The organism is Caloranaerobacter ferrireducens, assembly GCF_001730685.1.
Classification (GTDB): Bacteria; Bacillota; Clostridia; order Tissierellales; family Thermohalobacteraceae; genus Caloranaerobacter; species Caloranaerobacter ferrireducens.
Window position 1 is genome coordinate 403700 of record NZ_MDJR01000001.1, and the last position, 57671, is coordinate 461370.

62 protein-coding genes and 2 tRNA genes (1 of these 64 cut by a window edge) are annotated in these 57671 nt (G+C 29.1%); 61 read left to right on the top strand and 3 right to left on the bottom strand.

The genetic code is table 11. The features are described from left to right. The 11 genes from BFN48_RS01920 to BFN48_RS01970 all read left to right on the top strand — a co-directional run. Nucleotides 1-2005: the 3' end of a diguanylate cyclase gene (locus BFN48_RS01920; RefSeq protein WP_069649180.1), read on the top strand. The gene continues 3383 nt to the left of window position 1, outside the view; the window shows 2005 of its 5388 coding nt (coding positions 3384-5388); its start codon lies beyond the left edge, outside the window; its stop codon occupies nucleotides 2003-2005. A 70-nt stretch (nucleotides 2006-2075) separates the two neighbouring features. Then, nucleotides 2076-3089, top strand: a complete 1014-nt coding sequence (locus BFN48_RS01925; RefSeq protein WP_069649181.1) for a LacI family DNA-binding transcriptional regulator — start codon at nucleotides 2076-2078, stop codon at nucleotides 3087-3089. A 164-nt stretch (nucleotides 3090-3253) separates the two neighbouring features. After that, nucleotides 3254-3502: a YkuS family protein gene (locus tag BFN48_RS01930; protein ID WP_069649182.1), complete on the top strand. Its 249-nt coding sequence runs from the start codon at nucleotides 3254-3256 to the stop codon at nucleotides 3500-3502. Between the two features lie 62 nt (nucleotides 3503-3564). Next, nucleotides 3565-4116 carry an RNA 2',3'-cyclic phosphodiesterase gene (gene thpR, locus BFN48_RS01935; protein ID WP_069649183.1) on the top strand — a complete coding sequence of 184 codons (552 nt, stop codon included), beginning with the start codon at nucleotides 3565-3567 and terminating at the stop codon, nucleotides 4114-4116. Nucleotides 4117-4266: 150 nt separating this feature from the next. Then, complete coding sequence (gene hutH / locus BFN48_RS01940) at nucleotides 4267-5793, top strand: histidine ammonia-lyase (RefSeq protein WP_069649184.1); 1527 nt, start codon at nucleotides 4267-4269, stop codon at nucleotides 5791-5793. Nucleotides 5794-5952: 159 nt separating this feature from the next. Next, on the top strand, nucleotides 5953-6132 hold the full coding sequence (locus tag BFN48_RS01945; protein ID WP_069649185.1) for a DUF896 domain-containing protein: 180 nt from the start codon (nucleotides 5953-5955) through the stop codon (nucleotides 6130-6132). A 62-nt stretch (nucleotides 6133-6194) separates the two neighbouring features. Continuing rightward, complete coding sequence (locus BFN48_RS01950; RefSeq protein ID WP_069649186.1) at nucleotides 6195-6650, top strand: chemotaxis protein CheW; 456 nt, start codon at nucleotides 6195-6197, stop codon at nucleotides 6648-6650. A gap of 134 nt (nucleotides 6651-6784) precedes the next feature. After that, nucleotides 6785-7258, top strand: coding sequence for a hypothetical protein (locus BFN48_RS01955; protein WP_069649187.1), 474 nt, complete (start codon nucleotides 6785-6787; stop codon nucleotides 7256-7258). Nucleotides 7259-7400: 142 nt separating this feature from the next. Further along, nucleotides 7401-8564 carry a sensor histidine kinase gene (locus BFN48_RS01960; protein ID WP_069649188.1) on the top strand — a complete coding sequence of 388 codons (1164 nt, stop codon included), beginning with the start codon at nucleotides 7401-7403 and terminating at the stop codon, nucleotides 8562-8564. Continuing rightward, nucleotides 8548-9222: a response regulator gene (locus BFN48_RS01965; RefSeq protein ID WP_083238737.1), complete on the top strand. Its 675-nt coding sequence runs from the start codon at nucleotides 8548-8550 to the stop codon at nucleotides 9220-9222. The genes BFN48_RS01960 and BFN48_RS01965 overlap by 17 nt, the downstream gene beginning before the upstream one ends. A 119-nt stretch (nucleotides 9223-9341) precedes the next feature. Then, nucleotides 9342-10769, top strand: coding sequence for an aminopeptidase (locus tag BFN48_RS01970; RefSeq protein WP_069649190.1), 1428 nt, complete (start codon nucleotides 9342-9344; stop codon nucleotides 10767-10769). Between the two features lie 191 nt (nucleotides 10770-10960). Here the strand turns inward: BFN48_RS01970 and BFN48_RS01975 are convergent, their stop codons facing one another. Then, the gene (locus tag BFN48_RS01975) at nucleotides 10961-11929 is read right to left on the bottom strand and encodes a selenium metabolism-associated LysR family transcriptional regulator (protein WP_242863193.1); all 969 of its coding nucleotides are present in this window, start codon (nucleotides 11927-11929) and stop codon (nucleotides 10961-10963) included. A gap of 63 nt (nucleotides 11930-11992) precedes the next feature. On the opposite strand from BFN48_RS01975, the gene BFN48_RS01980 reads away from it, so the two are divergent. From BFN48_RS01980 to BFN48_RS01990, 3 genes are read left to right on the top strand one after another with little or no spacing between them, the layout of a single operon-like run. Next, complete coding sequence (locus BFN48_RS01980; RefSeq protein ID WP_069649192.1) at nucleotides 11993-12643, top strand: phosphatase PAP2 family protein; 651 nt, start codon at nucleotides 11993-11995, stop codon at nucleotides 12641-12643. A 59-nt stretch (nucleotides 12644-12702) separates the two neighbouring features. Continuing rightward, entirely contained in the window at nucleotides 12703-13188 is a 486-nt protein-coding gene (locus tag BFN48_RS01985; RefSeq protein WP_069649193.1) for a permease, read from the top strand. Continuing rightward, entirely contained in the window at nucleotides 13185-13721 is a 537-nt protein-coding gene (locus BFN48_RS01990) for a permease (RefSeq protein WP_069649194.1), read from the top strand. Before BFN48_RS01985 ends, BFN48_RS01990 begins: the two co-directional genes overlap by 4 nt. A 107-nt stretch (nucleotides 13722-13828) precedes the next feature. Here BFN48_RS01990 and BFN48_RS01995 read toward each other — a convergent pair. Then, nucleotides 13829-13915, bottom strand: a tRNA-Leu gene (locus tag BFN48_RS01995). Nucleotides 13916-14067: 152 nt separating this feature from the next. Between BFN48_RS01995 and BFN48_RS02000 the strand changes: the two genes are divergently transcribed. From BFN48_RS02000 to BFN48_RS02045, 10 genes are all read left to right on the top strand, one after another. Then, nucleotides 14068-15027 carry a metal-dependent hydrolase gene (locus BFN48_RS02000; protein WP_069649195.1) on the top strand — a complete coding sequence of 320 codons (960 nt, stop codon included), beginning with the start codon at nucleotides 14068-14070 and terminating at the stop codon, nucleotides 15025-15027. A 125-nt stretch (nucleotides 15028-15152) separates the two neighbouring features. Further along, nucleotides 15153-16607: a L,D-transpeptidase gene (locus BFN48_RS02005; protein ID WP_069649196.1), complete on the top strand. Its 1455-nt coding sequence runs from the start codon at nucleotides 15153-15155 to the stop codon at nucleotides 16605-16607. A 236-nt stretch (nucleotides 16608-16843) separates the two neighbouring features. Then, the gene (locus tag BFN48_RS02010) at nucleotides 16844-17440 is read left to right on the top strand and encodes an RNA polymerase sigma factor (RefSeq protein ID WP_069649197.1); all 597 of its coding nucleotides are present in this window, start codon (nucleotides 16844-16846) and stop codon (nucleotides 17438-17440) included. 13 nt (nucleotides 17441-17453) lie between these two features. Continuing rightward, nucleotides 17454-18707 carry a DUF4349 domain-containing protein gene (locus tag BFN48_RS02015; RefSeq protein ID WP_069649198.1) on the top strand — a complete coding sequence of 418 codons (1254 nt, stop codon included), beginning with the start codon at nucleotides 17454-17456 and terminating at the stop codon, nucleotides 18705-18707. Between the two features lies 1 nt (nucleotide 18708). Then, nucleotides 18709-19458, top strand: a complete 750-nt coding sequence (locus BFN48_RS02020; protein WP_069649199.1) for an SIMPL domain-containing protein — start codon at nucleotides 18709-18711, stop codon at nucleotides 19456-19458. Nucleotides 19459-19567: 109 nt separating this feature from the next. Next, nucleotides 19568-22243 carry a DNA polymerase I gene (gene polA / locus BFN48_RS02025; protein WP_069649200.1) on the top strand — a complete coding sequence of 892 codons (2676 nt, stop codon included), beginning with the start codon at nucleotides 19568-19570 and terminating at the stop codon, nucleotides 22241-22243. Continuing rightward, nucleotides 22230-22853, top strand: coding sequence for a dephospho-CoA kinase (gene coaE, locus BFN48_RS02030; protein WP_069649201.1), 624 nt, complete (start codon nucleotides 22230-22232; stop codon nucleotides 22851-22853). The genes polA and coaE overlap by 14 nt, the downstream gene beginning before the upstream one ends. Before the next feature lie 18 nt (nucleotides 22854-22871). Continuing rightward, on the top strand, nucleotides 22872-23441 hold the full coding sequence (locus tag BFN48_RS02035; protein WP_069649202.1) for a lytic transglycosylase domain-containing protein: 570 nt from the start codon (nucleotides 22872-22874) through the stop codon (nucleotides 23439-23441). A 112-nt stretch (nucleotides 23442-23553) separates the two neighbouring features. Next, on the top strand, nucleotides 23554-25314 hold the full coding sequence (locus BFN48_RS02040; RefSeq protein WP_069649203.1) for an ABC transporter substrate-binding protein: 1761 nt from the start codon (nucleotides 23554-23556) through the stop codon (nucleotides 25312-25314). Nucleotides 25315-25374: 60 nt separating this feature from the next. After that, nucleotides 25375-25461 (top strand) — tRNA-Leu (locus BFN48_RS02045). Nucleotides 25462-25688: 227 nt separating this feature from the next. On the opposite strand, the gene BFN48_RS12745 is transcribed toward BFN48_RS02045, so the two are convergent. Then, nucleotides 25689-25817: a hypothetical protein gene (locus tag BFN48_RS12745; protein WP_278287283.1), complete on the bottom strand. Its 129-nt coding sequence runs from the start codon at nucleotides 25815-25817 to the stop codon at nucleotides 25689-25691. 382 nt (nucleotides 25818-26199) lie between these two features. On the opposite strand from BFN48_RS12745, the gene BFN48_RS02050 reads away from it, so the two are divergent. From BFN48_RS02050 to BFN48_RS02230, 37 genes are all read left to right on the top strand, one after another. Further along, complete coding sequence (locus BFN48_RS02050; RefSeq protein WP_069649204.1) at nucleotides 26200-27909, top strand: sensor domain-containing diguanylate cyclase; 1710 nt, start codon at nucleotides 26200-26202, stop codon at nucleotides 27907-27909. A 27-nt stretch (nucleotides 27910-27936) separates the two neighbouring features. Further along, nucleotides 27937-28797 carry an SPOR domain-containing protein gene (locus tag BFN48_RS02055; protein WP_069649205.1) on the top strand — a complete coding sequence of 287 codons (861 nt, stop codon included), beginning with the start codon at nucleotides 27937-27939 and terminating at the stop codon, nucleotides 28795-28797. A 19-nt stretch (nucleotides 28798-28816) separates the two neighbouring features. Further along, a complete protein-coding gene (locus BFN48_RS02060) occupies nucleotides 28817-29179 on the top strand; it encodes a DRTGG domain-containing protein (RefSeq protein ID WP_069649206.1) in 363 nt (120 codons plus the stop codon). After that, nucleotides 29180-29614: an ATP-binding protein gene (locus BFN48_RS02065; protein ID WP_069649207.1), complete on the top strand. Its 435-nt coding sequence runs from the start codon at nucleotides 29180-29182 to the stop codon at nucleotides 29612-29614. Nucleotides 29615-29637: 23 nt separating this feature from the next. Beyond that, entirely contained in the window at nucleotides 29638-30879 is a 1242-nt protein-coding gene (locus BFN48_RS02070; protein WP_069649208.1) for a [Fe-Fe] hydrogenase large subunit C-terminal domain-containing protein, read from the top strand. Nucleotides 30880-30895: 16 nt separating this feature from the next. After that, nucleotides 30896-31225 (top strand): DRTGG domain-containing protein, encoded by a 330-nt coding sequence (locus tag BFN48_RS12550; RefSeq protein WP_069649209.1) that lies wholly within the window; start codon nucleotides 30896-30898, stop codon nucleotides 31223-31225. Nucleotide 31226: 1 nt separating this feature from the next. Further along, nucleotides 31227-31952, top strand: coding sequence for a PHP domain-containing protein (locus BFN48_RS02080; protein ID WP_069649210.1), 726 nt, complete (start codon nucleotides 31227-31229; stop codon nucleotides 31950-31952). Further along, a complete protein-coding gene (locus BFN48_RS02085) occupies nucleotides 31949-32500 on the top strand; it encodes an ATP-binding protein (RefSeq protein ID WP_069649211.1) in 552 nt (183 codons plus the stop codon). Before BFN48_RS02080 ends, BFN48_RS02085 begins: the two co-directional genes overlap by 4 nt. 183 nt (nucleotides 32501-32683) lie before the next feature. Further along, nucleotides 32684-34012 carry an electron transport complex subunit RsxC gene (rsxC, locus tag BFN48_RS02090; RefSeq protein ID WP_069649212.1) on the top strand — a complete coding sequence of 443 codons (1329 nt, stop codon included), beginning with the start codon at nucleotides 32684-32686 and terminating at the stop codon, nucleotides 34010-34012. Nucleotides 34013-34027: 15 nt separating this feature from the next. Continuing rightward, entirely contained in the window at nucleotides 34028-34975 is a 948-nt protein-coding gene (locus BFN48_RS02095) for an RnfABCDGE type electron transport complex subunit D (RefSeq protein WP_423230238.1), read from the top strand. Next, nucleotides 34968-35549, top strand: a complete 582-nt coding sequence (locus tag BFN48_RS02100; RefSeq protein ID WP_069649214.1) for an RnfABCDGE type electron transport complex subunit G — start codon at nucleotides 34968-34970, stop codon at nucleotides 35547-35549. The genes BFN48_RS02095 and BFN48_RS02100 overlap by 8 nt, the downstream gene beginning before the upstream one ends. 25 nt (nucleotides 35550-35574) lie before the next feature. After that, a complete protein-coding gene (gene rsxE, locus BFN48_RS02105; protein WP_069649215.1) occupies nucleotides 35575-36177 on the top strand; it encodes an electron transport complex subunit RsxE in 603 nt (200 codons plus the stop codon). Nucleotides 36178-36190: 13 nt separating this feature from the next. After that, nucleotides 36191-36772: an electron transport complex subunit RsxA gene (gene rsxA, locus BFN48_RS02110; protein ID WP_069649216.1), complete on the top strand. Its 582-nt coding sequence runs from the start codon at nucleotides 36191-36193 to the stop codon at nucleotides 36770-36772. Nucleotides 36773-36784: 12 nt separating this feature from the next. Beyond that, nucleotides 36785-37762, top strand: a complete 978-nt coding sequence (rnfB, locus tag BFN48_RS02115; RefSeq protein WP_069649217.1) for an RnfABCDGE type electron transport complex subunit B — start codon at nucleotides 36785-36787, stop codon at nucleotides 37760-37762. 247 nt (nucleotides 37763-38009) lie between these two features. Next, entirely contained in the window at nucleotides 38010-38393 is a 384-nt protein-coding gene (locus BFN48_RS02120) for a NusG domain II-containing protein (RefSeq protein WP_069649218.1), read from the top strand. A 14-nt stretch (nucleotides 38394-38407) separates the two neighbouring features. Next, a complete protein-coding gene (locus BFN48_RS02125; RefSeq protein WP_069649219.1) occupies nucleotides 38408-38914 on the top strand; it encodes a Gx transporter family protein in 507 nt (168 codons plus the stop codon). Between the two features lie 18 nt (nucleotides 38915-38932). Further along, nucleotides 38933-39184, top strand: coding sequence for a DUF4321 domain-containing protein (locus BFN48_RS02130; protein ID WP_069649220.1), 252 nt, complete (start codon nucleotides 38933-38935; stop codon nucleotides 39182-39184). Between the two features lie 8 nt (nucleotides 39185-39192). Beyond that, nucleotides 39193-39777, top strand: a complete 585-nt coding sequence (locus tag BFN48_RS02135) for a Maf family protein (RefSeq protein ID WP_069649221.1) — start codon at nucleotides 39193-39195, stop codon at nucleotides 39775-39777. A 15-nt stretch (nucleotides 39778-39792) separates the two neighbouring features. After that, nucleotides 39793-40488 (top strand): RadC family protein, encoded by a 696-nt coding sequence (gene radC / locus BFN48_RS02140; protein ID WP_069649222.1) that lies wholly within the window; start codon nucleotides 39793-39795, stop codon nucleotides 40486-40488. A gap of 26 nt (nucleotides 40489-40514) precedes the next feature. Then, nucleotides 40515-41546, top strand: coding sequence for a rod shape-determining protein (locus BFN48_RS02145; RefSeq protein WP_069649223.1), 1032 nt, complete (start codon nucleotides 40515-40517; stop codon nucleotides 41544-41546). A gap of 28 nt (nucleotides 41547-41574) precedes the next feature. Next, a complete protein-coding gene (gene mreC / locus BFN48_RS02150) occupies nucleotides 41575-42417 on the top strand; it encodes a rod shape-determining protein MreC (RefSeq protein WP_069649719.1) in 843 nt (280 codons plus the stop codon). Nucleotides 42418-42427: 10 nt separating this feature from the next. Next, nucleotides 42428-42919 (top strand): rod shape-determining protein MreD, encoded by a 492-nt coding sequence (gene mreD / locus BFN48_RS02155; RefSeq protein WP_176718789.1) that lies wholly within the window; start codon nucleotides 42428-42430, stop codon nucleotides 42917-42919. Nucleotides 42920-42929: 10 nt separating this feature from the next. Next, nucleotides 42930-46274, top strand: a complete 3345-nt coding sequence (locus BFN48_RS02160; RefSeq protein ID WP_083238740.1) for a penicillin-binding transpeptidase domain-containing protein — start codon at nucleotides 42930-42932, stop codon at nucleotides 46272-46274. 101 nt (nucleotides 46275-46375) lie between these two features. Continuing rightward, nucleotides 46376-47023 carry a septum site-determining protein MinC gene (minC, locus tag BFN48_RS02165; protein WP_069649226.1) on the top strand — a complete coding sequence of 216 codons (648 nt, stop codon included), beginning with the start codon at nucleotides 46376-46378 and terminating at the stop codon, nucleotides 47021-47023. A 20-nt stretch (nucleotides 47024-47043) separates the two neighbouring features. Continuing rightward, on the top strand, nucleotides 47044-47838 hold the full coding sequence (minD, locus tag BFN48_RS02170; RefSeq protein WP_069649227.1) for a septum site-determining protein MinD: 795 nt from the start codon (nucleotides 47044-47046) through the stop codon (nucleotides 47836-47838). Between the two features lie 18 nt (nucleotides 47839-47856). Continuing rightward, nucleotides 47857-48144 (top strand): cell division topological specificity factor MinE, encoded by a 288-nt coding sequence (gene minE, locus BFN48_RS02175; protein WP_278287284.1) that lies wholly within the window; start codon nucleotides 47857-47859, stop codon nucleotides 48142-48144. Continuing rightward, on the top strand, nucleotides 48134-48574 hold the full coding sequence (gene mgsA, locus BFN48_RS02180) for a methylglyoxal synthase (RefSeq protein WP_278287285.1): 441 nt from the start codon (nucleotides 48134-48136) through the stop codon (nucleotides 48572-48574). Before minE ends, mgsA begins: the two co-directional genes overlap by 11 nt. Before the next feature lie 183 nt (nucleotides 48575-48757). Continuing rightward, entirely contained in the window at nucleotides 48758-49435 is a 678-nt protein-coding gene (locus BFN48_RS02185) for a murein hydrolase activator EnvC family protein (protein WP_176718790.1), read from the top strand. Nucleotides 49436-49446: 11 nt separating this feature from the next. Further along, nucleotides 49447-50331 (top strand): site-2 protease family protein, encoded by an 885-nt coding sequence (locus BFN48_RS02190; protein ID WP_069649230.1) that lies wholly within the window; start codon nucleotides 49447-49449, stop codon nucleotides 50329-50331. A gap of 36 nt (nucleotides 50332-50367) precedes the next feature. Then, entirely contained in the window at nucleotides 50368-52209 is a 1842-nt protein-coding gene (locus BFN48_RS02195; RefSeq protein WP_069649231.1) for a TIGR03960 family B12-binding radical SAM protein, read from the top strand. Then, entirely contained in the window at nucleotides 52209-52919 is a 711-nt protein-coding gene (locus BFN48_RS02200) for a TIGR03936 family radical SAM-associated protein (RefSeq protein ID WP_069649232.1), read from the top strand. The genes BFN48_RS02195 and BFN48_RS02200 overlap by 1 nt, the downstream gene beginning before the upstream one ends. Nucleotides 52920-52930: 11 nt before the next feature. After that, the gene (locus tag BFN48_RS02205; protein WP_069649233.1) at nucleotides 52931-54436 is read left to right on the top strand and encodes an Rne/Rng family ribonuclease; all 1506 of its coding nucleotides are present in this window, start codon (nucleotides 52931-52933) and stop codon (nucleotides 54434-54436) included. A 34-nt stretch (nucleotides 54437-54470) separates the two neighbouring features. Beyond that, a complete protein-coding gene (locus BFN48_RS02210) occupies nucleotides 54471-55598 on the top strand; it encodes a glycerate kinase (RefSeq protein ID WP_069649234.1) in 1128 nt (375 codons plus the stop codon). 173 nt (nucleotides 55599-55771) lie between these two features. Then, entirely contained in the window at nucleotides 55772-56083 is a 312-nt protein-coding gene (rplU, locus tag BFN48_RS02215) for a 50S ribosomal protein L21 (protein WP_069649235.1), read from the top strand. A gap of 8 nt (nucleotides 56084-56091) precedes the next feature. Continuing rightward, nucleotides 56092-56439: a ribosomal-processing cysteine protease Prp gene (locus BFN48_RS02220; RefSeq protein ID WP_069649236.1), complete on the top strand. Its 348-nt coding sequence runs from the start codon at nucleotides 56092-56094 to the stop codon at nucleotides 56437-56439. A gap of 2 nt (nucleotides 56440-56441) precedes the next feature. Continuing rightward, nucleotides 56442-56738, top strand: coding sequence for a 50S ribosomal protein L27 (rpmA, locus tag BFN48_RS02225; RefSeq protein WP_427338995.1), 297 nt, complete (start codon nucleotides 56442-56444; stop codon nucleotides 56736-56738). Nucleotides 56739-56834: 96 nt separating this feature from the next. Further along, complete coding sequence (locus tag BFN48_RS02230) at nucleotides 56835-57593, top strand: Spo0B domain-containing protein (protein ID WP_069649237.1); 759 nt, start codon at nucleotides 56835-56837, stop codon at nucleotides 57591-57593. The last annotated feature ends 78 nt before the right edge of the window (nucleotides 57594-57671 follow it).

The window sequence follows — 57671 nt, forward strand, 5'->3', positions numbered from 1 at the left end:
TCTAGATATAGTTAGAAGAATGTTAAATATATGTATAGAAGATTGGGGAATTCAAAGGTTATTAGAAGTACTTAAACTGGTTAGAGATAATAGATTCTTAGAGTTTGAATTATTTATTTATTATATGATTGGTGAAAAGTATTTTAAGAAACAAGAGTATTATAAAGCAGCCAATTACTATCTGATGGTTTTGGACTTATTAAAAAGGCTTTCAAAAAAGATACCAGATGAGAATTTTAGATTAACTTATTTCAGTAGCCATGGTAAGTATAAGATAATACAAAGAGTAAGTGCGATAATCGATATTTTATTAACGGACAAAGATGAATTATTGGTAGAAAAAGCAAATGAAGTGCTTAAAAAATTAAAAGATAATAGTCTGAAAGATATCGACCTTTTAGTAAACTTATTTAATAAAATAAATAGGACTATTGAAGTAAATAGTAAAGATACAAATGCATATCTCAATATATTGCAGGTAACAAAGCTGATAGAAAAATTCAATGATGATTATGAAAATAATTTGTATAGACTAATAAGCTTTGCAGTTGACCAAAGTTTAGCTAGCAGAGGCATTATTTTCATAAATAATGAAGTAACAAATGAATTAGAAGTTATTGCTTCTACAATAGATAATATTGATCAGGAAGAATTGAAAAAAATAAGATTTATAATTAAACAGAAACAGAAGGCTTTTATTTTAAAAAATATTTTTGAAGAGGTAAAAAATGAAACAGATAGGCTTTTATTTGGTGATATTAAATCTATGATTTGCATTCCAATTTTTAGAACTAGAAAGGAAAGTTTATTAAATAAAGTAGAAAGAAGAAAAAAGATAAAGAGTTTTTCAAATGATAAGATTATAGGATATTTTTACTTAGATTCAGATATGATTTTTAATAGGTTTAATCAAAGAACTTTTGAATTAATGAAAATGCTATCTTATATTGCTTACTTAAATATTGAAAATTATTATTTAAAAATTTCCTCATCAACAGATAAACTTACTGGGATTTATAATAGAAAATATTTTGACTTTCTATTTGATGAAATACTAAGATTTTCGAAAGTTAATAACTATAGTTTTTCGGTAATAATGGCAGATATAGACAAATTTAAAAACGTAAATGATATATTTGGGCATCAGAAAGGCGACGAAATCTTAAGCAAAGTTGCGCAAATAATCCAGAACAATATTAGGAATACTGATATTGTAGGGAGATATGGCGGTGAGGAATTTATAGTTATTCTACACGATACTGAAGGAAATGAAGGATTAAAGGTTGCAGAAAAAATAAGAAAAGAGGTAGAAAACGCTGATTTAATAAGTAAAGATTATCCAGTTACTATTAGTTTAGGAGTATCAAATTATCCACAACATGGACAATTTAAGGACGAACTTATAGAAAATGCTGATAAAGCTTTGTATCATGCCAAAAATACAGGAAGGAATAAGTCTGTTCTTTGGGATAGTTCTATTAGAGATAAAGCAGTAAGATTTGATAAACTTGCTGGTATAGTAACTGGAAACACAGTACAGGATCAACGTATTGTTTCTTTAATGATTGATGTTTTAAATTTATTAAAATTAGATGAAGAAGCAGAATACAAGATATTTGAGATTTTAGGTAGACTAATTGAAGTTATGGAAATTCATCAGGCAATATTATTTACGATTGGAAAAGATTTAAGTATAAATAATATGTATGCTAGAAGAAGAATGGAACAGAAATGGGACAATTGCCCTAGATATAATAAAAAAATTATAGAAAAAGTGATAGATAGTAGTAAAGGTGAATTTTTAATAGATTGGGAAGATATAGGCAAGATTGATCCTGTAACAGGGAAACCAGATTGGCAGTCAGTAATTGCTGTACCTTCAATTATAAATGGAAAGATTAAGGGTATTTTATATCTTTCAGTACCAATTAAGGAAAAGGAATTTGATTATAATTCATATAATTTTATTTGTAAAATAGCAGATATAATTGCAGCTATTATTTGATTTAATGAATAGAATATAATATCATATATTTGTTTGTAAATACTAAAGAAGATGTTTTGGAGGTGATTTATTGTCAGTTACTATTAAAGATGTAGCCAGAATAGCTGGTGTATCTATTTCAACAGTATCGAGAGTTATTAATAATTCTAAACCTGTTAGCCCAGAAATTAGAAAAAAAGTTTTAGACGTAATAGAAGAAATTGGATATAAACCAAATGAAATTGCTAGAACTTTAGTTACAAAGAAATCATTTTTAATCGGTGTAATTGTAACAGATATCGGTAATTCATATATAGCAGATATGGTAAGAGGTATTGAAGAAGTTGGAAAAATGTACAATTACGATATTCTTTTATGTAGTACGTATGGTGATAAGACAGCAGAGTTAAAATATATGCAGCTACTTAATAGGAAGCAGGTTGAAGGGATAATTTTGGTATCTGATGTTTTAAATTCAGAAATTAAAGAACAAATCGATAAATATGAAATACCATTTGTATTTTTAAGTAGATTTTCATACCAAGAGGATTATGCAACAGTAACTATAGATTATGTTGATGCTTCTTATGAAATGACTAAGTATTTAATTAGCTTAGGACATAGAAATATATTATATCTAGGAGTAAAGGAAGATGTTAATTCGTTAGAAAACATGAAAATAAAAGGATTTGAGAAAGCTTCGACAGAAGAGGAGATAAATAGCATTATTTCTTTTGCAAAGGGATATAAAATAGAAGATGGATATGAAGCTGCTAAAGAAATATTTAAGGATTATAATGATTTTACAGCTATATATTGCAGTAATGATGAGTTAGCGATTGGCGTTATGAATTATTGTTACGATAATAAAATTAGAATACCAGATGATATTTCGGTTGTAGGTTTTGGAGATATTAGTATTGTTTCTAATTTAAGACCTAGATTAACAACAATTAAGATACCATTCTATGATATAGGAGCTGTTGCAATAAGAAGAATAATTAAAGAACTAAAAAAAGAACCATTAGAAGAAAAACGTACAATATTACCATTTCATTTACAGAAGAGAGATAGCTCAATAAAAATAACAAAATCTTCAATTTGAAAATAACTACAATGTATATTTTGCCTATATCCATTACGGAAATTATATTCAAGATTATTCACAGTTTAATAAGGAATATAATTTCCTATGGATTATAGATAAATAAGAATAAAAGTATCTCCATATACTCATAATAAAAATGAGAGTATTTGGAGGTGAATACTGTGAAAAAGAAAATTGCAGTTGAAGATGGATTAAAAAATATGAGGGATTTCCTTTCAAGTAGAGGGTATGATGTAGAAAGTTTAAGTAAGAGTAAAAATAATCTAGATAATTGTGATGCTATTGTAGTTTCAGGTCAAGATAGTAATTTTATGGGTATACATGATAGTGTGACTAAGAAGCCTGTTATAGATGCAACTGGGAAATCACCTCAAGATGTGTATAATCAATTGAAAGGGTTACTTAAATAAAAGCAGCTTTAAGCTGCTTTTTATACTTTTTATATTATAAAGTTATAAAGGAGGTTTTAAAAATGAGATTGTTTATTGCTTTATCTTTTGATAGAGAATTAAAAGAGAGATTAGGCAAAATACAGAAGAAGGTGAAAAACAATTCTTCGAAGGGAAGATGGGTATATATTGACAATTTTCATTTAACTTTGAAGTTTTTAGGTAGTGTAGACAAGAACTATGTTGGTGATATAAACAAAAGCCTTAGAAAGATTGCTTCTAATTTCGATGAAATTAAGCTTAAATTGGACAAGTTAGATTATTTTCCTGGAAAGGGTAAGATGAGAGTTGTATGGCTAGGGGTTTCAGGAGAAGTAGAAAAGGTTAAACAAATAAAATTTGCAGTTGATGAAGAGTTAATAAAGTATGGTTTTACAAAAGAAAAAAGAAAATATACCCCGCATATAACTTTAGCAAGAGATGTAGTATTTGAATCAAGAAAGTATTTTATAGATGATTTGATAGAAAAGGATTTAGAATATAGTTTTACATTAAAAAACTTAACGCTTATGAATAGTGAATTAATAGGTGGTAAGAGAATATATACACCTGTAGGGAATTTCCGTTTAGGTTAAAGTATCATAAATTTAGTGTGATAAATTATTAAATTACTAAAATTTTGAACATTTCTTAAAATTTAAATTTTTTGAAGGGAAAACATTAAATATTGGAGAATAAGAAAGGGAGTGAAAATTAAAGTAAAATTTTTAGAAGGGGTTGAAAAAATGGGGAAAGTGATTATAGATGGTCACAACTTAACAATTGATGATGTAGTAAATGTTGCGAGAAAAGGATACATTGTAGAGTTATCTGATGATGCGGTTCAAAGAGTTAAAAAAGCTAGAGAGCTTGTAGATAAGTTTGTTGAAAATGAAAAAGTTGTGTATGGGATTACAACTGGATTTGGAAAGTTTAGTGAGATGGTTATTTCAAAAGAAGAGACAAAACAATTGCAGAAAAATCTGATTATGAGTCATTCATGTGGAGTAGGAAATCCTTTAAGCGAAGAGGTAGTTAGGGCTGTAATGCTTTTAAGAGCAAATGCTTTAGCTAAGGGAAATTCAGGAATTAGACTAAGTACTCTTCAAACTTTAATCGATATGTTAAATAAAGGAGTACACCCAATAATACCAGAGAAAGGTTCTTTGGGGGCAAGTGGTGATCTAGCACCTCTATCACATATGGTTTTAGTACTTTTAGGTGAAGGAGAAGCAATATACAAAGGAGAAAGATTGAGTGGAAGAGAGGCAATGCACAAAGCTGGTATCCAAACAGTTGAGTTGACATCAAAAGAAGGTTTAGCACTAATTAATGGTACTCAAATAATGACAGCTATTGGAGCTTTAACAGTTTACGATTCAAAACAATTAATGAAGATTGCAGATATATCTGCAGCATTGACAATAGAGGCACTTAATGGGATAATAGATGCTTTTGATGAAAGAGTCCATAAAGTTAGACCTCATTTAGGGCAAATTAAAACAGCTAGTAATATCAGAAAATTATGTAAAGATAGCAAGAACATAACAAGGCAAGGAGAGATAAGAGTTCAAGATGCGTATACTTTAAGATGTATACCACAAATTCATGGTGCTAGTAAAGATGCTATAAAATATGTAGAAGAAAAAATAAGTATAGAGATAAATTCAGCAACAGATAATCCTTTGATTTTTAGTGAAGATGAATTTGTAGTTTCAGGAGGTAATTTCCATGGGCAGCCAATTGCTTTGGCTATGGACTTTTTAGGCATTGCCTTGTCTGAAATAGCTAATTCTTCAGAACGAAGAATTGAACGATTAGTAAATCCACAGTTAAGTGGGTTACCAGCGTTTTTAGCAGAAAAGGGAGGCTTGAATTCTGGATTTATGATAGCTCAGTATACAGCTGCTTCATTAGTATCTGAAAATAAAGTATTAGCTCATCCTGCTAGCGTGGATTCAATACCTTCTTCTGCAAATCAAGAAGACCATGTTAGTATGGGTACTATTGCAGCAAGAAAGGCAAAAGAAATATTATTTAACGTGCAAAATGTGCTGGCAATTGAAATGTTAACGGCTGTTCAAGCTATAGATTTTAATGAAAGTGAAAAATTAGGAAAAGGCACAAAAGCTGCATATAATAAAATTAGAGAGAATATAACTTATGTAGATAAAGATAGAATTTTATATAAAGATATTAATAAGAGTTTTGAATTAATTAGTTCAGGTGATATTTTAAGAGAAGTAGAATCATATATAGGTGAGTTAGAATAAAACTGGCTAACAGATGACAGCCAACAGACAAACATATGTAAGTTTTGACTTACATATGTTTTTTTATTATAATCCATATATATTGATGAAATATAGCCTATTTAACGAATAGCAAATGACTAATGACCAATGACGATATCATAAGGAAGGAGTGTTATTATGCTATCAAAGGAAAAATTAAATAGAATAAACTATTTGGCTAGAAAATCCAAAATAGAAGGCTTAACAGAAGAGGAGAAGAAAGAACAGAAAGCTCTAAGAGAAGAATATCTTAAAAATTTTAGAGAAAGTTTTAGAAGACAGTTAAACTCAATCAAGTTTGTAGAAGAAAAAGAATAGAGGATAAATGAAAAATATGTAGAATAAATGAATATAAGGAAAAAAATTAGGGGGTAATTTAAATGGCTGAAAAGCAATATGTAGTTTTTAAAATAGGTAATGAAGAGTATGGTATAGATATTATGAATGTTAAAGAAATAGGACCATATCAAAAAAGTGTCAAAGTACCTAATGCACCAGTTTTTGTTGAAGGAATAATAAACTATAGAGGGAATGTTATACCTATAATAAGTCTTCATAAAAGATTTAATATTGAACAAAAGGACATTGACAGTAATACAAGAATCATTGTAATAAACTTGAAAGATAAGCAAATAGGTTTTATAGTAGATGAAGCTTCTCAGACTATTAGATTAGATGATAAAGATATAGACCCAGCACCTGATATTGTAGCAGGAGTAGATAGTAAGTATATTACAGGGGTAGGTAAACTTGATGAAAGACTGATAATTTTAGTTGATTTAGAAAAAATATTAACAGAAGATGAAAAGAAAAAGATAGAATCTATGGAAGTATAGATTTTTTGACGAAATGGATATTAAGATGTAATAATATGTATTACGAAAATTTTTGATGCTGTCAACATATGATAAATTTTTCAAGCCTATTCCTCTATACTTGAATTATGGATAGTAAAGTTAGGGGGATAGGAATGAAAAAAATTTTAACTATTATGGTTGTTTTAATGATTATTATTCTGTTTTTTGGCGTTGGACAGGCACAAATTTATAATAATATGATAAATGAGGATTTTGTAATAAGAACAACTAGAACGATTTTGGTAAGTAGAATGGATATAATAAATTCATGTATTTATGAAGGTTTAGATTTAGATATAGCAAAGCAAAAACTAAAAAGAATAGAAGGGGATGTACTATTAAAGGATGATTTAGAATATTTAACTTATTTAAAAGAGAACCCAACGGATTTTGAATATGTTTATGATTTGAGAATATTAAATGTATCATTTGTTGACAATAATTTAGAAAAAATCAGCTTTATAACTGAAATTGAATGGGATATAAAATCTTATGAAAATGAATTAACAGAAGTAGTTAAATATGAAATAGAGTTATTAAAAGTAGATAATAAGTTTTTATTAACAAAATTTAAGCCACTTAGTTAATGCCGATATATTATCGGCTTTTTTTGTGTGTAAAAAATAGTACAAAAGTACCATATATTACAAAGATAAAAAAGCAGGATATAAGTAAAATAAAATCGAAATATGTAGTATTACATATAAAGCAAATATATGAGGTGTAATTATGAAAAGAAATGTAGTAGATATTAACCGTATAAATGAAGTCCTAAAAAAAACTATAGAATCTATTAATAAAGGAAAAGAAGAAATATTTGATATAGCAGAAAGTGCTAGAAAAGAATGTGAATCTATAAGAAGAGAATTAGCAGAATTAAAAGAGAGAGTTTCAAAATTAGTGAAAGAAGTAGATGTTTTAGAAATTGAAGAAAAAAAAAGTAGGAAAAATTTAATGGCTGTAAGTAAAAATTTTAAACTTTACAATGAAGATGATATTAAAAGGGCATATGATAATGCGAAAAATTTGCAGGTATTACTAATGCTGAAAAGACAGGAAGAAAAAGATCTTATAAATAAAAGGAAGGAGCTAGAACTAAGGTTAATTAATGCTGAAAAAGTTCTTAAAAAGGCAGAAAAATTGGTTACTCAAGTTGGAGTAGCTTTAGAGTACTTAAGTGGTAATTTAAGTGATTTAAGCGAAACTATTGAGGACATGCAGAAGAAACAACTACTAGGAATAAAAATTTTGAAGGCTCAGGAAGAAGAACGACAAAGAGTGGCAAGAGATATCCATGATGGTCCAGCACAGTCACTTGCTAATGTTGTAATTAAAACAGAAATATGTGAAAGACTTTTAGATATTGATGTGAATAAAGCTAGAAATGAATTGAAGAATTTGAAACATATAGTTAGAGAAAGTCTTAAGGATATAAGAAAAATAATATACGATTTAAGGCCTATGTCAATTGATGATTTAGGTTTTATTCCTACTATAAAAAGATATGGGTGTAACTTTTCTGAGGAGACAGGTATAAATGTTGAAGTTTTTGTAATAGGTCAATTTAAAAGTATGGAATCTATTGTTGAAATTACATTATTTAGGATTATACAAGAGGCTCTGAATAACATAAAAAAACATTCAAAAGCTAAAAATGTTCAGATTAAAATTGAAACTACTTTGAAAAAAATTAATATAGTTGTAAAAGATGACGGTATCGGGTTTGATGTAGAGAAAAAGTTAAAAGAAACTAATATATTTGAAGGTGGATTTGGAATTTTAGGTATGAGAGAAAGAGTAGAACTGCTTAATGGTGAGTTTCAAATAATTTCTTCAATTGGGAGAGGAACTAGTATTATTTTTAGAATACCAATAGATGGGAAGGATGATTAAATTGAAAAAAAAGATAACAGTACTTATAGTTGATGACCATTCTTTGATGAGACAGGGGCTAAAGCAAATATTAGAGCTAGAAAGTGATATCAAAGTAATAGGACAAGCTTCTAATGGTGAGGAAGCAATTCATATGACTCTTGAATACAAACCTGATGTTGTGTTATTGGACATAAATATGCCTTTGATAAATGGTATAGAGGCTTTAAGAAGGTTAAAAGATATAGGAGTAGATTCGAAAATAGTCATGCTTACTATTCATGATGATAGAGAGTATTTATATGAAACTTTAAATATAGGTGCAGATGGATATGTATTAAAGGACGCAGATTCAGAAACTTTAATAAAAGCAATACGTGATGTCTATAGTGGGAAATCGTTCATTCAACCAAGTCTTGCTACATATTTAGCAAAAGAGTATAAAGCTGCAAATAAAGATAGTGATAAAAGCTCGGTTAAAGATGTATTAACCAGAAGGGAATACGAAGTATTAACTTTAGTCGCAGAAGGTTTGAATAATAAAGAGATAGCTGAACGATTATATATAAGTGAGAAGACGGTTAAAAATCATGTTTCAAATATTTTTAGAAAAATAAATGTAAATGATAGAATACAAGCAGCGATATACGCTTATAGAAATAATATTAAAAAGCTTTAAAAAAACAAATAAAATTTTAATTTTTAGTAATAATACTAAGAAAAAAATCTATTTTATTGACAATTGTAGACAAAAAGTAAGATAATATTTATATGCTAGAACTAAATAGGAGGGATAGGATGAGCGAAAAGTCACAAGGTAAAGTTTTACAGGAAGAATTAACACATAAATGGGATAATATTTGGGAAGTGATGGAAGCTACTGAAGAGGAAAAGGTTTTCGAGTTTGCTGAGGGGTATAAAGAGTTTTTAAACAGAGGAAAAACTGAAAGAGAATCAGCATTAGAAATAGTTAGAATAGCTAGAGAAAATGGTTACATATCTTTAGAAGAAATTATTGAAAAAGGTACTAAAATTGAACCAGGAATGAAAATTTATGCTGTTAACAAAGAAAAAGCAGTAGTAATGTTTGTTATTGGTAAAGAATGTTTAACTAAAGGAATGAATATAATAGGTTCACATATAGATGCACCTAGAATTGACTTAAAACCTAATCCTCTTTATGAAGATGGAGAGTTAGCATTACTTAAAACTCATTATTATGGCGGAATAAAAAAGTATCAATGGGTTTCAATGCCTTTAGCATTACATGGAGTTGTAATTAAATCAAATGGTGAGAAAGTAAATATAGTTATTGGTGAAGATGAAAATGACCCTGTATTCTTTATTACAGATCTTCTTCCTCATTTAGCAAAAGATCAAGTAGCTAAAAAGTTAGGTGAAGGTATAACAGGTGAAGGTTTAAATATAATAATAGGAAGTATTCCATATAGAGATAAAGAGTTAAACGAAAAAATTAAATTAAATGTACTTAAGTTGTTAAATGAAAAGTACGGTATAAAAGAAGAAGATTTTACTACTGCTGAATTAGAAGTAGTTCCAGCAGGAAAAGCTAGAGACGTTGGTATAGACAGAGGTTTAATTGCTGCTCATGGACATGACGATAGAGTTTGTGCTTATGCGTCACTTAAAGCAATACTAGAAATTGATACACCACAAAAAACTGCTGTAGCTTTATTTGTAGATAAAGAAGAGGTAGGAAGCTATGGTAATACAGGAATGCATTCAATGTTCTTTGAAAATGTAGTGTCAGAATTAATAGAGCTTACAACTGAAAGCTATAGTGAATTAAAAACAAAGAGAGCTTTAGCTAATTCAAGAGTTCTTTCTGCTGACGTATGTGCAGCCTTTGACCCAAATTATCCTGAAGTATTAGACAAGAGAAATGCACCTTTTATTGGAAAAGGGGTAACTTTAGTTAAGTATACAGGAGTAAGAGGTAAAGCAGGTTGTAATGATGCTAATGCTGAATATATTAGTGAAATTAGAAGAATATTTAATGAAAACAATGTTGTTTGGCAAATTGGTGAATTAGGTAAAGTAGACCAAGGTGGTGGAGGAACAATAGCTTTCATTTTAGCTAATTATGGAATGGAAGTTGTTGACTGTGGTGTGCCGGTATTAAGCATGCATGCTCCATATGAACTTGTAAGCAAGTCAGATGTATATATGACATATAAAGGTTATAAAGCTTTCTTTAATGCATAAAAAGACAGGCGGCAATCTAATCGATGCCGCCTCTTTCTTTATCAATGGTTATTAGCCAATAGTTTTTAGTCAACAGTTGTTAGTATTATTAGCTGTTCGTTATTCGTCATTCGCCATTCGAAAAGCGAACGACGAATAGCCAAAATTAATCTTAAATTTTACATTTTAATCTAGTACCCAGTATCTAGTACCTATTTTTCTCCATTAATATAATTGAGAATAAATTCCTTAAAAGTTAGATTTAAAGGAGATAGTTGTCTATTTTTATGATAAATTAAGTAGAATTTTCTCGTTAAGTTTATACCTTTCAATTTAAACTTTTTCAGTGTACCATTCATTACTTCCTTTTCAATAGCCTTTTCAGATATAAAACTAATTCCAATTCCCAGTTCTGTAAACTTTTTAATAGTTTCATTATCTTCAACACAAGCTACAATATTAAAACTATTTAAATTATAATTGTTTTCTTTTAATGCCTTTTCAACTACATGTCTTGTACCAGAGCCTAATTCTCTAAGTATTATTCTTTCATTTAATAATATTTTAGGATCTATTTCCTCGTTATTTTCCCATGAATATTTTTCATTATTGGGAGTAATTAAGACTATATTATCATCTATTAGTTCTATGTATTCTAGGTGTTTAGAATAATATTTAGCTCCTATTATACCGAAATCTGTTATTCCATCTAATATGTTTTTTACAACTTCTTTTGAATCTTTATTATTTATTGAGAATGTTACATTAGGAAACTTTTTGGAAAAGCTTTTGATTAATTGTGGCAGAATATATAGCTTAGGTATTGAGCTAGCACTGATTTCTAGATGTCCTTCTATTTTACCTCTATATGCACCTAAATTAAAACAAGCCATGTCTCTTGTATTAAGAATATCAATTGCGTATTTATATAAAATATTACCTGCTTCTGTTGGGGTTATTTTTCTTTCAGTTCTATTTAATAATAAAGTTCCTAATTCATTTTCTAGATTTTGAATATGATTTGTAACAGTTGGTTGAGTTAAATATAGTTTTTCAGCAGCTTTAGAAAAACTTTTTAGTTTTACTACTTCAACAAAAGTTTCAAGTTGTCTAAAATCCATAATATCACCACTTTCATATTCTTTAATTATCGTAATTAATAAATTACAATTTGTCAACAAATTGTTTTAAACTTGATTTTATTTCTAGGCTTATTTAGAATATTAAAGAAGGAGTGAATACAAATGATGAAGTTTTTAAAAAAAAATAAATATGTGTTACTTATAGTAGTTTTGATAATGCTTAAAGTTATGTATTTAGTAATAAATACATTAGATATGAGAAAGCATCATTTAATAAGCCATTTGGATAATTATATTCCTTTTATTAGTTGGATGGTTATACCTTATGTATTATGGTATTTCTATATATGGAGTACTTTATTATATTTATTAATTAAAGACAAAAAGTTATTTGTTACACATTCATTAGCAGTAATTTTGGGACAAACTATTTCTTTAATAATATTTTTATTATATCCAACATATATTATTAGACCTGAAGTAATTGGTAATGATATTTTTAGTAAGTTAATAATTTTAATATATTCAAACGATAATCCAGTAAATGCTTTTCCAAGCATTCATGTTTTACAGTCAGTCTTAACTCATGTGGCTATTTTAAATCTAAAAGATATAAAGAAATCAACAAAAATATTTTCTTATATATTTTCTACAATGGTTATATTGTCTACAATTACTATAAAGCAGCATTATGTAATAGATGTTGTAGGAGGATATTTATTAGCAACAATATGTGCGAAATTTGTTTATGAAATATTCTATGGAAGATACAAAGCTAATACTTTAGACATGATTTTTTCAACAAATAAGTAAAGTCCAGCTAATTAGCTGCACTTGTAAAATTGACTAAGTATTTAAAAGAGGGGATGCTAATGATAAATTATATTATTTATGTTATTACTTTTATTTTGCTGGGAATATCTTTTAGAAAAGACAAACAGAAAACTAAAAAAGCTTTAAAAAAATCGTGGAGAGCATTTAATAATATATTACCTGAGTTTTTAGGAGTTATTATGTTAGTAGGGGTGCTTCTTTCAATATTCAATGCTGATGTTATATCTAGATTAATAGGTAAAGAATCAGGATGGATTGGGATAGTTGCATCAGCTGTTGTAGGAGCAATAACACTAATACCAGGATTTGTAGCTTTTCCAACAGCGGCTTTGCTTTTACAGAATGGGGCTGGATATATGCAAATAGGTGCTTTTGTTTCTGCATTAATGATGGTAGGAATTATTACAATACCAGTAGAGAATCGATATTTTGGGAAAAAGCTTACTATTTTGAGAAACAGTTTTGCATTTTTATTTTCATTTTTAGTTGCTTATGTTATAGGAAAGGTTGTTGGAGGAATATGAAAATAATAAAAAGATATAGTTTCCCATTAGTAGGTATTTTTATTATAACAATCATTACTTTATTTAATAGAGAATTAGGAATGAAAACTTTCAATACAGCAATATACGGTGTTAAAGAAATGGTTTTAGTTATTCCACCAGTTTTTATACTTTTAGGACTATTAGATATATGGGTTCCTAGAGAAACTATGGTGAAATATATGGGAGAAAGCTCAGGGCTTAAAGGTGTAATTCTTGCTATTATCTTAGGATCAGCGGCAGCAGGACCTTTATATGGAGCTTTTCCTATAGCTGCAATTTTTATGAAAAAAGGAGTAAAATTCAGCAATGTACTGATATTTATAGGAGCTTGGTCGACTACCAAAGTTCCAATGTTTTTATTTGAGATGTCAGCTTTAGGCGTACGTTTTGCTGTGACTAGATTATTAATTGATATACCAGGGATTATTATAATAGCACATATTTTAAATCTTTTATTAACAAAGGATGAAATAGAAGAAATTTATAAAAATGCAGAGTCAATATTAGATTAAATGCTTGTTTTGTTTAAGTTATTACAGATATATGATATTGGATAAATTTTAGTCAATAAAATTACTTAAACAAAAACCCTAGGTCATTACAACCTAGGGTTTTTCAATGGTGCCGAAGGTGGGACTCGAACCCACACGGTATTGCTACCACCGGATTTTGAGTCCGGCGCGTCTGCCAATTCCACCACTTCGGCATATTAGCTACAGATTGTATGTTACCAAAAAAACATATAAAAGTCAAGTTATTTTGCTAAAAAATTTAGTTACGAATGCTATTATATACCAAAGAAATATATAAGCAATCTGTGCTATAATTTTATACGTAGCTAGTTTGGAGGTGTTTTAAATGGATCCAATTACACATGGAATAATAGGGTTAGGATTATCTACTTTAAGTGGGGAACCAATAAATATTACAAACCCTTTAATGTTAGGTAGTGTTATAGGGGCTATGTCACCCGATATTGACATAGTATTTAGATTAAAAGGGCAATATGAATATTTGAAACATCATAGAGGAATGACACATTCAATTTTGGGTATAGGTTTTATTTCTTTAGTAATATCTGCAGCTTTAAGTTTAATATTCAAAGATTATTCATTTTTTAGAATTTTTATCTGGACCTTTTTAGGTAGCTTATCACATTCTGTGTTTGATATGCTTAATTCTTATGGTGCTAGGTTTTTATTACCATTTACAAAGAGAAAGTTTTCAGCAAGTTTGTTAATGTTATTTGATCCTTTTATAATATTTTTATCGTTAGGCATGGTATTTTTATTTAAAGACACAGTTATGAAAGGAATTGTATTTTCATTAATTTTTGCAATTTATTTATTGTTTAGAATTCATATGAGAAGTAGTGTTACAAAAGTACTTTATAATAGTTTTAAAAATAAAAGTAGTATTAAAAGAATTAATATTTTACCTTCATTTTTTAATCCTTTAAAATGGGATTTTATTGTAGAAACTAAAGGTTCGAACATTGTGGGACAAGTTTATTATTTAAATAAAAATATTACAATAAGAAAGAAATTTAAAAAAACTAATCATAAACTTATTAAGCAGTTCGATGAAACTAAGCTTGGTAGATATTTTTCTGAATTTACACCTATAAAGCATATTAAAGTCATAGATAAGGGTGAAGAAATTATCTTAAGAGTAATAGATTTGAGATATTATTTGAGAAATGAATTTATGCATCATGCTACGGCGGTTTTTAATTTTGAAAAGAAAATAGTTAAAACTATATTCCATCCGTATAGTTTAAAAAGAGAGATATTAGTAGAAGAAAGAGAGATTGCATAGAGCTGTTAAATACAGCTCTATTTTTTTGCATTTTTTGAGCTAAATTGGTAAATATTATATTTTGCATAAATAATTTACAATATCAATATTATAGATTGAGACTTAAATTAAGGAGGCTGAGATTATTGCAGAAAAAACTACTACTTATAATATTGGCAGTATTATTTTTCACACTAAACATTAATGTTTATGCTGAGAGTGTTGAAAATCAGTATAAAATAGTCATTAATATACCTTCTAGAAAATTAACTTTATTTAAAGATGATATGATTATTAAAGAATATCCAGTTGCCGTAGGAAAATCAAAAACTCAAACCCCTATTGGTGAATTTAAAATAATAAATAAAGTTATAAATCCTTATTATGCTAAAAAAAACATACCTGGAGGAAGTCCAAGAAATCCCTTAGGAAGCAGATGGATGGGATTTAAGCCACACTATGGAATACATGGAAATAGTGATCCTAGTTCAATTGGTACCTTTGCTTCAGGCGGATGTGTTAGAATGTATGAAAGAGATATTCAAGAAATATTCGATATAGTACCTATAGGCACTCCAGTTCAGATAAAATATGACTTAATAGAGATAGTTAATGACATAGATGGAGAAGAGCCTATTTTGATTATTTATCCAGACTATTATAATAAAGTTCGTGATATAAAGGAATTAATTAAACAGAAATTAGAAGAATTAAATTTATATAATGAGATATCAGAGAAAAGATTAGAAGAAGTAACTAATTTAGCTAAGAACAAAAAAGTTGTTTTTTCCAATAATTTAACTTTTTTTATAAATAAAAAATATATAACTGACGATGTGAAAATTATAGAAGGAGTATATTATATAAACTTAAATAAGTTCGGAAAATGGTTGAATACTAATGTACCAATTATATATAAAGAGAGCTATGCTTATGTAATGGGAAGCTTTATTAAAACAGTATATGTCGATAATAAACACTATATAGCTTTATCAGATATACAGAAACTTTTAGGAGGACAATTAGATATAAATAAGGATGCGTATTTGATTGAATTAAGTACTGACGCAGTATTTCTTAACAATAAATATTTAACTAATCAAGTTTTGAATATAACTACAAATCCCAAAATAAGGTTGTCAGTTATCAGTCAATATCTAGATATTGGTATTCAATTTGAACAAAATGAAATAAAATATTACTTGAGAAATGGAAAGGAAATTCCATATGAACTTTATGAAGGAATACCTTATGTTGATGCAAATTACTTAAAAGAGAATACAAAACTTACATTAGATATTTCAACATTTAGAAAGCAATTAACAATAACTAAAAACCCTATGATAATATGTGATGGTGTTATTTACGAAAGTATTTTATATGATAATGAACTATACATACCGCTTAATGTTTTAATAAAAGATGATGGTAATATAGATTTTAATAATATTTTTGTCAATTTTGAAAGGATACCTGTTATATGTGTAGAAGATACTAGATATATACCTTTTAAGAAAGTTAAAAATTTATTCAATTTAATAATAGATGATTATGGAACCAGGATTGCTTTAAATAAAAGGATATTTAATATATTGGATTGAATAAACTAAAGAGCTTCTTAGTATTTAGGAAGCTCTTTTTTATAATCCATAGGAAATTATATTCCTTGTTGAGCTGTGGTTAATTTTGAATATAATTTCCGTAATGGATATAGGCAAAATCTTCCTTAATTTATTTAAATTAAAGATTTTGTTCAATTTAAGATTTTATTTTTTAGGAACTTTTTTTTTAAGTTTTTCGTCTAAATTGTATAAGGATAGTAGAAAGGGGTGAGTCTGTGAAAAAATCTGAACATATCTTAATTAAAAAAAGTTCAGAAGGAAATGTTGATGCTTTTGAAGAGTTGATTAAAGAATATGAGAAAAGGGCTTATAATATAGCTTATAGATTGTTAAAAAATTCCGAGGATGCTATGGATGTTGTGCAAGAAGCATTTATCAAAATTTATAAATCTATAAGAGAATTTAAATTTAAATCTAGCTTTTCAACATGGGTTTACAGAATTGTAGTTAATACTACAATTGATTTTATAAGAAGTAAAAAGGTGATTTATTCACTAGATGAAACTATTAAATCTGAAAAAGGCGATATAAAAAGAGAAGTTGCAGATTATGAAAATACTCCTGAAATTGAGTTGGAAAGAAAGCTGACTAAGGAATTAGTACAAAAATCGATAGATAAATTAGATGATATACATAGAACGGTTATAATATTGAGAGATATACAGGGGTTTAGTTATGACGAAATTTCAGAGATATTAGATTGTTCGCTTGGGACTGTTAAATCTAGGATAAGTAGAGGAAGAATTGCTTTAAAAGAAATTATTTTAAAAGAAATGGAACCTAAAGAAGTGAATTCAAGTCAAAAAAAATGAAAGGAGGGAGACTATGGATTGTAAAAGTTTTGAAGAAAAAATGTCTCTTTATATAGATGATATGCTAGATGCAGTTGAAAAAAATGAGTTTAAGCAGCATTTAAATGAATGTAGTAAATGCAGAACCTTATTTAAGAACATGAATAGTATTGTCAATTACGCTAGAGATTGTGAAGAAATAGAATTGCCTGAAGATTTTAATGAAAAGCTTAGAATAAAACTTAAAGAAATTAAGAAACCAAAAGGTTATAAAAATAAGTTCAAGGTATTATCTACGATAGCTGCTGCCTTCTTAATAGTAATAATTTCTGTTTCGGCTATTTTGATGGTGATAAATTTTCCAGGTAACAATTTTAAAATGGGAAAAAGCATGGTAGAAGAAAGAGCGAATTATGATACTCAAGAAGCACCTATGCAAATGGCTAGTGAGTTTAAACCAAGTCAACCAGAATTAGATAGAGGAGAAGCTTCTGATTATAGCACTAGCTATGGTACAGATTCTAATAGAGCAGAGTCAATTACACTTACAGATGAAGAAAATGCAAAACAAAGTAAATTAGAAAATAGAAAAATAATTGATGAAGCCTATGTAGAATTAGATGTAGAAGATTATGATAAAGTTTTCAATGAAATAATAGATTATGTAAAATTCTTAGGTGGTTATATAGAAAATTCAGAGTCAGGATATCAATACAATAAGTTTAGAGAAGAAAAAGAGCCGTTAAAAAGAGGTTATTTAAGAGTCAGAGTGCCATCTGATAAATTTGAAGATGCTATTAAATATATTGATAGTTTGGGAATTATAAAGAGAAAAAATTTAACTGGAAGAGATATAACAGAGCAGTATTATGACATTGAAAATAGAGTTAAGAATTTAAAAATACAAGAGGAAAGATTAAGAGAGATTTTAAGAAAAGCTGAAAAAGTAGAAGAAATACTTATGATTGAAAATGAGTTAAGAAGAATAAGGACCGAAATAGATCAAAATACGAGTGTATTAAAAAAATGGGATAGCTTAGTAGCTTTAGCTACGATTAATATAAGTTTAAATGAAGTTGAAATATTAAATAAGGAAATAAAAAATGTAGATAAAAGCATATTTGAAAAATCTAAGGAAGGTTTTATTACAACAGTAAATAATATAATTAAGTTGTTTGAAAAAACGATTATATTTTTAATAACTATATTACCTATAATTATTTTAATATCTATCTTGTTTGCAATAGCTTACTTTTTATACCAAAAATATAAGTATAGGAGGGATTAATGTGAAAAATAAGATTGCTATATTGAGTATTTTATTTGCTTTAGTTTTAATTGGAGGTTATGTTTTAGGTTCGACTTCTCAAACTGTAGATAATGTATTAGCTGATGAAAAAAATGATTTAGGAAATACAATTACAGTAAGTGGAGAGGGAGTAGTTAAGGTAAAACCAGATATAGCTTATATTAATATAGGGATTGAGACTATTGGCAAGAATAGTCAGGATGCACAGATAGAAAATAAGAATAAAATGACAAATATAATGAGTAAAATCAGAAGCTTCAAGATAAAAGATGAAGATATAAAAACTATAGAATACAATATTATAGCCATGAGGGAATATGACAGAGAAAAAGGAAAAAGTGTTATAACTGGATATATGGTTAGAAACGTTGTGCAAATTACTATAAAAGATATAAATAATGTAGGCAAAATAATTGATAGAGTTTCTGAAGTTGGAGCTAACTATATAACTAATATTACTTTTAGTGTAAAAGATAAAGAAAAATACTATTTAGAAGCTTTAAAAATGGCTATGGAAAATGCGAAAAATAAAGGGGCTGCTATTGCTAGTACTTTTGGAGTTAAATTAGATAAACCATATAAAGTTAATGAGTTATCTAATATGAATTATTCTGTAGTAGGAGGATATAGAGATTCATTTGCATACCTAAAAGAAGATGCTGTGAATACACCTATTTCACAAGGAGAACTTGAAATAAGAGCAAAAGTAAATGTAATATATAAGTATTAACCCTTGATGATACATCAAGGGTTTTATTTGTTTACTATTTATTCTATTTCTTATATACTTAATATAAGAAATTAACTATATACTAAAGAAGTCTTAAGGAGTTGGTTAAATGTCATTAAAAAGATTGATGGTAATTGACGGTAACAGTTTATTACATAGAGCATTTCATGCATTACCACCATTACAAACTAAAGAGGGAATATATACTAATGGAGTTTACGGTTTTTTGACAATGCTAAATAAAATAGTTGAAGAATATTCTCCTGAATATATATGTGTTGTGTTTGATAAGAAAACACCAACATTTAGGCATAAGGAGTATACAGAATATAAAGCAAATAGAGCTAAAACTCCAGATGAATTGATTATGCAGTTTGATATTCTAAAGGAAGTATTGAGTAAATTAAATATAACTACTTTAGAAATTGATGGATTTGAAGCAGATGATATTGCAGGAACGTTAGCATCAATAGGTGAAAAGAAAGGGTTAGAAACTATTTTAGTTACTGGTGACAAAGATTATTTGCAGTTAGTGACAAAAAAGACTAAAGTGTTGATAACTAGAAAGGGTATAACTAATCTGGAAATATATGATGAGCAAAGTGTGAAAGAAAAATATGGGATAAGTCCAGTACAATTAATTGATTTAAAAGGACTTATGGGAGATAAATCAGATAATATTCCTGGAGTACCTGGGATTGGTGAAAAAACGGGAATTAAACTTATAAAGGAATTTGGTTCGCTCGAAGAGATATATGAGAATTTAGAAAATATTTCAGGTAAAAAGCTTAAAGAGAGATTAATAGAGAATAGACTTCAGGCTTTTATGAGTAAAAAATTGGCCAAAATTATAACAGAAGTACCTATTAGTATAGATTTAGAAGAACTAAAGAAAAGAGAACCCGATTATGATGAACTTATAGATTTATATAAGAAGCTTGAATTTAACAGTTTATTAAGTAGAATTCGTAAAATTTCAAGTGATAAAGAAACATCTAATGATTTGACAATAAATATTGATTGCAATTATGAAATAGTACAAGATTTAGAAGTAATAGACAATATAATACAGAGCATAAATAAAAATAAAAATGTATATTTAAGATTTATTCAAGAGGACATAATAGTAGGTCTTACAGTCAAAACTGAAATGACAAAGACGTATTATATAGATTTAGTTGAAGAAGAGTTTAAAGATAAAGTTTTATTGAAATTAAAAAATATATTTGAAAATAAGGATATAGAAAAGAAAGGACATCATTTAAAAGAAGATATTTTAATACTTTTGAAAAATGGAATATATTTAAATGGAATAACATTCGACAGTATGATAGGTCAATACATAATAAACCCTTCACAAAATAGTTACAGCATTAAAGAACTAGCTAAGGAATATTTATCTGTTTTTATTGAAGATGAAGATGATATTTTAGGTAAAGGAAAAAGTAGAAAAAAGATAACAGATATTTCATTAGAAGAAAGAGCTAAGATATTTTCTACTCAACTAGAAATAATATCGAGAATTGAAAATGCGATAAAAGAAAAGATACAAAAATGCGACATGAATGAGTTGTATTATACAGTTGAATTACCTCTAATAGAAGTATTAGCATTTATGGAGTTTGAGGGATTTGCTGTAGATATTAAAAAATTAAATGAGCTAGGCGAAGAATTTGAAACAAAAATGGCAGAGCTTACAGACGAGATATATAGCATAGCAGGTGAAAAGTTTAATATAAATTCAACTAAGCAGCTAGGATATATTCTATTTGAAAAACTAGAATTACCAGTAATTAAAAAGACAAAAACAGGTTATTCAACAAATGCTGAAGTGCTAGAAAAATTAAAAGATAAACATCCTATTATAGAAAAAATACTTGAATACAGACGCATAATGAAATTAAAAACTACATATATTGATGGTTTGATTTCATTAGTAGATAAAGAAACCAATAAGATACATTCAACCTTTAATCAAACAATTACTACTACTGGAAGGATAAGCAGTACTGAACCTAATCTTCAAAATATACCTATAAAAACAGAAGAGGGAAGGAAAATTAGAAAAGTATTTATACCAAGTAGTGAAGAGTATAAGTTAGTTGATGCGGATTATTCACAAATTGAATTAAGAGTACTTGCTCATATTACAGATGATCCAAATTTAAAAGAGGCATTTTTCAATAATGAGGATATACATACTAAAACTGCAGCTGAGGTATTTAATGTGTCAAAAGCTGATGTAACACCTCTTATGAGAAGTAGAGCGAAAGCTGTGAATTTTGGTATAATATATGGCATAAGTGATTATGGATTAGCAAGAGATTTGAAGATTAGCAGAAAAGAAGCAAAACTTTATATAGAGAACTATTTTTCAAAATACAAAAAAGTTAAGGAATATATGGATAATATAATAAAAGAAGGAAAAGAAAAAGGATATGTAACAACAATTATGAATAGAAGAAGATATCTTCCAGAATTAAAGTCTAGGAATTTTAATATAAGATCTTTTGGTGAAAGAATGGCAATGAATACTCCTATACAAGGTAGTGCAGCAGATATAATAAAAATTGCCATGGTGAATGTTTTTAATGAATTGAGAAAGAAAAAATTAAAATCAAAGTTAATATTACAGGTTCACGATGAATTGATTATAGAGGCTCATAAAGATGAATTGGATGAGGTTAAGCAGATACTTAAGTTACAGATGGAGAATGCGTTTAAACTAAGCGTTCCTTTAAAAGTTGATATGAAGATAGGTGATAGCTGGTATGAAACAAAATAGAACAAGCAATACAAAGATTATAGGTTTAACAGGTGGGATAGCTACTGGTAAAAGTACAGTTACTAAGTTATTGAAAGAGCTTGGATATATAGTTATTGATGCTGATAAGATAGCAAGAGAGGTAGTTGAGGTTGGTAAGCCAGCATATTTAGATATTGTAAAAGAGTTTGGAAGAGACATTTTAGAGGAAAATAATCAAATAGATAGAAAGAAACTTGGAGAAATTATTTTTAAAGATGTAGAAAAAAGAAGAAAATTGAATCAAATTGTTCATCCAAGGATAATTCAAGAAATGATAAATAAAATAAAACAGTTTTGTGATGGAAACAAAGTAATATTTTTAGATATACCTTTATTGATAGAGGAAAAAAATATATTAGAAAAGCAAGGGTTAAAGTTTGATGAAATATGGTTGGTATATGCAGATGAAGAGAATCAGTTAAGTAGACTAATTGAGCGAGATAAATTAGATATGGAAAGTGCATTAAATAGGATACGTGCTCAAATGCCTATGACTGAAAAGCTAAAAATTGCAGATGTTGTTATAGATAATAATAGAGGGATAAGCGAATTGAAAGACCAAATTATAAAATTATTAAATAGGTATTAAATTTTCGGAGGGATTTTTTTGCCTTTAAAAAAATACAGGAAAATATTATCAATAATATGTACTTTAGTAGTAATTATAGCAGTTTTCACGAATTTAAAATGGATAGGAAAAATTATATATCCATTGTATTATGAAGATTATATTAAGAAATATTCTTATCAATATAATATTGACCCAATTTTAGTTGCTTCTATAATTAAAGTTGAAAGTAAGTATTATAAAGATGCGAAGTCACATAGAGGAGCTAAAGGGTTGATGCAGATTTCTCCTATTACTGGAAGATGGGCGGCAGAAGAAATAGGTATATTAGATTATAATGAAGATTATTTGTATGATCCTGAAATTAATATTATGATAGGATGTTGGTATTTAAATAAGTTACATAAGCAGTTTAAAAATGATATTAAATTAGTTTTAACTGCTTATAACGGTGGAAGTGGGAATGTAGAGAAATGGCTAAAAAATCCTATGTATAGTAGTGATGGAAAAAAACTTGACCAAATTCCTTTTGTAGAAACTAAAGAATATGTTGAAAAAGTACTCAAAACATATAAAATTTATAGATTTTTATACAAAGATATTTTGTAATTAATAAAACTTAAAATTTATTGAACTTGCTAAAAAATAGTTGTTATAATTAAAATGTGTATATACTTAAATTTTAGACAAGAGATGAAGAAAAAAACAAGGAGGAATTTTTTTGAAACTCAAAAAAATATTAGTAGCATTTATAGCGCTTATGTTAACAATTAGTTTGATTGGCTGCGGTATTGATAATCAACTAGATGATATTAAAGGCAAGGAAAATGAAAGTGATAATACAGATCAAAACGAAGTTTATGAACCAGCTTTTGGTGGAGAGATAGTGGTACCTATTTCCTATATTAAAACATTTAATCCATTATTGAGTAGTGACAAGAGTTTATATTATTTTAATAAATTAATATATGAAAGTTTATTTGATTTTGATGAAAATCTAAACTTAAGAAAAGTACTAGTAGAAGACTATAAAATTAGTAAGGATGGTCAGACTGTAGATATTAAGCTTAAAGATAATATTACATGGCATGATGGGTATAAGTTTACTGCTTCAGATGTAAAGTTTACAGTAGATGTAATAAAATATGGTGCAAATGATGTTTTATATAAAGATATGTTAGAAACTGCATTTAAAGCTGCTAAACCTACAGATATACAGCATATTCTAAATGTTAAAATTATAGATGATTTGAATTTACAAATACATTTTGATAGAGCTTATAGTAATGCGCTTGAAAGTTTAACATTTCCAATAATACCTAAGCACCAGTTTGTTGAGGAAGGAGTTAAGATAAAAAAGAAAACATATTTAAAAGCTTTAAGTGAAGATATTATTCCTATAGGTACAGGACCATATAAATTTAACAAATATAATAAGCTTAAATGGGTTGAGCTTGTAAGAAATGATGATTGGCATTTAGGTAGACCTTATATTTCTAAAATTATTGGAAAAATATTATCAGATAATGAACTAGCAGTAGTATCATTTGAAACTGGGCAATTAGATTTAACTAGGGCAGAAGGTGTGGATTGGGAAAAATATGCTCAAAACAATAAAGTAGCAATATATGAATATATTACTCAAAAGTATGAGTTTTTAGGATTTAATTTTAGAAATAAGTTAATCAATAGTGAAAAAGGTTTAGCTTTAAGAAAGGCAATTGCATATGCGATAAACAGGGATAATATAATTAATAAAGTTTATTTAGGTCATGCAACAAAAGTAGATGTACCAATTCATCCGAATTCTTGGTTATTATCTCAAAAAAATGCTTACAATTATAGCATAGATAAAGCTAAAGAAATTTTAAATAAAGCTGGATGGGAAGATACAGATAATGATGGTATTTTAGAGGATGAAAGTGGCAACAAACTAAAGTTTAGGCTGTTAACAAATTCATATAATCCATTAAGATTAAAGACTGCGAACATGATAATAGAAGATTTAAAAGCCGTTGGAATAGAAGTAATTCCACAGTATGATACTACAGTAGATAATATTGATGTAGAAACTGCAGAAAGACAATGGAATAATATGGTTAATAAAATTCAAAACGGTGATTTTGATTTAGTACTTCTTGGTTGGGAATTATCTTTGCTTCCAGATTTATCTTTCGCTTTTCATTCAACTCAAATAGATGAAGGAAGTAATTTTATTAATTATAAAAATGAAAGTATGGATCAGCTTTTAGTAAAAGCTTTTAGAGCTACTACTAGAGCAGAAAAGAAAAGAGTTTATGAAGAGATTCAAAAATTAATAGTTAAAGATTTACCTTATGTAAGTTTATTTTTTAGAAATAATGCAATACTTGTTGATAATAAAATAAAAGGCGAAATCAAACCAAATTATGCCAATATATATAATGATATTGACAAATGGTTTATTCCAAAAAAATTTCAAGAAGAGAATAAGAATGATTAATTAGATTAGAACTTGACATTAATAAAATTAGCAGCTATACTAAGAAAGTGTTTAATAAGCGCCGTGGTGGTGGAATTGGCAGACACGCTATCTTGAGGGGGTAGTGAGCTGATGCTCGTGCGGGTTCGAGTCCCGCCCACGGCACCAGAAGATAATAAAGGGAGCATTTAGCTCCCTTTTTCATTTAAGTTTATTCTTAATAGCAATAGCAGAATAGTATAACTAATAGTAAGAAGAAGAACAATAAGCTGTCATTGTAGCCGCATCCGCATTGAGTATCAGCCATATATATCCCTCCTATATTGGCATTTACATATACTTGAAATATAGTTATTAAAGATATTTAATTTGAATATTAAAATATTTTTGTAAAATTATCTGTTACAACCAAATCCTCCATAGCAATTACAGAATATTACAACTAGCAATAGGAAGAAGAATAACAATTCGCTGCCGCCGTCACAACCAAATAATCCGCCTAGAAGACCTTTTCCTTCAGCCATATATATAACCTCCTTATTTCTACTATATTTTCTTGGTCACTATATAATATGATTAGAGTTCAAAATGGGTGAAAAAGATTTTGATTTTATTTTTTAGTAATTATGACCAAAGCCACCAAATAGAATTACAAGTATTAGAAAGAAGAAAAGTAAGCTTTCATTTCCACCGCCAAATAAACCATCAAAAAGACCTTGTGCCATGAATAAACCTCCTTTAAATATATTTTTTCGAGTTTAATACATTATATAGATAAATCTACTATTTTGACACAGAAAAAGTTAACTGATAAAATTTAAATTATAAATATTAATAATATTTTGAAGGAAAAAAGAAACATTTATTGAATAATATATATATATTATTGGGGTAAGGGGTTTTGGTATGCTAAGTAAACTAAGGAAGCATTATGAAATCATTATTGGGACAATTGGTTTTGGATTACTTTTTTTATTAACTATTACTAATAAAGAGCATTATTACTTTGATATTTCATTATTTGCAATTTTGAGTATATCAGGTATTTTACTTGAAAGCATAAGCATAAAAATTGATGATTTTACTGTAACTCTAGGTTCTGCAGTAATGCTTGGCTCTTACTTTATTAGTGGGCTTATACCGACTTTATGGTTGATTTTTTTAGTATTTATGACATCAAATTATCTTTATTATCATAAACAAGCAAAAAGAGCATACTTTAATATAGGTATGTTTTTTACTATGTTTATATTGTCTCATTATATAATAAAAGCGGCGGGAAGGCAGATAAATTATATAAATAATATTGATGATATAATAAACTGTATAATATTTGGATTAACAATATTTATTGCAAATTGGATGATAGTTTTACTGCAAAATATAGGAGAGTTTAACGATGAAATAGCAAATGTAATAGAAGCTTTAAAATGGGATTTTTATACTAATTTTATAGTTATTCCATTATCTATATTAATGTCATATTCTTACCAGCAATATAGTTTTGTTGGATTAATTGTATTCATTTTATTGATTATGACTTTCAATTCGTTATTTAGATTAATGAGAAATCTGATATTTATCAATAAAGGATTAAGTTTATCTCATCAAGTTTCTGCATCGATAGTTTCTAAGCTTGATTTGAGTGAGACTATATCTAATATTTTAATTGGGATAAAGCAATTAGTGAATTGTGATTATTGTGCTTTGATTGAATTTGATAGAAGTAGTTGTACTGCTAAGACTCTAGATTTTAATGCAGAGGAATATATAAATTTTGATAGTAAAATAATTGATGATTACCTAACTAAGCACTTTGAAGAGATATTAACTTTAAAAGAAAGTTTTGTGCTTGAAGATGTTGGAAAGAGTAAATATATCGATGATTCTGCAAAAGTGCCAGAAGATTTGGTTTCGTTAATATATGAACCTTTGATTTTAGATAATGAAATAATTGGATGTGTATTAATTAGCAGTAAATATAGAGGTAGATTTTCTAAAGAGCAATTATATATTTTAGATAATCTGGCAAGCCAAATTGTGGTAGCTATAGAAAATGCAAGATTGTATAAAAAAGTATATAACAATGCTATAAAGGATGAGTTAACTGGATTATATAATCAGAGATATTTCTTTAATGCTTTAGATTCATTAACAGATACATGTTCGACTTGTACTTTTAAAAATTGTATCAAATGTAATAAAACTAGCCTTATAATTTTTGACATTGACCACTTTAAGAGAATTAATGATACTTATGGGCATCAGACAGGAGATAAAATACTTAGTGAAATAGCTAGTATTATAAGAAATAATGTCAGAGCAAATGATAAGGTATTCAGATATGGTGGAGAAGAGTTTACAGTAATATTACCAAAGATTGATCAACAACATGCTTATGATATAGCAGAGAGAATAAGGAAAGTTGTTGAAAATACTAAATTTTATAGTGTTGAAGGAGATGAAATAAAAGTAACAATAAGTGGTGGATTAGCTGAATTCCCAGAGGAAGCAGATTCTGGTGCTTCACTTTTGGCTTACGCAGATAGAGCTATGTATATAGGGGCCAAAAAACAAGGAAGAAATAAGATCAGTAAATACGCAGCAAGTATGTAGTTATTTTAGCTGATTGGGGGCGGGAGATTGAGGAGTTCGAGGAGGAAAAGGAAAAGTAAGAAGGACAAGTTATTGACAATATTTGTATTTTTTATCATAGCACCAGTTATATCAATAGCTATAGGAATTTTGATTGTTCAAAGTATAATAATGCCTCATTTTGAAGATGTTAATGATACTAACCTTACAAGCAAAATTGAAGATGATTTAAGTAATAATGAAAGTAATGAGAATATTGTTAAAGATATAGACAAACAGGAAATTAATGATTTAAAGAAATTAGAATTGACAATTGAAGGATTTGATCTATATAACATTCAATTAGGTAGTTTTAGTAATGTTGAAAATGCTAAGGCTTTAAGAAAGGAATTAAGAGAAAAAGGGGTAGATGGCTATATTGTTAAGATAAGTGACTATAAGGTGTTTTATGCGACTTTTCTTAACAGGGAAATTTGTGATGAAGTTTTAACGAGCATTAGAGAATCATATAAAGATGCATTTGTAAATAAAATAACTGTTGATGACTTTGTGATAAAATATGATAGTAATGAACAGGAAACTGCTGATATGATAAATGAAATTATTAAAACATTTAAGAATGCTTTTGATGAAGAGACTGCTTTGTGGCACTATGCTCTTGTAAAAAAAGATTTACAGGAGATACTTAAAACAATAAGGGAAAATAATGATCAAATAAGCAAATTGCTAAACAATATAGATAAGGATATAGAAAACCCTGATTTCAATGATGTATTAGATAATATCAGGATGCAGGTCAAAGAAAGAGAACAGATTTTACAAAGTCTAATAAATAATAAACAAAATATACAAGACAGTTATGACAAGTATTATAAAATGCTGTTTGATTTTATAAAAATTTTTAAATAGCTATAATAGGAGTGGTATTGTGAAATTAAAAGAAATAAAGGAAATACTAGATGCTGAAGTATTAACTGGTGAGGAATATCTAGATAGAGAAGTTCTTTCTGCTTTTGGGTCGGATTTAATGAGTGATGTTTTAGCTTTTGTAGATGATGGCTCAGTTTTGCTTACAGGATTAACAAATCCACAAGTTATTAGAACTGCTGAAATGATAGATTTATATGCTATTGTATTTGTAAGAGGCAAAAAACCAAGTAAAGAAATTATTGAAATGGCAAAATCACACAATATTACTGTTTTGCTGACTGACTATACATTGTATACATCATGTGGAAAGCTATATGAAAAAGGATTGAAAGGTATTTCTATAGAAGGAGTAACAAGATAGATGAATGAGAAAAATTCTATAAAGCTTGAATATGAGATTTTGCAGAATGATTTTACAAGAGCTGGTGAAGCTTCAAGTAATATAAAGAAAATTTTAAAACAGCTTGGAATAGAAGCTAAAATAGTTAGAAAAGTAGCTATAGCAACTTATGAAGCAGAGATGAATATAGTAATACATTCATATGGTGGAATAATTAAAGTTATAATAACAGAGCAGTATATTGATATCTATGCAATAGACAAAGGGCCTGGTATTAAAGATATTGAGTTAGCTATGAAAGAGGGTTATTCGACAGCACCAAATCATATTCGAGAATTGGGATTTGGAGCTGGAATGGGATTGCCAAATATGAAAAGATGTTCTGATGAATTTAATATAGAGTCTACTCCTAATGGAAAAACAGAAGTTTATATGAGGATTTATATAAGTAAATAAACAAAATCTAGTAGGTGATTTTTATGGAAGAGTACTTTCATTCAGTTGTACTTGATAAAGATAGATGTAATGGTTGTACAAATTGTATGAGAAGATGTCCGACAGAGGCAATAAGAGTAAGAGATAAGAAAGCTATAATCATAAAAGAGAGATGTATAGATTGTGGTGAATGTATAAGGGTATGTCCATATCATGCTCAACAGACACAGTTAGATACTTTAGATAAATTAAAGAAGTATAAATACAAGATAGCTATTTCTCCAATGACTATGTATGGTCAGTTTAATTTGGATAAAGATATGAATAAAGTTTTTAAAGGGATTAAAATGCTAGGATTCGATGAGGTATTTGATGAAGGATATGCAGCAGATATTATAACTTTGATCATTAGAGAAAACTTGAAAAACAACCAACAGCCAAAACCGCTTATTTCGTCTTTGTGTCCAGCAGTATTAAGATTGATACAAATTAGATTTCCTTCATTAATTGATAATATAATAAGAATCGAGTCACCTATGGAATTAGCTGCTAGATTAGCAAGAAAGAATGCTATGGAAAGATACGGTTTGAAGTCTGATGAAATAGGTATATTTTATATAACGCAATGTCCTGCTAAAGTTACAAGTATTAAAAATCCAATAGGTATAAAAAATTCGCATGTTGATGGCGCTATTTCTATAAAGCAGATATATGGAGATATAGTGAAAAATTCGAATACTGTTGAGAAGATAGAAGCTTTTAGAACAGCTTCTACTTATGGAATAGATTGGGCTAGAGCTGGAGGCCAGAGTAAGTCTATTGGAGTTGATAATTATATTGCAGTTGATGGAATAGATAATGTTATAAAAGTTTTGGAAGAAATTGAATTAGGTAAGCTGAATAATATTGAATACTTTGAAGGTTTAGCTTGTGTTGGGGGATGTGTTGGAGGACCGTTATGCGTTGAAAATCCATTTATAGCTAAAAGTAGAATTAGGAGATTAGCGGAAAAGCGTAATGATGAGATAAAAGTTTCAAGAGAATATGCTATAGAATTATATGATTCAGGTTTTGCTTGTTGGACTGAGAAAATTCAATCTAAAGGAGCTATGAAACTTGATGAAAATATAGTTGAAGCAATTAAGAAAATAGAAGAAATAAAAAAACTGACAAGTTTATTGCCTGGACTTGATTGTGGCTCATGTGGAGCACCTTCTTGTAGAGCTTTGGCTGAGGATATAGTAAGAGGGTATAGTAAAATAGAAGACTGTATATTCAAAGATTAGCCTAGGGAGGATACTTATGAGATTAGATAAAATAGTTAAGGAATTAGAGCTTGAAGTTTTAACTGAAAAAAATATTGAAAATGATGTAGAGGGAGTCTATATTGGTGATTTATTAAGCTTAGTAATGGCTAATGCTAATGAAAAAAACCTATGGATTACTATTCAAACGCATTTAAATATAATTGCTGTAGCTACTTTAGTAGGTTTGTCAGCTATTCTGATTGCAGAAGGTATGGAAGTTGAAGATGAAACTATAAAAAAAGCCAATGAAGTTGGCATACCAGTTTTAAGGTCAAAACTTAGTGCATATGAGTTAGCATGTAGATTATATGAATTAGGTGTTTAGTATGAGATTAAGCTATGATTTGCATATACATTCAGTATTGTCTCCATGTGGAGATAAGGATATGACACCAAATAATATTGTCAATATGGCGTATATTAAAGGGCTTGATATAATTTCAGTAACTGATCATAATACTATGGAAAATGTAGAAGCTGTTATGAAAGTAGCTAAAAAAAGAGATATTTTAGTTATACCTGGCATAGAGGTAACTACAAAAGAAGAAGTTCACGTATTATGTTATTTTAGAAATATTGAAGATGGTATGGAATTTCAAGATTTTATCTATAGAGGATTACCAGATATTAAAAATAATGAAAAGCTTTTTGGAAGCCAATTGTTAATGGATGAAGATGATAACATTATAGGAAAGATTGATAAGTTTCTTTTAAATAGTACTAAGTATACAATTAAAGAAATTAATGATTTTGTTAATAAACTAAATGGTGCTTTGGTACCAGCGCATGTTGATAAAAAATCTTATAGTATACTTGCCAATTTAGGCTTTATACCAGATGAACTTAATATAAAAACAGTTGAAGTTTCAAGCGATTATTTTTCTTTATCAACTGATACCTTAATCAATTTAGATAGATATAATGTACTTAAGAACTCTGATGCACATTATCTTGGCGATATCAATGAACCAATTGTGTTTTTAGATATAGAAAGAAAGAATATAAATTTTTTAATAGAATATCTTAATAAGAGTTGGAGGAATATAAGATGAAGGAGCTTTCCCTTCACATTTTAGATTTAGCTGAAAATTCAGTAAAAGCTGAAGCAACTAAAATAAATATTAGTATTTTTGAAGATACAGAGAGAGATTTATTGACAATAAATTTAGAGGATAACGGAAGAGGGATGGACGAAGAGTTACTAAAAAAAGTAGAAGATCCTTTTGTAACATCTAGAACAACTAGAAAAGTAGGCCTAGGAATTCCTTTGATGAAAGCGGCTGCTTTAAGGTGTGAAGGAGATTTTAAAATATCTTCAGAAATAGGTAAGGGAACTAAAGTAACAATTATTTTTAAGCATAGTCATATAGATAGAGCACCAATAGGAGATATTGGGCAAACAATAATTTCATTGATAAATGCAAATGAGAATATAGAAATTGTTTACAAGCATAGTTATAATGGAAATTGTTTTGTTTTTGATACCAAGGAAGTAAAAAATATACTAGGAGATGTGCCGATAAATGAAGCTCATATAATGTTGTGGATAAAGGATTATATCAATGAAAATGTAAGGAATCTTTATAGAAATAGTCAATGAGAATGACAATAAATAAACAATCTATTTTCTGTACAATTTCGATAAAAGGTGTTATAATTAAGTTAAAAATAATAGGACCCATGAGTGGGGGTCCTATATTTGTGTAAAATTTTGTCTATTTAAGTATTTTGTATACAAGATTTGTTTAAAAATTATTAAAATTATAAATAAGAGGTGAGATGTATGAAGTTAAAAAATCTTACCTTTAAAGGTGGTGTTCATCCGCCACACTTTAAAGAGTATACTGAGAAAATTCCGTTAGAAAAAGCAAAAGAACCACAAACAGTTATTATTCCAATGCAACAGCATATAGGCGCACCTTGTGAGCCAATTGTAAAGGTTGGAGATAGGGTTAAAATTGGACAGAAGATAGGTGAGCCAAAAGCATTTGTTTCTGCACCAATCCATTCTAGTATTGCAGGAATAGTGAAGAAAATTGTACCTTATACAAGTCCTACAGGTACACAAGTATTATCTGTAGTGATAGAATCAGATGGCAGTAATGAAGTAGATGAAAACGTTAAACCAAAAGGAGATTTAGATTCACTTACTAAAGAAGAAATCTTGAATATCATTAAAGAAGCAGGTATTACAGGGCTTGGAGGTGCAGGATTCCCTACTCATGTAAAATTATCACCACCTCCAGACAAAAAGATTGATACTATAATATTAAATGGTGCAGAGTGTGAGCCTTATTTAACATCTGACCATAGATTAATGCTTGAAACTCCTGAGAAGGTAGTATTTGGGCTAAAGGCTATTATGAAAGCTGTTGGTGTAAGTAAGGGATTTATCGGAATTGAAAACAATAAGCCAGATGCGATAGAAGCAATGGAGAAGGCTGTCAAAGATGAACCAAACATTGAAATAGCTACTTTGGTTACTAAGTATCCACAAGGAGACGAAAAACGATTAATTAATGCTGTTACAGGGAGAGAAGTACCATCTGGTGGATTACCGATGGATGTAGGCGTTATAGTTAATAACGTTGGTACTGCAGCAGCTATAGCAGATGCGATTCAGACAGGTATGCCACTTATACAAAGAATAGTTACAATAACAGGTAGTGCTGTAAATAAACCTAAAAATTTAATCGTTAAGATAGGAACTCCATTTAAAGAAGTGATAGAGCAATGTGGTGGATATAAAGGAAAGCCAGGAAAAATAATTATGGGTGGACCTATGATGGGTATTGCTCAGTTTACAGATGAGGTACCTGTTATTAAAGGAACATCAGGTATACTTGTATTAAATGAGAAAGAGGCTAAGATACCTGAGCCTAAACAATGTATTAGATGTGGTAAGTGTGTTGATATTTGTCCTGTTAATTTACAACCTCTATTTATAAGTCAGTTTGCATTAAAAAGCATGTATGATGAAGCTGAGAAGTATCATGCATTAGATTGTATTGAGTGCGGTTCATGTTCTTTTATTTGTCCATCAAAAAGACCTTTATTGCAGTCAATAAGAGTAGCTAAGAGGGAACTAATTTCTAGAAGAAAAAAAAGGTAAGTGATTGGAGGGAGAATAGTGGATAATAAGTTAATAGTTTCATCTTCTCCACATCTTAGATCAGATGAAACAATCAATAGAATCATGTTAGATGTAATAATAGCTTTATTACCAGCAACTTTAGCTAGTATCTACTATTTTAGATTTAATGCATTAAAGTTGATTGTATTAGCAGTATTAACTGCAGTGGTAACAGAAGCTTTAATTCAGAAATTATTGAAAAAGCCTATAACTGTAAATGATCTAAGTGCAGTTGTTACAGGTTTACTATTAGCCTTTAATATACCTGCATCAGCTCCTTGGTGGATACCAGTAATAGGTTCGGCTTTTGCAATTGCTATAGTAAAGCAGGCTTTTGGTGGATTAGGACACAATTTTATGAACCCAGCTTTAGCAGCAAGAGCTATGCTTTTAGCGTCATGGCCTGTTATTATGACTAATTGGGTAACTCCAGGGGCAGAAGCAGTAAGTACTGCAACACCTTTAGCTATTTTAAAAGGAGAAGCAGCTAATCAGGTTTTACCATCTTTAAAGGATGTATTCTTCGGAAATGTAGGAGGATGTTTAGGAGAAACATCAGCGATACTTTTAATTTTAGGTGGTGCATATTTACTTTATAGAGGTGTTATTAATTGGCGTATTCCTTTTACTTATATAGGTACAGTTGCAGTTATGATGCTGATTTTCGATGGTGGATTCACTAGCATGGTGTACCACATATTCGCAGGAGGACTTATGCTAGGTGCATTTTTCATGGCTACTGATTATGCGTCATCTCCTGTAACACCAAAAGGACAGATTATTTTTGGTATAGGCTGTGGTGTTATAACATCAGTAATAAGACTCTATGGTGGCTATCCTGAAGGGGTTTCGTATTCAATACTTCTTATGAATATAGTAGCACCTCTTTTAGATAAATATACTAGCCCAAGAGTATTTGGTGAGGTGAAGCAAAATGGGTGATATTATAAAATTAGGTTTAATACTATTACTGATAACTTCTATAGCGGCTTTAGTGTTAGGTTTTACTAATGATATGACTAAAGATGTTATTGCGAGTGTAGAAAATCAAGCGAGTGAAGTAGCAAGAAAAGAAGTGTTACCTCTAGCTGAAAGTTTCAAACCTTTAGATGAGAAAATATTAAATGAAATAATTAATAGTAATCCAAATGTAAGAGAGATATATAGTGGTTATTCTGAAAATGGTAGTTTAGTAGGATATGCTATAAAGACAGCAACTCCTGGATATGGAGGAGATGTTGAAGTTATAACAGGAATTTCATTAGAAAACAAAGTAACTGGTATAAAAGTAGTAAGTCACAAAGAAACTCCAGGTCTTGGAGCTAATGCAACTCAACCTAAGTTCCAAAATCAATTTAAAGATAAAGATGCTTCAAAAGAGTTAGTAGTAGTTAAAGGAAGTCCAAGTAGCGAAAATGAAATACAAGCACTTACTGGTGCTACAATAACATCAAGAGCTGTTACAAACGGTGTTAATCTAGCTAGAGAAATATTTATAAATAAGCTTGCGCAGTAGTACTTTCAGGCTTGGAGGTGTAGAGATGAGATTTATAGATAATTTGAAAAATGGTTTACTGAAGGAAAATCCAACATTTGTACAGCTTTTAGGTATGTGTCCGACATTAGCTGTAACAACAACAGCTTCTGATGGTATGGCAATGGGATTAGCGACAACTGCTGTATTAGTGAGTTCGAATTTAGTTATTTCTTTATTAAGAAAAGTTATTCCAAGTAAAATTAGAATACCTTCATATATAGTAATTGTTGCTACATTTGTTACTCTTATAGACATGTTTATGCATGCTTATGCAATTGACTTATATAGGTCTTTAGGATTGTTTATACCTTTAATTGTTGTTAACTGTTTAATATTGGGTAGAGCTGAGTCTTTTGCTTCGAAAAATAATCCTGTTGATTCAATAGTAGACGGAATTGGTATGGGATTAGGATTTACATGGGCTCTTACTCTTTTAGGAATTGTAAGAGAGTTACTTGGAGCAGGAAGTGTATTTGGAATTCAAATATTTGGTGAAGCTTTCAAACCAGCTCTAATAATGATATTACCTCCTGGAGCTTTCTTAGCATTAGGTGTTTTAATAGGATTATTTAACTGGCTAAAGTCAAGAAAGACTGCTAGAGTATAGAGGGGGTTTGTAGATGAGTATAGGAGGATTATTTGTAATATTAATAAGCGCAATGCTAGTGAATAACTTTGTACTTTCTAGATTCTTAGGTATTTGTCCTTTCCTTGGAGTATCTAAGCAGGTAGAAACTGCTTTTGGTATGGGAATGGCTGTAACATTCGTAATGACTTTGGCGTCTATTATAACTTATGTTGTACATCATACTATACTAGTGAGTTTAGGATTAGAATATTTGCAAACTATAGCTTTTATTCTAATTATTGCTGCACTAGTTCAGTTAGTTGAAATGTTTATTCAGAAGATGAGTCCAACATTGTATCAGGCTTTAGGGGTATATTTACCACTTATTACTACAAACTGTGCGGTATTAGGATTGGCAATAATTAACATTCAAGAAAACTATAATTTAATAGAAACTATTGTACATTCATTAGGTGCGTCTGTAGGTTTTTCCTTAGCGATAGTACTTTTTGCGGGTATTAGAGAAAGACTGGCATTAGCTGATGTACCAGAATCTTTAAAAGGATTCCCAATTGCTTTAATAACAGCAGGATTAATGTCAATAGCATTTTTAGGTTTCACTGGTCTTGTATAGGAGGTGACAATCATGTCTACTAGTATTTTATATTCAGTTTTAAGTTTAGGTGGTTTAGGGTTATTATTTGGTGTTGGTTTAGCAATTGCCTCAAAAGTATTTGCTGTAGAGGTTGATCCAAAGGTTGAAGCAATAAGAGAAGCATTACCAGGTGCAAATTGTGGTGCATGTGGTTTTCCTGGATGTGACGGTTTTGCAAATGCAGTAGCTAGTGGTAAAGCTCCTGTGAATGGATGTCCAGTTGGAGGAGCTACGACGGCTGAAAAATTAGGCGAAATTATGGGAATAGCTGCTGAGGCAGGAGAAAAGAAAGTAGCTAGAGTTATTTGTCAAGGTACTTGTAACAATGCTACAGAGAAATATGAATATTTAGGAATTAAAGATTGTAAAGCAGCTGCTATGGTTGCTGGAGGCAGCAAATCTTGTCAATATGGATGTTTAGGATTAGGAACTTGCGTTGAGGCATGTCAGTTTGATGCAATAGAAATTGTTGATGGAATAGCAAAGATAAATCCAGAGAAATGTACTGCATGTGGTAAATGTATAGAGGTATGTCCAAAATCTGTAATAGAGATGGTACCATATAAACAAAACGTTTTTGTAGATTGTAATAGTAAAGAGTTTGGAAAAGAAGTTAAATCAAAGTGTACTGTTGGGTGTATTGGTTGTAAGATTTGTGTAAAATCTTGTCCATTTGATGCAATAGAATTTGAAAATAATTTAGCAAAAATTAACTATGACAAATGTACTAATTGTATGATTTGCGCAGAAAAATGTCCAACTAATGCTATATCAGCTAATTTTGAAAAAAGAAAAAAAGCTCATATTGATGAAGAAAAATGTGTAGGATGTACAATTTGTAAAAAACAATGCCCTGTAGATGCTATAGAGGGAGAGTTAAAAGAGAAACATAAAGTATTAGAAGACAAGTGCGTAGGTTGCGGTTTATGTGCTCAGAAATGCCCTAAAGATGCAATTGAGCTTAACTAAATTTAAACCCTGCTATATTTATAGCAGGGTTTTTCTGACCCCTGTTCCCTGTCAACTAAATGCGAGCGCTGTGTAATTAATAAAGGCAAATAGCGAATGACGAATTGCCAAAGACCAAGCGTCCTTCAGGCGCTTTGATGAAAAAATTGTTACTTGTATTTAGGTAATATAAGTGGTAAACTAAAATTGAGATAATATGTATGTTCTGTATACATTTACATTTCATAGATTTTGAAAGGTGTTTTCTATGACAAAATGGGACAAGTACCTTATTTTCTTTATAATATTATTAAGTATAATAGGTCTTAGTATAGTCAAAAGCGATATAAGTAAATCAGATTATAAGTATATAAGGATAACGGTAAATGGAGAAGTTATTAAAAAAATTACTTTTGGTAAAAACATGATTGGAAAGACTATTGATATAAGAACACAATACGGTTATAACAAGATTGAAATTGGTGATGGGAAGGTTAGAGTGATAGATGCAGATTGTCCTGATAAATTAGATGTTAAGCAGGGCTGGATATCAAAACCTGGAGAAATTATAGTTTGCTTACCACATAAATTGACTATTGAGATAGTTGGAGAAAATAAAGAAGATAATAAAATAGATGATGTAAGCTACTAGAAAGAGTGAGTAAAGTGAATAATATAAAAAAGGTTATTTTTTTATCGTTATTAGTAGCATTAGGACTTGCACTAAGTATACTTGAATCTTTCATACCATTACCTTTTATAGCGCCTGGAGCAAAATTAGGTTTAGCCAATATTGTAATTTTATCTACTTTAATTATTTTTGGGTTTAAAGAAGCTTTGACAGTAGCAATACTAAGAAGTATAACATTCAGTTTAGCAACTGGAAGTATTACAGGTTTATTTTATAGTTTAGCTGGAAGCCTTCTAAGCTTAGTTGCAATGTATTTTGTATATAGATTTTTATCAAGGATGTTTAGCGTTATAGGTATAAGTATTATAGGAGCTGTTTTTCATAATATAGGTCAAATAAGTGTTGCGAGTATTATAATGGAGAATATTAAGATATTTTCGTATTTACCAGTTATGAATTTAGTTAGCTTATTTACTGGATATTTTGTAGGTTTAAGTACTCTTTATGCGACAAAACATTTAAAAAAAATATTTAATTTATGATTTCTAAGGAGGGTTATAATGAGAGCAAGAACTAGAAATCCCTGGATTTTATTTTTATTATTAATTACGGGGATTGTAATTGGTGGGATAATTGGAGATTTACTAAGTGATAAGGTACCTTTATTGGCGTATAATTATGCAATAGGATTAAAATCTCCAATACATTTAGACCTAAAAGTGATCAACTTAACTTTTGGTCTAGCTATAGACGTTAGTGTTGCAAGTGTAATTGGTTTGATAATTTCAGTATTTATATACAGAAAATTATAGGTGATAGTATGAAAAAGAGGATAATCTTGGCTTCAGGTTCACCTAGAAGAAAAGAATTATTATCTAAATTTAATATTGATTTTGACATTGTGCAAAGCGATATACCAGAGTTAGTTAATGACTTTGATGAGCCAAAGCAAACGGCAATGTCTCTAGCATTTCAGAAAGCAAATGATGTATCTCAAAAAATGGCAAATGGTGAAATAGTAATTGCAGCTGATACTATTGTTGTTTTTAAAGATAAAATCTTAGGCAAGCCACGTAATGAAAATGAAGCATTTAATATGTTATCTGAGTTAAGTGGTAAAACCCATTCTGTAATTACTGGTTTTGCTATTATCGAGGCAGGCACATATAATAAGATTATCGATTATGCTGAAACGATTGTAAAGTTTAAAGACTTGACTTCAGGTCAAATAAAAAGATATATTAAAACAGGTGAATATTTAGACAAAGCAGGTGCTTATGCTATACAAGGCTTTGGTTCAATACTTGTAGAATGGATAAAAGGTTCCTATTGGAATGTAGTTGGTTTACCAATATCAAAATTAGATAATGTTTTAGAAAAATATTTTGGAGTAAGACTATTATAGAATGGATTGATATAAATGGGTGGAGTGGAGAACTATACCATAAAAGATTTACCAGAAGAAGAAAGACCAAGGGAAAAGTTGTTTAAATTTGGTCCTAAAGCATTATCAAATTCAGAATTATTAGCTATAATCATAAGGACAGGAAATAGGAAGTATACAGCTATTGAATTATCACAAAGAATACTTTCTATGGATAAAAGTGGATTGAGATATTTAGCTGAATTAACGTTTGAAGAGCTAACAGAGCTTAATGGAATTGGAAAATGCAAAGCAGCTCAAATAATTGCAGCGATTGAGCTTGGCAAAAGACTATCTTCTTTTAATGCAGAAAGTAGAATAAAGGTAACCTGTCCCTATGATGTAGTTAATATTTTAATGGAAGAAATGAGATATTTAAAGAAAGAGTATTTTAAAACTATTTTGTTAGATACAAAAAATAATATAATTGCGATAGAAAATACTTCTATTGGGAGTTTGAATTCTTCAATAGTACATCCTAGAGAGGTATTTAAAGGAGCAATAAAAAGGAGTAGTGCATCAATAATTATAGTACACAATCACCCTAGTGGTGATCCAACGCCTAGTAAAGAGGATATAAATATTACCAAAAGACTTGTTGAAGGGGGAAAAATTTTAGGCATAGATTTGTTAGATCACATCATTATTGGGGATGGAAAATACGTAAGTTTAAAAGAGAAAAACATAATATAAGATGAAATAGGGAGGAGCAAAAGACGATGGGCATCTTAAATATCTTTTCAAGAGATATGGGAATAGACTTAGGAACTGCAAATACATTAGTATATGTTAAAGGAAAAGGGATAATCATTAGAGAGCCTTCGGTTGTAGCTATTAAATCAAAAACAAATCAGGTTTTAGCTGTTGGTGAGGAAGCTAAGAGGATGATAGGTAGAACACCTGGTGATATAGTTGCAATCAGACCAATGAAAGATGGTGTTATAGCAGATTTTGATGTTACTCAAAGTATGTTAAAGCACTTTATTAAAAAAGCTTATCCAAGACGTTCATTTGTACAGCCTAGAGTGGTAGTATGTGTACCGTCTGGAGTAACAGAGGTTGAAAAAAGAGCAGTAGAAGAAGCTGCTAGACAGGCTGGCGCTAGAGAAGCACACCTTATTGAAGAACCTATGGCAGCAGCTATTGGTGCAGGACTTCCTGTACAAGAACCAACAGGTAGCATGGTTGTAGATATTGGTGGTGGAACTACTGAAGTTGCTATTATTTCACTTGGTGGTATAGTAACAAGTAAATCAATAAGAGTTGGTGGAGACGAATTAGATGAATCAATTATTTATTACATTAAGAAAGAATATAATTTAATGATTGGAGAAAGAACTGCTGAAGAAGTAAAAATACAGATAGGATCAGCAGATTTAAGTCCAAAAACTAAAGATAAAAAAATGAAGATAAGGGGTAGGGATTTAGTAACAGGTTTACCTAAAACTATAGAAATATGCGCAGCAGAGATTTTAACTGCTATGAAAGAACCAGTTTCAAGTATAATTGATGCGATAAAATATACTTTAGAGAAAACCCCACCTGAACTAGCAGCTGATATTATGGAACAGGGTATTATGCTTACTGGTGGTGGTGCATTACTTGACGGATTAGATAGATTAATAAAGAAAGAAACAGGAATGCCTGTTCATATTGCTGAGAACCCACTAGATTGCGTGGTTTTAGGAACAGGTAAAGCGCTTGAAGAAATAGAGACTTTAAGGAGAGTGTTAATTACTACAAATAGGTAATAATGGTTGGTGATGAAGTGTGTATAAAATGAAAAAGTATAGAAGTAGAATGATAGTGGCTTTAGTCGCTATCATTCTAATTATTATAATAGGATTAACTTCTAAAGATAGACAAAATATGACATCAATAGAAAATCTAACTGGGAAAATAGTGACTCCAATTCAAAAATTGTTTTATACAGTTGATCAAAAAATCACTAATACAATAAAATCTGCAACTAATATATTTAAATTAAAAGAAGAAAATGAAAGAATGAAGGCGGAAATACTAAGGCTAAAAGAAGAAAATAGAAAGATGGAAGATATTATAAGTCGTGCTGTGTACCTAAGGAATGAAGCTATTATGCTGAAAAAATCAAAATATACTTTTATTAGAACCAAAATTATAGGTAAGGATCCAGGAAATTGGTTTGATAGATTTATAATTGATAAAGGAAGAAAAGATGGTATTAAAGAAGGCAGTATAATTATTAAAGCTGTTGAATTAGATGGAGATATTATTGAAGAAGGATTGGTCGGAAAGGTAATTGAAGTTGGTGATAATTGGTCTAAAGTTTTAGCTATAATCGATGAAGGGAGTAAAGTCAGTTTCAAAGTAATCCGTACTCAAGATGGTGGTATTTTAAATGGGAGCATAAATGGTGAAATGAGTGGATATTTATTTGATTCTAATGCTGATATCGTAGAAGGGGACAAGCTTGTAACTTCAGGATTAGGAGAAGTTTTTATTGAAGGATTTTATATAGGGAAAATAAAAAAAGTTACAAAGAAGGAAGATGATTTAGTAAAACTAATATCAGTTGAGCCTGCTATTGATTTTAAAAAACTAAATTATGTTTATGTGATCACAGGAGTTAAAGAGTATAAGTGAGGGATTAATGATGCCTTTTAATATGATTTTATTAATAATTTTCAATTTTGTACTGCAAACGACTATTTTTCAACATTTAAGAGCATTTGGTATATTACCAAATACAACTTTGATTATTTTAGTATGCATTTCCGTATTAAAGGGGAAGAAAGTAGGCTCTTTTACAGGTTTAATAGTTGGTTTTGTTCAGGATATACTTTTCTTTAATGTTATTGGAATTAATGCACTTATATATTTTACTGTAGGATATCTAATTGGATCAATTAACGATAAGATATATAAAGATAGTTCTTTTATGCCTTTTGTGTTAACAGCTTTTTCGACTGTTTTTTATCATTTAGTATATTCTTTCTTTATGTATTTTCTAACAGTTAACTATAATTATTTTTATTTAGTAAGGAAAATAATTTTTATTGAACTAATTTACAATAGTTTACTTTCTGTATTTATTTATAAGCTAGTTGTAAAATTACAAAAAAAACCTTCTATAAGTTTTAGATAGAAGTGAGAAGGTGATTGATTTGACATTAAAAGAAAAAATAAAAAACAGATACAATATTTTATTAATTATTCTTTCAATAGTATTTCTTTTAGTTGCTTTTAGATTATCAACACTTACAATAGTATTAGGAGATAAATATAGAGAAATTTCTGACAATAAAAGGGTTAAGCAGATACCAATCACAGCAGCGAGAGGAGAAATAAGAGACAGATATGGTCGATTATTAGCAGGTAATAGGCCAAGTTTTACTGTTCAAATCGTTAAGGATGAAATAAGTAAAAATAGAAATGAAGTTGCATTAAAACTAATTAAGATTTTAGAAGAAGAGGGAGAAAATTATTCAGATGAATTTCCAATTAAACTAGATGTAATAACTTATAAAGATGATGATGAATATATTGAAAGCTCTAAAGAACCAGAAAAGGAAATTATTAAAGTTATATTAGAAAACAAATTAATTAAGGATATTATAAAGTTGTACTATATCCATAACAGTAATGATAGTGATTTTACTGTAAGTGTTGCAGATAGAATTAAAACTATTCTAGAGAACAATGGCATAACAGTTCCTATTTTAATTAATGTAGACAACAGTTCAAAAGAAGTTAAATTTGAATACGACAAAAAATATGACATACAAAAATGGAAAGCAGAGAACAATTTACCATTAAAACAAAATCCTGAAACAGATTTTATTTTAATAACAGAAAAAAATGAAAAGATTTTTAGTAAAGTAATAAAAAATCCAATTGTAAGAAAATTAATTTTTTCTTATCTAGATAATAGAGGGCTAGTTGATAAGTTTGAAATACATGATTATATGTTTAAGTTTGATGAAGAGTATAAAAAGATAAAAGTTGATTTAATTAAAAACTTTGGCAAAATTACTATGAATTCAACAGCTGAAGAGGATTTTATAAATATTGTAATGGAAACATCTATAGATGAATTGATTAGTGCAGTTTTTATTAAAAACAGTAATAAGTCAGATAAGAAACAAGAGATAATACCTGCAAAAATTTTAATAGATAATTTGAAAAATAAAGGTATTTATCTACCTATAGATATTGAAATAGATAGAGAAAAAAAAGAAGTTTCATTTAAATATACAGATGAGAAAAGTAAAAAAATATTTTGCCAAAAAGAAGAGATTAGTGAAGAATTATCACCTATAGAAGCATTAATAGAAGTTGGTAAAAAAACAGAGCTTATTAATGATTTAATAACAGATAAAGACATAAAGTACTTTGCCCAGGAAATAGTTCTTAATAATAAGATAAATCCTAAAATCTCAGTTAAAGATTTTGAATATGTTCCTATAAGAAATAAAATAAATTGGCTTAAAAAATATAGACTACCAGAAGATAGTCAGGCTAATGATGCTTTTAATTTATTAAGAGATAAATATAAAATAAATCCAGAATTAAGTAAGTATGAAGCAAGATATATAATGATAATAATTGAACAGTTAAAAAAACAAGGATACAGAGCATATCATCCTATTAATATTGCTTATGGTATTAAACCTAGTACAGTTTCTAAAATAGCAGAAAATAATTTAGACTTAACAGGTGTTTATGTATCTGTTGAACCTGTTAGATACTATCCGATGGGTAGTACAGCAGCTCATATACTAGGTTATTTAGGTAAAATATCACAGAGTTATGAGATAGAGAAATATATTAAAAAGTTAGGATATTCTCCTGATGATATTATAGGTAAAACAGGCATTGAAGAAAAATTTGAGCAATATTTAAAAGGACAGGATGGCTCTAGATATGTAGAAGTAGATGTTCTTGGTAATACTATAAAGGTTTTAAAAGAGGAAAAGGCTGTTCCAGGAAATAATGTTTATTTGACTATTGATGCTAAATTGCAGCAAGTTGCCGAAAAAGCACTTAAACAAGCGTTAGAAGAGATACAAAAAGGTGGAGAGTTCAAGAGTAAATGGGGTAATTATAATTATAGAGAGAGTTTTAAAAATGCAACATCAGGTGCAGTAGTAGCAATAGATGTAAAGACGGGAGAAGTTCTTGCTCTAGCAAGTTATCCTGCTTATGATCCAAATTTGTTCGCAACAGGTATTACTGAAGATGATTGGGAAAGTCTAATGCCTAAACATCCTGAAGATCCTCTCGCACCTAGACCTTTATACAATATAGCTATACAAACAGCCATACAGCCTGGTTCAACGTTTAAGATGATAACAGCTTTGGCAGCTTTAGAAGCTGGAATTGATCCTAAAACAGAAATAAGAGATATGGGTTATTTAAAATTAGGTAATCAAACTTTTGGATGTTGGATATGGAATGATAGAAGAGGTACTCATGGACTAGAAAATTTATATGATGCTATAAGAGATTCTTGTAACTATTATTTTTTTACAGTTACTTTAGGTAAAAATTTAAGAACAGGTCGGGAATTAGGAATCAAAGTAGAAATTGATGATATTTTAAGGTTAGCACAGGAATTTGGATTAAATGATAAAACTGGAATAGAAATAGATATACCAAATGAATCTTCTGGTATAGTGCCCAATCCACAAATTAAAAGGATTGATGTTAAGAGAAGTTTAAGAAGATTTTTAAATAACAATTTAAGAAATTATGTAAAACAAAGTAACATTTCAGAAAAAGATTTACAAAATATAATTGATACTATTGTAAGCTGGGTTGAATTAGAAGAAACTCTTACTAGAAGTGAAGTTATAGAAAATTTATCAAAATTAGGTGTAGATCCTTACAAAGTAAATGATAAAGGGATAAATATAGCAGATATTATAAAATATAGTTACCTTAATCAGGCTTCTTGGAAACAAGCAGATACTTTAAACATTGCTATTGGGCAAGGGCATAATGCGTATACACCAATTCAGATAGCTAATTATATAGCAACACTTGCTAATGGTGGAATAAGACATAAGGTAAGTGTTATTGATAAAATAGAAACTTATAATGGAGAAATAATTGAATATAGTGATAATAGAGATGATGCGTATAAGATTAAATTGAAAGATTACAGCTATTTAGATGAAGTTAAAAAAGGTATGGGGTTAGTAACTACTGAGGGTACAGCAAGGTCAATATTTAAAAACTTTCCTATAAAAGTAGGTGGGAAAACAGGTACTGCTCAAAATAAATCTATAAATCCTGTAACAGGTAAAGAATATGACCCTTATGCATGGTTTGTAGGGTTTGCACCTTATGATGATCCACAAATAGCTGTAGCAGTAGTAATATTCCAAGGTGGACATGGTGGTTATGCAGCACCAGTTGCTAAAGAAGTTATAGCTCAGTATCTAGGGCTAAATAATGAAGAGGAAAAATTTGAATATCATAATAAATTAGTAAGGTAGTTCTGCCTTACTAATTTATTTTTTTCTATTAAGAAAAGAAGGATTTATAACAATTTTGAAGAATATTTTTAGTTAACAGCATTGTTGCGGAGGCGTTAGACATGGATGAAAACTTAGTAATTTTTAAAGGAAAAAAGGAAGGAATTTATATTTATATAAAAGAAGGTAACTTTCAAAACATAAAAAGACAACTAGAAGAGAAATTAGAAAAGGCTAAGGTTTTCTTTCAAGGAGGAAAAGTTAAATGTATTAAAGGAAAGAAACTTTCACCTGAGGAAAAAAAAGAGCTTACACTATTGATTCAAAATAAATATGGTATTAGTGTTGATGAAAAACATAATCTAGAAGAAAGTGATGAGCAAATATCTGAAATTAATCTACATACGGAAAAATTCTTCGAAGGTATTAAAGAAGGTAAGACTAAATTTATCAGGGCTACAATAAGGTCTGGTCAATATGTAGAGTATGATGGAAATTTAGTTATATTAGGAGATGTAAATGCTGGTGCTGAAGTTAAAGCGAAAGGTAATATTATTATTTTAGGTGCATTAAGGGGTATTGCACATGCTGGGTGTGATGGAAACAAAGATGCAATTGTTGCAGCCTTTAGTCTGCAACCTACTCAACTTAGAATAGCTGAAATTATAGCACGTAGTCCTGATGATGAAAAAGATAAACCTAAGTGGCCAGAGGTAGCAAGTATAAAAGATGGAAAAATGTTAATAGAACCTTACTTAACTAAAAAATAAATTAATAGGAGGCTGAAAAAATGGGAGAAGTGATTGTAATAACTTCAGGTAAAGGTGGAGTTGGTAAGACTACAACAACAGCTAATTTAGGAGCAGGACTTGTAATGAATGGAAAAAAAGTTGTTGTAGTAGATGCAGATATTGGATTGAGGAATTTAGATGTTGTTATGGGGCTTGAAAATAGAATAGTTTATGATATTGTTGATGTTGTAGAGAAAGTTTGTAGGCTAAAGCAGGGGTTAATAAAAGATAAAAGATATGATGGGCTGTATTTACTACCAGCAGCACAGACAAAAGATAAGACAGCAGTAACTCCAGAGCAGATGCAGGAATTATGCGAAGATTTAAAAGAAATGTTTGACTATGTTTTGATAGATTGTCCTGCAGGAATAGAACAAGGTTTCCAAAATGCTATTGCTGGAGCAGATAAAGCTATTGTTGTAACAACACCAGAAATTTCAGCTGTAAGAGATGCAGATAGAATAATAGGTCTTTTAGAAGCCAAAGGATTACATAACCCTAAACTAATTATAAATAGAATTAGACAGGATATGGTAAAAAGAGGAGATATGATGAATATCGACGATATGATTGACATTTTAGCAATAGAATTGCTTGGTGTTGTACCTGATGATGAAGCAATTGTTATATCTACTAATAAAGGTGAACCAGTAGTTGGTGATGAAAAAGCTTTATCTGGTAAAGCATACAGAAATATATCAAAGAGAATTCTAGGAGAAGAAGTACCATTACTAGATTTAGAAGTAGATGATGGTATGTTGTCTAAGCTTAAGAAGTTGATATTCGGAAAATAGTAGTAAGGGGGTATTGTTTTGGATTTGCTAAAATTATTTGGGAAGAATGAAGTAAACAGCAAAACGGTTGCAAAAGAGAGATTGAAGTTAGTTCTTATTCATGATAGAGCTAATGTATCTCCACGCTTTTTAGAAATGATAAAAGGTGATATAATAAGAGTGATATCAGATTATATGGATATAGATGAAGAAGGATTAGACATTAAATTAACACGTACAAGAAGGGAAAGTGACAATTCCCCTATACCTGCTTTAGTAGCCAACATACCAATTATAAAAATGAAGGAAAAGGCAATTGAAAAATAAACATAAGAAAAGAAGGGTTGGAGAACTTATGAAAATAGCGTTAATAGCACATGATAAAAAGAAAAAACAAATAGTTAATTTTGCATTAGCTTATAAAGATATTTTAAAAAATCATAAGCTATATGCTACAGGAACTACTGGAAAACTTATAAATGAAGCTACAGGTCTCGATATCCATAGATTTTTATCTGGACCTTTAGGTGGGGACCAACAAATAGGGGCTTTAGTAGCTAATAATGAAATAGATATGGTTATATTTATCAGAGATCCATTAACAGCTCAACCTCATGAACCAGACATTCTAGCATTAATGAGATTGTGTGATGTACACGGAATTCCTTTAGCTACTAATATAGCTACTGCTGAATTGTTAATAAAATCAATGCAAAGAGGAGATATGGACTGGAGAAAGATTGTTAATAAATATTAAAGGCGACTTTTGTCGCCTTTATTTTTTTAAAAATTTTTATACAAAAAACTTAAAGTTAATTAATCTGTAAGCAAACTATTATTTGTAATAAAAAAGTATTAAAAAAAATAATAATATAGTAAATTCAATATTTAGGGGATGAAATATATGGGAAAACGAAAACTTATTTTTAAACTTTTTCCTATGAGAGTTAAAAGAGATTACGTATACAGAGCAAAACAGAAAAGTAGTTATAAAAAGCTGTTTTATCAACTGTTAGTTAGTATAATAATTATACTTCTAATAATTCTTATAAAATCTTTTAATACAAGTTTTACCAATGATGCTATTCGATTAGTTCAAGATACAGTAAAATATGATTATGATTTCAAAAAATTGGGTTATAAGATGCTAAAGTATGCAAAAGGAAGTAGTGAAGAATTAGATAAAGTAACTTCAGTTTTTAAGTATCAAGATGACGTAAAGGTAGGCTCATATTTTACTCCTACTACAGGCATAGTTTATAAAAAATTTGGTCAAATCAAGAAAGGAGATGCAACTATTTTTCACCGAGGTGTAGATATACTTTCAAATGATAAAAACATTTACTCAATTGGTGAAGGGATTATAAGTGAAATTTATAAAGATAAAATTTTGGGAGAATGTATCCGAGCTGATTTTGGTGAAATAGATGCTGTTTATGCACATTTAGACAATATATATGTAAAAGTAGGTCAGAAAATAACTAAAGGAGAGGTGTTAGGGACATTAAAAGAAGATAGTAATGGAGATAAAATACTGCATTTTGAAATATGGAAAGATAATGCTCCTGTAAATCCATTAGATTATATAAGTGTAAGTATTAGTAATTTAAATAATTAATGGGGGATTAAATGACAATCTTTCGTTTTGGTCAATTTAAAATAAAAATAAATTATTTATTATTTATACTTTTTGTGTTATATTTTATACTTGGGTATTTTAGTGAAGTGATTATAATATTTTTTTCTGTTTTAATACATGAACTTGCTCATGTTTATTTAGCATTTAAATTAGGTTTTAAAGTGAATTGTGTTGAACTATTTCCATTTGGAGGGGTTGCAAGGATAGAGGGGTTAATTGGTACAGAACCATTAAAGGAAATTAAGGTAGTTGTTATTGGACCAGCTATAAATGTTTTATTAGCGGTTGTTTTGATATTTATAAAAAAATACTTATTTGAAAATCAAATTATTGTTTTACTTATTAAAACTAATATGATTTTAGCTTTTATCAATTTGCTACCAATTTTGCCTTTAGATGGTGGCAGAATACTTAGAGCGATATTATCTTTAAAATTAGGAATTAAAAAAGCTACATTATGTGTTTTAGAATTTACTTATATAATATCTATAATCATGATTCTTATTGGTGCAGTATTTTTTATTAGAAATGTGTATGGCATTTATTTGATTCTATTTTTTATCTTTATAATTATAGCTGCCAAAAAAGAAAAAGACATGGCAGTTTTTATTTTCCTAAAGCAAATAATTTGTAAAAATCAGAAAGTGTCAGAAACTGGTATATATAAAGTACAACATATTATTTGTTTAAATGATATGAAAATAAAATCAGTTATTGAGAATTTCCTTCCTAATAAGTATCACATAATAATTGTAATAGATAGGGGAGGTAATGTGATTGGAACACTTTACGAGAAACAAATTTTAGAGGGAGTAATTAAATATGGTTATGATATAACTATAGAAAAGCTACTAAATAAAAAGGAAAAGTGGTAGAATATATTTAGACATTTTGATAGTAAGGGTGATGAGATGATAAATAAAGATACACTAGACAAAATTCTTTCAAGAGTTGAAAAACCAGCAAGATATATTGGTAATGAAATAAACAGCTATAACAAAAATACAAAAGAAGTAAAGGTGAGGTTTGCTTTTGCTTTTCCTGATATTTATGAGGTTGGCATGTCACATCTTGGACTACATATATTATATAATCTCTTAAATAAAGAGGAAGATGTATTCTGTGAAAGAGTATTTGCACCATGGGTTGATATGGAGCATGAACTAAGAAAGTATAATATTCCACTTTATGCTTTAGAAAGTAAAGATCCAATAAATGAATTTGACTTTGTTGGTTTTACATTGCAGTATGAAATGAGTTATACTAATGTTTTGAATATGCTTAATTTAGCTCATATACCTTTGCTTTCTAAAGACAGGAAAGAAGGAGATCCATTTATCATAGCTGGTGGGCCATGTGCTTACAATCCTGAACCTTTAGCTGATATAATTGATTTTTTTGTAATTGGTGAATCAGAAGAATTGATATTAGAAATAATCGAAATATATAAAAAGTGGAAAGAAAATAATAGGACTAGAGAAGAATTTTTAGAAGATGTAAGCCAAATTCAAGGGGTATATGTGCCAAAGTTTTATGAAGTTACATATAATCAAGACGGTACTATAAAAGAATTCAGACCAAAAACAGATAAATATCCTAGTGTAATAAAGAAAAGAATAATTAAGAATTTAGACGAAGTTTATTTTCCAGATAGAGTTATAGTTCCATATATTGAGACAGTACATGATAGGGTAATGTTAGAGATTTTTAGAGGATGTACTAGAGGATGTAGATTTTGTCAAGCAGGAATGATATATAGACCTGTAAGGGAAAGAAGTGTAGATAGGTTATTAGATTATGCACAAAAATTAGTTGAAATAACAGGTCATGAAGAAATTTCTTTATCTTCATTATCAACAAGCGACTATTCAAAACTTGAAGAATTAGTAAAGAGTCTAATTGATAAGTTTAAAGATAAAAAGATAGGCCTTTCATTACCATCTTTAAGGCTTGATTCTTTTTCTCTTGATATAATTCAGGAGATACAGAAGGTTCGTAAAACAGGACTTACTTTTGCTCCAGAAGCTGGCAGTCAAAGACTTAGAGATATAATAAACAAAGGTATAAATGAAGAAGATTTAATAAATTCAGTAAGAGATGCTTTTTATTTAGGTTGGTCTACTGTAAAGTTGTATTTTATGATAGGACTTCCATATGAAAATTATGACGATATTCTTGGAATAAAAGATTTAGCTTATAAGGTTAAAGATACTTATTTTGGATTGCCTAAGGATAAGAGAAAAGGGAATTTAAAAGTGACAGTTAGCACATCATGTTTTGTTCCAAAACCATTTACACCTTTCCAATGGTTTGGTCAAGATACTATTGAAACATTTAAAGAGAAACAAAGATATTTAGGAAGTAGTATAAAAGATAAGAAGATTACTTACAATTTTCATGACCCAGAATTAAGTTTTCTGGAAGCTGTTTTTGCCAGAGGAGATAGAAGATTGTCAAAAGCTTTAATAATAGCATGGCAAAAAGGCTGTAAGTTTGACGGATGGGCTGATTACTTTAATTATGAAAAATGGAAGGAAGCCTTTAGAGAAACAGAAATTGACCCAAGCTTTTATGCAAACAGACATAGAGAATATGATGAAGTATTACCTTGGGATTTTATTGATGTAGGAGTTTCCAAAAAATACTTGATTAAGGAAAATGAAAAAGCTAAAGAAGGTATATTAACTAGGGATTGCAGAAAAGGCTGCACTGGATGTGGTATTAATATTAGTTTTACAGGTGGTGTTTGCTGATGAGTACAATTAGAGTAAAATTTTCAAAAAATGATGAGATGAAATATATTTCACATTTAGACTTGATGCGATTATTCCAAAGAGCTTTTAGAAGAGCGGATATACCAATAAGATATAGTCAGGGTTTTAATCCACATCCAAAATTTTCATTAGCTACAGCCCTTCCAATTGGGGTAACAAGTGATGGAGAATATATGGATGTTGAATTAGAAAATGATCTTGATAGAGATGAGTTTATTAACAGGCTTAATGATGTATTACCTAAAGGGGTCAGAATTCTTTCTGGTAAATATATAAAGGCAGGTAAATCATTGATGTCACTAATAGAATGGTCTGATTATGTTATAGAATTTTATGTAACTGGTGATATCAGTAAAGAAGATATAGAAAATTGTATAAAAGAAATTCTTAAAAAAGATGAGATTTATATAAAAAAAGTTAAGATAAAAAACAAAAAAGAGATAATAAAAGAAGTTGATATAAGAAATAGTATTAAAAATTTGAAATTACTAGTTATTGAAGATAAAAGGATTGTTATCAGAACAACATTAAAATCAGGTAGCAAAGGTAACTTGAAGCCTAAATACATAATAGATGTAATAAAAAGGATTGGGAATATAGAAATAGTAGATGATAGTGTAAAAATCCATAGATTAGAGTTATATTCTCAGAAGAATGGTAAATTGGTTTCACCTTTAAATTGTGAATAGGAGAAGATTTTATGGCTGAGATTATAATAGATATGGGATTAAATCAAAATAGAGTAGCAATTTTGGAAAATGGAGATTTAGTTGAATTATATGTTGAAGAGGAGAATAAAAGACTTCTTGGTAATATTTACAAAGGTAGAGTAGTTAATGTATTACCAGGTATGGAAGCTGCTTTTGTAGATATTGGTTTGGACAAAAATGCTTTTTTATATGTTAAGGATGCTATATCGAATGATCTTTTAGGTAGTGAAGATATAAGTTTTAAGGATATTTCTATTAGAGATGTTGTAAAACCTGGTCAAGAGTTGCTTGTTCAAGTAGTAAAAGAGCCAATAGGGACTAAAGGACCAAGGATATCAACTCATATTACTTTACCAGGTAAATATGTAGTTTTGATGCCAGAAATAAATCAAATTGGTATATCCAGAAAAATTATAGAGGAAGAGGAAAGAGATAGGTTAAAGAAAATAGTTGAAGAGAACAAACCAGAAAATATGGGAATTATATTACGGACAGCAAGTGCTGGTGTAGAAGAGGGCTTAATTATCAGAGATATTGAGTTTTTGATAAAACTATATGAGAAAATAAAAAGAGAAGGTAAAATAGGATATGCCCCTAGGTTAATATATAAAGAATTAGACTTGATAGATAGAGTAGTACGTGATTATTTTGGTGATGATATACAAAGATTAGTTATTAATGATAGAGAAAAGTATAAGAACATTACTGAACTAATTGATGCAACAATGCCTCACTTGAAATCTAAAATACATTATTTTGACGAATGCTATGATATTTTTAAACATTTTGGAATAGAAGCAATGATTAAAAATGCATTAGAACGCAAAGTATGGCTAAAAAGTGGAGGATACATAGTAATAGATGAAACAGAGGCTCTTACCTCAATAGATGTTAATACAGGTAAATTTGTAGGAAGTGTTAATTTAAAAGATACTGTTTTGAAAACAAATATTGAAGCTGCTAAGGAAATTGCTAAACAATTAAGATTAAGAAATATAGGTGGTATAATTATTATAGATTTTATTGATATGAAAAATAGTGAGGACATAAAATATGTTATTGATTGTTTAGAAAATGAGCTAAAAAAAGATAAGGTAAAAACAACAATATTAGGGATGACTAGATTAGGGTTATTAGAAATGACTCGGAAAAAAGATAGAAAAAAATTATCTTCAAAACTTTATAAAAATTGTCCTCATTGTGAAGGAAAAGGGAAAATTATTTCCGATAGCTCGATTCTAAATCTTATAGAAAAAGAAATAAAGAGAATAAAAATTCATACGAATTCAAGTGCTGTTATTTTTGACTTAAATATATCTTATAAAGAAACGATAGATTCTAAATTTGAGAATAATATTAAACTTATTGAAGATAAATTTGGAATTAAGATCTTTATAAATTATATAGATAGTATTAGCTTAAAAGAAATTAAAATAAGAAGTATGGGTAAATTAGAAAATATAAAAGTGCTTTTTGAAAATATAAAAAGCAAATAACAAATGATTATTTCAAAATAAGGAGTTGAAAGATGTGAAAATATTAGTTGCACCTGATTCATTTAAAGGAAGCCTTACAGCTCTTGAAGTAGCAGAATGCATGGAAAAGGGCATATTAAAAGTTTTACCTAATGCACAAGTAATTAAAGTACCTATGGCAGATGGTGGTGAGGGAACTGTAAGAGCTTTAGTAGATGCAAATAAAGGTGAAATTATTTATAAAAAAGTAACTGGTCCATTAGGAACTCCTGTAAATGCTTTTTTTGGTGTTTTAGGTGATGGGAAAAGGGCAGTAATTGAAATGGCAGCTGCTTCAGGTTTGCCGTTAGTACCTAAAGATAAAGCTAACCCTATGATAACTACTACTTATGGAACTGGTGAGTTAATAAAACATGCATTGGACTTCGGAGTAGAGGAATTAATTATTGGTATAGGTGGTAGTGCAACTAATGATGCAGGTGTTGGGATGGCACAAGCTTTAGGAATACGCTTTTTAGATGAAAATGGCGAAGAAATAGGATTTGGTGGGAAGGAATTAATTAGAATAAAGGAAATAGATATTAGCGGTTTAGATAAAAGAATATTGAAAACTAGGATTAAAGTAGCTTGTGATGTAACAAATCCTTTATATGGTCCAAATGGAGCAGCTTTCGTTTATGCTCCTCAAAAAGGAGCTGATGAAGAAATGGTTAAATTATTAGATAGAAATCTAAAACATTTTGCAGAGGTTGTTAAAAATCAGTTAGGAATAGATGTTCAGAATATACCAGGAGCAGGTGCTGCAGGAGGACTAGGTGCTGGAATTGTTGCGTTTTTAGGGGGTAAGCTATTACCAGGAATTAAAATAGTACTTGAAGCAAATAATTTTACTGAAAAATTAAATGGAGTAAAATTAGTTATAACTGGTGAAGGTAGAATAGATGGACAAACAGTAAATGGCAAGACGCCGATAGGAGTTGCAAAAGAAGCAAAAAAAATGGGTATACCAGTAATAGCTATTGCGGGTACTTTAGGACATGATTCAAATTTAGTGTTAAATGAGGGGATAGATGCAGTTTTTAGCATTATTCAAAAACCAACAACTTTAGAAAAGGCGATTGAATATACTTCTGAGTGGATAAAAAATACAACAAGTCAAATAGTTAAGGTTTTCATTTTGTAATGGTTAGAGATGCTAGAGCAATGACTTTACATACAAATAATATATAACAATAATTACAGGTTGACAAAATGATAAGAATTTGATAGAATTTGTACTTGTAGGTAGCCGCACAATGCAGGTTTGAAAACTTAGTACCTGGCATTGGCGAGACAGGATAGAGGAGGTGTGAAGGAATGTACGCTGTAATTGAAACTGGCGGTAAGCAGTACAGAGTTCAAGAAGGAGATACTCTTTTCATTGAAAAGGTAGCTGGAAACGAAGGAGAAGTTGTTAAGTTTGATAAGGTTTTATTAGTTTCAAACGGTGAAGAAGTAAAAATAGGAAAGCCTTTCGTTGAAGGAGCTACAGTAGATGCAAAGATAGTAGAACATGGAAAAGGCAAAAAGATAATAGTATTTAAGTATAAGGCTAAGAAGGATTACAGAAGAAAGCAAGGACATCGCCAGCCATATACTAAAGTTGTAATTGAAAAGATTAATGGATAGTGTTAATTATGACAAGAGTGACTGTTTATAAAAACAAAAGAGGAAGTATAATAGGGTATAAAGTAGATGGTCACGCAGGTTATGATGAATATGGCAGAGACATAGTATGTGCAGCTATATCTGTATTATCTCAGACAGCACTTATTGCGCTAAATGAGGTCTGTGGGATAGATATAAGCGATATTAAATATTATATAGATGAAGAGAATGGTCATTTAAGCGTGACTATACCTGATAATTTAACAAAAGAAAAAAGGTTGAGGGCAGACATAGTATTTGAGACTATGATAGTTGGAATAAAAGGATTATTAGAAGAATATTCTGATTACTTAACTCTCGAATATGGGGAGGTGTAAAGATGATGTTAAAGATGAACCTACAGTTATTTGCTCATAAAAAAGGAGTAGGTAGCTCCAAAAACGGTCGTGATAGTGAATCTAAAAGATTAGGCGTAAAAAGAGCTGACGGACAATTTGTTCTAGCTGGTAATATATTAGTTAGACAAAGAGGAACTAAGATTCATCCAGGTAATAACGTAGGAAGAGGCGGAGACGATACTCTATTTGCTTTAATTGATGGTATAGTTAAATTCGAAAGAAAAGGCAGAAATAAGAAACAAGTAAGTGTTTATCCAAAAGAAGCTTTAGCAAGATAACCTACCGAATTCGGTAGGTTTTTTTGTAACAAAATAATTCTTTGTGATAAAATAACTACAGTGGTAAAGTTAAAAGGGGGAGGGTGTCTATTTAAATTGATTAATAAATTTAGATGTAATAAGGGGTTAATTTTTAATATATTGAGTTTATTAATATTATTTGTATATCTTAGTCTGATTTTGACAAATTATTTTATTAATAAAACTGCTCAAATTCTAATTTTAATTTTGATTTTTGTGTTTGAAATATTATCTATATGTGAATTTAGCAAATTTAAGTCTTGTATTGGTAAAGAAAGATGCAAAGATATATTAAAGATTCAAGGAGAATTTACTAGGAAATTAAAAAATTTGAATAGAGAGCAACGTCATGATTGGATGAATGTTTTGCAAGTTATATACGGATATTTACAATTAGGTAAATATGATATGGCAATTAAGAAAATTAATGATTTATCGCAAATAACATTAAGTATTAGTAAGGTATATAAATTAACGATAACACCTATTTGTCTACTATTAGAAAGAAAAATTAAAGAGGCGTATAATAATGGAATAATATTTATATTCAATGTAAATAATTTTAATCAAGTTTCTTATCGTAAAGTAGATAATTTAGCAAATATAACAAAAAGTTTAGAATATGTTATAGATAAAATTTTGGAATGCAGTAAACATAATTATAGAGAAATAAATATAGAGATTTCTGAGTATATAGATAAACTTGAATTTATTATAAAAGGGAAGTTTAATTTAGAAATTAAAAGTGAGTTTTTACAGAATGTTGATATTAGTGATGACTGCATGAGGTATAGGTTTGACTTAGTTGGTATAACTGAATTAACTTCTACATAGATTTAATTATATCTTGATTAAGATAAATTCGTATAGATTTGTTCATAATATAAATATAGTTGACACATTTAATTGAAT

What these genes read in the sequence shown, in the direction of transcription:
- minC (WP_069649226.1), top strand. Translation starts at nt 46,376, where the DNA reads ATGGATGAAAACTTAGTAATTTTTAAAGGAAAAAAGGAAGGAATTTAT.
- BFN48_RS02220 (WP_069649236.1), top strand. Translation starts at nt 56,092, where the DNA reads ATGACAAGAGTGACTGTTTATAAAAACAAAAGAGGAAGTATAATAGGG.
- polA (WP_069649200.1), top strand. Translation starts at nt 19,568, where the DNA reads ATGTCATTAAAAAGATTGATGGTAATTGACGGTAACAGTTTATTACAT.
- BFN48_RS02100 (WP_069649214.1), top strand. Translation starts at nt 34,968, where the DNA reads ATGGGTGATATTATAAAATTAGGTTTAATACTATTACTGATAACTTCT.
- BFN48_RS02130 (WP_069649220.1), top strand. Translation starts at nt 38,933, where the DNA reads ATGAGAGCAAGAACTAGAAATCCCTGGATTTTATTTTTATTATTAATT.
- BFN48_RS02070 (WP_069649208.1), top strand. Translation starts at nt 29,638, where the DNA reads ATGGAAGAGTACTTTCATTCAGTTGTACTTGATAAAGATAGATGTAAT.
- BFN48_RS01950 (WP_069649186.1), top strand. Translation starts at nt 6,195, where the DNA reads ATGGCTGAAAAGCAATATGTAGTTTTTAAAATAGGTAATGAAGAGTAT.
- BFN48_RS12550 (WP_069649209.1), top strand. Translation starts at nt 30,896, where the DNA reads ATGAGATTAGATAAAATAGTTAAGGAATTAGAGCTTGAAGTTTTAACT.
- rsxC (WP_069649212.1), top strand. Translation starts at nt 32,684, where the DNA reads ATGAAGTTAAAAAATCTTACCTTTAAAGGTGGTGTTCATCCGCCACAC.
- BFN48_RS02065 (WP_069649207.1), top strand. Translation starts at nt 29,180, where the DNA reads ATGAATGAGAAAAATTCTATAAAGCTTGAATATGAGATTTTGCAGAAT.
- BFN48_RS02195 (WP_069649231.1), top strand. Translation starts at nt 50,368, where the DNA reads ATGATAAATAAAGATACACTAGACAAAATTCTTTCAAGAGTTGAAAAA.
- BFN48_RS02200 (WP_069649232.1), top strand. Translation starts at nt 52,209, where the DNA reads ATGAGTACAATTAGAGTAAAATTTTCAAAAAATGATGAGATGAAATAT.
- BFN48_RS01990 (WP_069649194.1), top strand. Translation starts at nt 13,185, where the DNA reads ATGAAAATAATAAAAAGATATAGTTTCCCATTAGTAGGTATTTTTATT.
- BFN48_RS01960 (WP_069649188.1), top strand. Translation starts at nt 7,401, where the DNA reads ATGAAAAGAAATGTAGTAGATATTAACCGTATAAATGAAGTCCTAAAA.
- rsxE (WP_069649215.1), top strand. Translation starts at nt 35,575, where the DNA reads ATGAGATTTATAGATAATTTGAAAAATGGTTTACTGAAGGAAAATCCA.
- BFN48_RS02015 (WP_069649198.1), top strand. Translation starts at nt 17,454, where the DNA reads ATGGATTGTAAAAGTTTTGAAGAAAAAATGTCTCTTTATATAGATGAT.
- minD (WP_069649227.1), top strand. Translation starts at nt 47,044, where the DNA reads ATGGGAGAAGTGATTGTAATAACTTCAGGTAAAGGTGGAGTTGGTAAG.
- BFN48_RS02120 (WP_069649218.1), top strand. Translation starts at nt 38,010, where the DNA reads ATGACAAAATGGGACAAGTACCTTATTTTCTTTATAATATTATTAAGT.
- rplU (WP_069649235.1), top strand. Translation starts at nt 55,772, where the DNA reads ATGTACGCTGTAATTGAAACTGGCGGTAAGCAGTACAGAGTTCAAGAA.
- BFN48_RS01985 (WP_069649193.1), top strand. Translation starts at nt 12,703, where the DNA reads ATGATAAATTATATTATTTATGTTATTACTTTTATTTTGCTGGGAATA.
- radC (WP_069649222.1), top strand. Translation starts at nt 39,793, where the DNA reads ATGGGTGGAGTGGAGAACTATACCATAAAAGATTTACCAGAAGAAGAA.
- BFN48_RS02050 (WP_069649204.1), top strand. Translation starts at nt 26,200, where the DNA reads ATGCTAAGTAAACTAAGGAAGCATTATGAAATCATTATTGGGACAATT.
- BFN48_RS12745 (WP_278287283.1), bottom strand. Translation starts at nt 25,817, where the DNA reads ATGGCTGAAGGAAAAGGTCTTCTAGGCGGATTATTTGGTTGTGACGGC.
- thpR (WP_069649183.1), top strand. Translation starts at nt 3,565, where the DNA reads ATGAGATTGTTTATTGCTTTATCTTTTGATAGAGAATTAAAAGAGAGA.
- BFN48_RS02000 (WP_069649195.1), top strand. Translation starts at nt 14,068, where the DNA reads ATGGATCCAATTACACATGGAATAATAGGGTTAGGATTATCTACTTTA.
- BFN48_RS01970 (WP_069649190.1), top strand. Translation starts at nt 9,342, where the DNA reads ATGAGCGAAAAGTCACAAGGTAAAGTTTTACAGGAAGAATTAACACAT.
- BFN48_RS02205 (WP_069649233.1), top strand. Translation starts at nt 52,931, where the DNA reads ATGGCTGAGATTATAATAGATATGGGATTAAATCAAAATAGAGTAGCA.
- BFN48_RS01980 (WP_069649192.1), top strand. Translation starts at nt 11,993, where the DNA reads ATGATGAAGTTTTTAAAAAAAAATAAATATGTGTTACTTATAGTAGTT.
- rsxA (WP_069649216.1), top strand. Translation starts at nt 36,191, where the DNA reads ATGAGTATAGGAGGATTATTTGTAATATTAATAAGCGCAATGCTAGTG.
- BFN48_RS01945 (WP_069649185.1), top strand. Translation starts at nt 5,953, where the DNA reads ATGCTATCAAAGGAAAAATTAAATAGAATAAACTATTTGGCTAGAAAA.
- hutH (WP_069649184.1), top strand. Translation starts at nt 4,267, where the DNA reads ATGGGGAAAGTGATTATAGATGGTCACAACTTAACAATTGATGATGTA.
- BFN48_RS01965 (WP_083238737.1), top strand. Translation starts at nt 8,548, where the DNA reads ATGGGAAGGATGATTAAATTGAAAAAAAAGATAACAGTACTTATAGTT.
- rpmA (WP_427338995.1), top strand. Translation starts at nt 56,442, where the DNA reads ATGATGTTAAAGATGAACCTACAGTTATTTGCTCATAAAAAAGGAGTA.
- coaE (WP_069649201.1), top strand. Translation starts at nt 22,230, where the DNA reads ATGAAACAAAATAGAACAAGCAATACAAAGATTATAGGTTTAACAGGT.
- BFN48_RS02185 (WP_176718790.1), top strand. Translation starts at nt 48,758, where the DNA reads ATGAGAGTTAAAAGAGATTACGTATACAGAGCAAAACAGAAAAGTAGT.
- BFN48_RS02190 (WP_069649230.1), top strand. Translation starts at nt 49,447, where the DNA reads ATGACAATCTTTCGTTTTGGTCAATTTAAAATAAAAATAAATTATTTA.
- mreC (WP_069649719.1), top strand. Translation starts at nt 41,575, where the DNA reads ATGAAAAAGTATAGAAGTAGAATGATAGTGGCTTTAGTCGCTATCATT.
- BFN48_RS01955 (WP_069649187.1), top strand. Translation starts at nt 6,785, where the DNA reads ATGAAAAAAATTTTAACTATTATGGTTGTTTTAATGATTATTATTCTG.
- rnfB (WP_069649217.1), top strand. Translation starts at nt 36,785, where the DNA reads ATGTCTACTAGTATTTTATATTCAGTTTTAAGTTTAGGTGGTTTAGGG.
- BFN48_RS02145 (WP_069649223.1), top strand. Translation starts at nt 40,515, where the DNA reads ATGGGCATCTTAAATATCTTTTCAAGAGATATGGGAATAGACTTAGGA.
- BFN48_RS02085 (WP_069649211.1), top strand. Translation starts at nt 31,949, where the DNA reads ATGAAGGAGCTTTCCCTTCACATTTTAGATTTAGCTGAAAATTCAGTA.
- BFN48_RS02080 (WP_069649210.1), top strand. Translation starts at nt 31,227, where the DNA reads ATGAGATTAAGCTATGATTTGCATATACATTCAGTATTGTCTCCATGT.
- BFN48_RS02135 (WP_069649221.1), top strand. Translation starts at nt 39,193, where the DNA reads ATGAAAAAGAGGATAATCTTGGCTTCAGGTTCACCTAGAAGAAAAGAA.
- mreD (WP_176718789.1), top strand. Translation starts at nt 42,428, where the DNA reads ATGCCTTTTAATATGATTTTATTAATAATTTTCAATTTTGTACTGCAA.